Raw genomic sequence first — 57671 nt, 5'->3', positions numbered from 1 at the left:
CAGATGCTTGGCAGCTTGAGCGATGAACTCACCGAAAATCGGTGCCGCAAGCGAACCGCCGGTGCCGCCACGTCCCAGTGGTGCCGGGCTGTCGAATCCGATGTAGAGACCAGCAACCAGATCAGGCGTATAGCCTACGAACCATGCGTCTTTTTCATCGTTGGTCGTGCCGGTCTTGCCCGCTACGGGAAGATTGACCTTGATCTTGCCTGCTGCCGTACCGCGCTGCACGACGCCCTCAAGCATGGACGTCGTCTGATAAGCCGTCATCGGATCAAGAACCTGCTCGCGATTGTCAACAATGGTCGGCTCATCCTGATTCTGCCAACTTGGTGCATTGCAGCTTTCGCAGCCACGTTCCTCATGACGGAATATGGTCTTGCCGTAACGGTCCTGAATGCGGTCGATCACGGTCGGATTGATCTGCTTGCCACCATTCGCGATAACGGAATAGGCAGAGACCATCCGCATCACGGTCGTCTCACCTGAACCGAGCGACATGGCCAGAAGCGGCGGCATTTTGTCGTAAATGCCGAACCGCTCGGCATACTCAGCCACCAGATTCATACCCATGTCCTGCGCAAGCCGCACGGTCATCAAGTTACGTGATTTTTCGATACCGAGACGCAGCGTCGAGGGACCGGCTACTTCACCGCCATAGTTCTTCGGACTCCAGACCTGCCCGCCAGAAACAACTTCCAGCGGCGCATCCATGACAACGGATGCAGGGGTGTAACCATTGTCCAAAGCCGCAGCATAGATGAACGGCTTGAAGGAAGAACCCGGCTGACGCATGGCCTGCGTTGCGCGGTTGAACTCGGACTGACCGTAGGAGAAACCGCCGACCATAGCGAGAACACGACCGGTATGCGGGTCCATCACCACCATACCGCCCTGCACCTTGGGAGGCTGACGAAGGCGGTAATCATCGCCCTTGTCCGAAAGAGGCTCGACATAGACGACATCGCCGGCTTTCAGGACGGTCGCGGGTGACTTTGCTGTCGCACGCTGGCCCTTGGCATCACGGTAGGCCCATTTCATGTTTTCAGGCTTGATACGGCCACGGCTACGCAGATCAGGATTTTCCGCATCACCATCCGGACGAAGCCCGATATCGACGCCATCAGCTGTGGCTGACAAGACGACGGCCATCTTCCATTCAGGCACATCGCGAAGCGGTCTCAGCTTCAAAAGTGCGGCAACCCAGTCGCCGGATGCATCGATCTGATCGACCGGGCCATGAAAACCACGACGCTCGTCATAGTCCAACAAGCCGTCCTGAAGGGCCTTGCGGGCTTCCATCTGGATATCGGGGTCGAACGAGGTGCGAACGGAAAGACCGCCTTCCAGCAAAGCCTTTTCGCCGTATTTCTCAACGATCTGACGGCGCGCTTCCTCTGAGAAATAATCGGATGCCGCAAGACGTGCTCCGCCGGTGCGGATGTTCACCCCCAGTGGCTGGGCTTTTGCGTCGGTGGCATCAGCGGCGGTAATGTAGCCATTTTCCGCCATGCGATCGATGACCCAGTTACGACGCTCGATGGCTGCCTTTTCACGGCGCAGCGGATGATAGTTCGCCGGACCCTTGGGAAGCGCGGCCAGATAGGCCGTCTCGGCAATCGTCAATTCGGTCACGGATTTGTTGAAATAGGTCAGCGCAGCGCTGGCTATACCATAGGAATTCAGACCGAAGAAAATCTCGTTGAGATAAAGCTCAAGGATTTTGTCCTTGCTGTAGGCCTGCTCGATGCGGAAGGACAGCACGGCTTCCTTGGCCTTGCGTTCCATCGTCTGCTCATTCGTCAACAGGAAGTTCTTGGCAACCTGCTGCGTAATGGTCGAGCCACCCTGCGTTGGACCACCCGTTGCAAAAGCAACTGCAGCGCGGGCAAAGCCGGTAACATCAATGCCGGGATGCTGATAGAAATTCTTGTCTTCCGCTGAAAGAAACGCTGCTTTGACCCGGTCGGGGACAGCCTGGATCGGCAGGAACAAACGCCGCTGCTTGGCGTACTCCGCCATCAGCGCGCCGTTACCAGCATGAACGCGCGTCGTCACCGGCGGCTCGTAACTCGCCAGGACGGCGTAATCGGGGAGATCCTTCGTTATCGTCATCAAATAAATGGCGACACCACCTGCTGCCACAAGGAACAGCATGCTGGCCAAGCCAAAGAAATATCCAATAAGTCTGATCATATTTAGCTACCGATACTTCGAATCGCAAAAGGTTGCGCCCGTCGTTATGAGCACATTCTCGCATATAGAGTGCCGTTTTGCACACCGCTTCAACGATGACAAGCTGCCAATAGAAGCATTCTCCGATATGTTATCGCGAACCACCTCTTCTGCTCAATGAAAAGAAGCAGCCCTGACCATCGAATCTCACCCTCGAGTAACGTGGGGAATGTGCGTAAAATAGGGCTTCGACCCAATTTATAACGGCTTGGGGTGCGCGGCAAACCGTTTTTAGGGCGACGGACGCATAGATGCCACAGCGGTTAGCTTTGCTTGGGAAGGCCCCTCAGCCGCCATTCGCCAGCGCTTGGGCACGATAGCGCGTAACGGCAGTCGCCAGCGTGTCGGCGACCTTTGCGCGCCACGCCTCGTCCAGCAACAACTTTTCGTCATCCGGGTTGGAGAGGAATCCAAGTTCCAGCAGAACGGACGGCACGTCATGGGCGCGCAACACCTGAAAGCCCGCGTAACGATGCGGGTTGTTGATGAGCCCTACTTGCCCCTCAAAGGATTTAACGATGTTTTCTGCCAAGGTTACGGAAAATGCCTGCGTTTCACGCCGCGTCAGATCGAGAAGAATGTCCGCAACCTCTGGCTGCTCACTCTGAACAGTCACGCCCGCAATCTGATCCGAAAGGTTTTCGCGTTCGGCAAGGTCTTGCGCCATCCGGTCAGAAGCGCGATCTGATATAGTATAGACGGTCGCCCCGCGAATGCCCTTTTGTTTCAGGGTGTCGGCGTGGACGGAGATGAAGAGATTGGCATTTTGCTGACGGGCTAGGATCACGCGCTCTGAAAGAGCCAGAAACGTGTCGTCGTCCCGCGTCAAAAACGCCTTGATACCGGGCAGCTTGTTGAGGCGATCAGCCAGTTGCTTGGCGAATGTCAGAGTAATGACTTTTTCGTCCGTTCCGGAAACGGCACCCTTGGCACCAGCATCGATGCCGCCATGGCCTGCATCAACCGCGATGACGAAATCCGACTGGCGCGATGTTTTCGGCGCGATATCGGCGGTCACCGAAGCGGTCGTCGCGGGCGCAAGAGCGTGCCAGCTCTGATTCTTCAACAGTTCTGCGAATTTCTGCTTCGTCGCCATTTCCGTATCCAGCACGAAACGGAAAATCTTGCCACCATCATCAGACTTGGTTTCGGCGATCACCACATGCGCAGGTTTCTTGGCTGTCAGCACGAGCCGCGCACTGCCCTCACCCATGCTGCCGAAGCGGATATCGCTAAACAGGCCGGTCGGGGCGAGATCGCTGGTCGGAAAAGAAAAGCCGACGGCTGGGAAGTCTACGACGATCCGCGTGGGCGAATCGAGATAATGAACCTCGAATTCCGGCTCCCGGTTGAACTCCATGACGATGCGGGTGCGCGCTTCATCACCAATGATACGCGCCTCGTTCGCAACCAGCGACGGTGCCTGTTCGCTTGCATGCGCCATTTCAAGGCCCGACAGCACACCCAGCAACGCCAAGGCGAAAACCCGACTGATTCGTGCAATCGAAATCCGTATTTGTGACACGTTGATGCCGTCGATCGATGTTTTGATGGTCGCCAAAGTCATTTCCGTATTTGTCGTCTTTTAACAGAGGAAGCCGTCGGTTTCAGCCAAATCCCGTTATTTACCACCGTCAGAATGGCCTGATTTGCGCTGTGGCGCAACAATCGCAGCCCTTGGTGAAGCAATTCTTAATTGTGAAATTCCACCAATGATATGGCATATTTAGCCACCCTATTGCTATTATGACGGATAAAACATACAACGTGAATGAGGGTTAAAAGTGTTGACGGGATAGACGCCCGCCGGCTGCCAATCGACAAAGACGCTGGCGCTGTAATTTCGGGCAATCATCTGCCGTCGCTGCATTTTTCTCCTGAAACTGAATCAATTCCGGCCGTGGCTGGAACAATACCCGGTGGCATGCCACCGCACGCTCGAAGAGAGCATTTTCATCGGATCCTTCGGGATCTATTTATTAAAGTCGTTCTCGCTTGGCCAATGATGTCGTTGCAGCAGCTTTCAAATCAACCGGATACCAGGAGCAGGCATCATGCTTTGCCAGTTGTCCGGATGCTGCCAGTTAACCGACGCCGGGCAAGAAACTTCATTTCCGGCACACCCTTGAAAATAGATGAAAGGCCTGTCCTCGCGACGGGCCTGCTCTCGTATATGACAAGGCTGCGCCGAGGAGCACAGCTTACATGGCAGACAAAATGCTTATCGACGCGTCCCATGAAGAGGAGACGCGCGTTGTTGTAGTTCGTGGAAATCGAATTGAAGAATTCGATTTCGAGTCGGAACACAAGAAGCAAATCCGAGGCAATATCTATCTTGCCAAGGTGACACGCGTAGAGCCTTCCCTTCAGGCAGCATTCGTCGATTACGGCGGCAATCGCCACGGATTTCTCGCTTTCGCAGAAATTCACCCGGATTATTACCAGATCCCTCTGGCCGATAGGCAGGCACTGCTGAGAGCAGAAGCCGAAGATCACCGTCGTAACGACGACTTCGAGTCCGCCAACGATGCGCCTAATGAGCCATCTTCTGCGTCTTCGCTTGCCGTTGATCTTTCCCAAGCCGATCAGCCTGATATCGGTATCGTTGCGGCAACCACCGTTGAAGAAGCCGAAACCACTGAAGTTGCGGCAGAACCTGCTGAAACCGAAGTCGAGGCCGTAGCCGATGAAACGCCTGCAGAAGACGAAAAGCCGAAGAAGCGCGTTCGTCGTCCTCGTACAAAGAAAAAGGCCGAAGCGGATGACGTTTCTGCCGAAGCAGCCCCTTCGGACGAAAGCTCAGAAGACGATGGCAGCAAGGGCGGCGAAATGGCTGCCATGGTCGATACCGATACGATTTCGGAAGAAGTCGAAGGCCTTGGCCGTCGCGACAATGATGATGACGACGATGATGACGATCATCACGAAAAGGAAGTCATTGAATCCGTTGGCGCAGAAGACGCGATGGAAGAAGTTCCAGATCGTATTTCCCGCAAGCCACGCAAACAATACCGCATTCAGGAAGTCATCAAGCGCCGCCAGATCCTTCTGGTTCAGGTTGCCAAGGAAGAACGCGGCAACAAGGGTGCAGCGCTGACGACATATCTGTCGCTCGCCGGTCGTTATTCCGTTTTGATGCCGAACACGGCGCGTGGCGGTGGTATTTCCCGCAAGATCACTCAGCCGACGGACCGCAAGCGTCTGAAGGAAATCGCGCGCGATCTGGAAGTGCCACAGGGCATGGGCGTTATCCTTCGCACAGCCGGTGCCAACCGCACCCGCGTCGAAATCAAGCGCGACTTCGAATATCTGATGCGTCTGTGGGAAAATGTCCGCACGCTGACGCTCAACTCAACCGCTCCTTGCCTCGTGTATGAAGAAGGGTCGCTCATCAAGCGTTCGATCCGCGATCTCTATAACAAGGACATCAGCGAAATCATCGTGTCTGGCGAAGAAGGCTATCGTGAAGCGAAAGACTTCATGAAGATGCTGATGCCGAGCCACGCCAAGGTCGTCCAGCCTTACCGCGATATTCACCCGATCTTCTCGCGTTCGGGCATCGAAGCGCAGCTCGACCGTATGTTGCAGCCGCAGGTGACGTTGAAGTCCGGTGGTTATCTGATCATCAATCAGACGGAAGCGCTGGTTGCCATCGACGTGAACTCCGGTCGTTCGACCCGCGAACATTCCATCGAAGAAACCGCCGTTCAGACGAACCTTGAAGCCGCTGAAGAAGTGGCGCGCCAGCTGCGTCTTCGCGACCTTGCCGGTCTCGTGGTCGTCGACTTCATCGACATGGAAGAAAAACGCAACAACCGTTCCGTCGAAAAGAAGCTCAAGGATTGCCTGAAGAACGACCGCGCCCGCATTCAGGTCGGCCGCATCTCGCATTTCGGCCTGCTGGAAATGTCGCGCCAGCGTATTCGCGCTTCGGTTCTGGAATCCACGACCCAGGTCTGCTCGCATTGCGGCGGCACGGGCCATGTCCGCTCCGAATCCTCCATTGCTCTGCATGTCCTGCGCGGCGTCGAGGAATACCTGTTGCGCAACACCACGCACAACATCACGGTCCGCTGCACGCCGGATACCGCGCTCTATCTGCTCAACCACAAGCGCGCGACGATTGTCGATTATGAAGTTCGCTTCGGCGTGGCCATCATCATCGCGGCCGATGAGAGCGTTGGTGCGCAGCACTTCGCAATCGATCGCGGTGAAGCCGTCGAAAATCCGGTGAAGATCGAAAGCCTCATCCAGATGCTTCCTGACTTCGAGGAAGAGGAAGACGACATCATCATCGAAGCCGATGAGGATGAAGACGAGGATGAAGTCGTCGTGAAGGCGGAGAAGACCGAAGCACGTCCCGCGCAGGCCGATACGGGTGAAGACGGCAAGCGCAAGCGCAAGCGTCGTCGTCGTCGTCGGGGTAAGAATGGCGGCCAGAACGGCGCCGAGGCCAATGGTGATGCGGAAGACGACACGTCGTCTGACGATCAGGATGACGACGCAGACGCAGATTCCGATGAAGAGGCGTCCGCCTCGACACCGGAAACAGGCGACAGCGCGACATCTGACGATGGCAAGCGGAAGCGCCGCCGCCGTGGTAAACGGGGTGGACGCCGCAATCGCGACGAAAACGGCAACCTCATCGATGAGGATGGCTCTGAGCCTGAAATATCCGAGGGCGTTGAAGACGGTGCTGCTGCCGCTGCGATAGAGGGCGTCGAAGAGCCCACAGTCGTAGAAGCAGTCAAGGCCGAAGCAGCAACTCCAACCGTGGAAGAAACGGAAAAGCCGAAGAAGCCACGCCGGACCCGCAAGGCCAAGGAAACCGCAACTAAGGAGCCTGTAGAAGCTGCTGCTGCTGCTGCTCCGACCCAGGCTCCCGCTCCTATCCCCGTCGAAACGGTGGAACCCATTGTCGTTGAAGTGACCGTCGCAGACGTTGCGGTCGAAGAAGCTGGCGAAGCCTCTGCTGATCTCGGAAACGAGATTGCGGAAAGCACCAAGCCTGCCCGTGCCAACCGTGGTGACAACGTGTCCTCCTCGGAGCCAGTCGTCACCTCGCCATCAGGCGAAGGCGCCGAAGGCGGCGATCAGTCCAAGCCACGCAAGGGCGGCTGGTGGCAAAGACGCGGCTTTTTCTAAGAAGCAGCCGTCGAAACCGACGTGACCAATCAGAGAGGCTCCGTTTTGCGGGGCCTCTTTCGTTTTCAGAGGAACCTACCCGCAGCGCCCGTGATAAAGCGGGGTTAGGCGACATAGACAGAAGATATTGTTGTCAGTTGCCGCCGATGGTATCGATAAGGTCATGAGAACAAACAAGCCGATGACCGAATCGGATTATAAGTCGCTGCTCCTGAAAATCCTGCGAGCGCACGCACCGTCCGCGTTGGAAAACTTACGGCACTTAAAACAAAATCTCCCCGGGAAGACACACATGCTAATGATCGGCATACATCCCGGTCAGTCCGAAGAAGGTTTCTTTGACATTGTGGTTCACTTGGACGGGCCGGATCTCTACGTCCTCAACAAAGCTGTCGCGCCATACCGCACATTATTCGAAGTTCAGTGCATTGATGGTCGTATGCAGCCCGATGTCCCTATGTACGGTGCAGAAGAAGTGTGCTTTTCCGTCAATGATGCCATTGTCGACGTCAGCATAGAGTGGATTGAACAGTTCTGGTGTGAATTTGGCGGTGTCGGTCTACCAGCACAGGTCTTTGGAGAAGAAGGCTACGGCGCGTGGCCAAATGCTATTTATAGTGCAGAGAACACGCAGTACGCATAAAGCCGTATCGTTTCCGATACGGCTTTCAAATATGATACATGATCTGAAAGAAGGCAGACAGCCCGCTCAGCGAACCGTCACTCGTCGCGATATACCTTTTCACGGCGCTCGTGGCGTTCCTGGGCTTCGATGGACAGGGTTGCTATGGGACGCGCGTCCAGTCTCTTGATGCCGATTGGCTCGCCGGTTTCTTCGCAATAGCCATATGTACCTTCGTCGATCCGTTGGAGCGCTGCATCGATTTTCGAAATCAGCTTTCTCTGGCGGTCACGGGCGCGAAGCTCGATTGCGCGGTCCGTCTCGGATGATGCCCTGTCAGCCAGGTCCGGATGGTTGGCGCTTTCTTCTGCGAGATGACCCAGCGTCTCGCGCGCTTCTCTCAGAATGTCGTTCCTCCAGCCGACCAGCTTCGCCCGAAAATAGGCTTTCTGGTTGGCGTTCATGAACTCATCGCTTTCCGAGAGCACATAATTGCTAAGATCGATCTTCTCACTCACGCGATTCTCCTCGAAGAACATCTCACATGGCGCGGGTATACTCCAATGCGACACAGCCATTCAAGTGCGCAGAACGGTTTTCAGGCATTTTTAAATCTGTCACAAAATTCAGCTAAACGGTTATTTTTTAAGCTTTATTCGCGAAACACGAATTATTTCTTCAATCACGTTATGAGAACTTGATTATATAGGCCTCCACTTGCAGTGACTTCATCTGTTCCTGTAAAGCTTGCCAACGATGTTCACACCTGCATGGGATGTCCCGGAAATGCCAGTGCTTCAACCGCCACCGTTCCGGGTCTATCTGATGCGACACGCGCATGCTGCGTGGCCTGTTGCCGGTGAGCGGGACTTCGACAGGCGCCTGGATGACGTGGGCTATGCGGAGGTCGAAATCGTCGGTGCGCGCGCAGCGGAAAAGGGCTACCTCCCCGATGTCGTATTGAGCTCGACAGCGACGCGTTGTGGCGAAACTGCTAAGTCCGTGCGGCGCGCATTCAACGACGCCTTCGACATCAGCTATGTCGACGAGATGTACAACGCCCAGCCGGAAACCTATCTCGCATTGATAGTCGCTCAAGCGCCAAGCCGTTCCGTGATGCTGATTGGGCATAACCCGACGCTGGATGCCGTTGCGGAAGCGTTTCTAGGCCAGCGGAAAATGGAAAGCCTGTTGCCATCTGGCTTTCCCACCGCGGGCCTTGCCGTGCTCGACGCAAAGCTTGGGGGTGATAGCAGGGTGACGGAATGGCAAATGCTCGAATTCCTCGCCCCATAAAGCGAGAGTTTGCCATATAAAAACTTTCCATGGCCCGCTTCTTTTTTAAGCAGCCGCCAGCCCTATATATTTTCATGAACCGAAATATTTTGTGGGAAACATTCATTGGCGCCATCCCTTACATCCGTCACCGATAGCGCATTGATTGCCATAGACAATCTCACGGATCGCGCGAGCGCCCTGACCAACCCGACCTTGAGACTGGGCGTGACGGGGCTTTCGCGGGCGGGGAAGACAGTTTTCATCTCCTCGCTGGTCCACAATCTACTAAATGGCGGCCGCCTTCCATTGTTTGAGGCGCTTCGCTCTGGCCGAGTTTCCAACGTGCGGCTGGAGCCACAGCCGGATGACGCCATTCCACGTTTTCAGTATGAGGATCATATTCAGGCGCTGGTGCGCGACCGCATCTGGCCCGATTCGACCCGCGCCATTTCCGAATTGCGCATCACGCTGGATTACCAGAGCGCCAGCGGTTGGGGTCGATGGTTCTCGTCAGGCCGTCTTGCCATCGATATCGTCGATTATCCCGGAGAGTGGCTGCTGGACCTGCCGCTCCTGACTCAGGATTATAAGACCTTCAGCGACAATACCCTTTCCCTCGCCACCCAGGGCGTTCGTGCAGAGCTTGCGCGTGAATGGCTGGAAATCGCCACCTCGGTGAATATTGACGGCCCAGCCGATGAGATGACCGCGCGACGTCTGGCGGAAAGTTTCGCCACTTACCTTCGCGCCTGCAAATCGGATGAGCGCTCGCTTTCTACCCTGCCACCCGGGCGCTTCCTGATGCCGGGTGATCTGGAGGGCTCTCCTGCCCTTACCTTCTCGCCTCTTCCAGGCTTGAGCGATGCGAGAGCACCGAAGGGTTCGCTCAGAGCGATGATGGAGCGGCGTTATGAAGCCTACAAGTCCATCGTTGTGAAGCCGTTTTTTCGTGAGCATTTCGCTCGCCTCGACAGACAGATCGTGCTGATCGATGCGCTGCAGGCCGTCAATCGCGGCCCGGAGGCAGTGCAGGACCTTGAACGTGCTCTGGGTGATGTTCTTGCTTGCTTCCGCCCCGGCAAGAACAGCCTGTTGTCGTCTCTGGTGCGCCGGCGCATCGACAAGGTGCTGGTCGCGGCAACAAAAGCGGACCATCTTCACCACGAAAGCCATGACCGCCTCGAAAACCTCACGAGACGCCTCGTGGACCGCGCGATAACCACCATCGGCATGAGCGGTGCAGGCATCGAGGTTATGGCGCTCGCCTCCGTGCGCGCCACCAAAGAGGCCAGCGTGCGTCAGGACGGCCACTCGCTTCCCGTCATCGTCGGAACGCCGATTGCAGGCGAGAAGATCAATGGCGAAATCTTCGACGGCAATCGCACGACGGCCATTTTCCCGGGCGATCTGCCGGAAGACCCGGAACCGCTGTTTCGGGCACTGGATGCAGAGGGCGATAAGGCCGATCTGCCGGATGTGAACGTCTTGCGTTTTCGCCCGCCCAAGCTGGAGGAAACCAGTGGTGGCATAAAGCTGTCCGTTCCGCACATCCGGCTGGACCGCGCCATGCAGTTCCTCTTTGGAGACAAGCTCGCATGAAGGACGACAGCAACACACCTGGCCGCCGGCCGGCCGCCTTCACGCTGGAGAGCGAACCAGCGCCCGCTCACATGGGGGATATCAAGCGGTCACCCCGTAGCTTCGACGCCGATATCTCCATGACGCCGGATGAGGAAGACCCGTTTCTAGCCCCGGAGGAAATCGACAAGAGTTCCCTGCCCGTCGCAGCGCCGCGCAAGCGCAAATTCTCCTTTGGCAAACTGGCCATGGGCGCGGTCGGCGTGCTGTTCTCGCTTGCCTTCGGGCTTTGGGCCGACCAGCTGATCCGCGATCTTTTTTCGCGATCGGACTGGCTGGGTTATACGGCGAGCGTCGCGCTGGCCGTCGCCGCCTTTGCAGTCGTCGCTCTGGTGGCACGGGAAACGATCGGTATCATGCGGCTAAATGCCGTCCAGTCGCTGAAATCAGACGCGGAAAAGGCGGCGCTCGATAAAAAATCGACGGCTGCACGCGCCGTCATCGTGCGGTTGAACGCCGTGCTGGCGCACCGGGCCGAGACGGCAAAGGGTCGTGCCGCGCTGAAGGAGACGGAAAACGACGTCATAGACGGCCCGCATCTCATCGAACTTGCGGAACGCGAATTGCTGAGCCCGCTGGACCGTCAGGCACGCGCGCTGATCATGAATTCCTCCAAGCGCGTCTCTGTCGTCACCGCCGTCAGCCCGCGTGCGGTCGTTGACCTCGCCTATGTGCTGTTTGAGGTCACACGGTTGGTTCGGACCATGGCAGAGCTCTACGGTGGCCGACCCGGCACGCTTGGCATGCTGAGACTGTTGCGGGATGTCGTTGCGCATCTGGCTGTAACAGGGTCGATTGCGGTGGGTGATGGACTGGCCCAGCAGGTCTTGGGCCACGGCATTGCCTCGCGGCTTTCCGCACGGTTGGGCGAAGGCGTCATCAATGGTTTGATGACGGCACGAATCGGTATCGCCGCCATGGATTTGTGCCGTCCACTGCCGTTCAGGGCTTTGAAACGCCCTGGCATCAGCGATTTTGTTTCCGATCTCACCCCTGATTTGACGAACCGCAAAAATGATGAGAAGCCCTGAGATACAAGGCTTCCATAGGTCAAAAGGTTACGATCGCTCAAGCTAATCTCGGGCAAATAAACCAAGCATTAACCATTCGCGACATAGATTGACCCTACACAAAGCGGCCATTTCGCCAGGGAAAGTATCATGTATTCGCGCTTCTTTTCGCTACTGGGCGGACTTGCCGCCGTTATGTCCGTCAGCGGCGGACTTGCAGTTTCCGACGTTCAGGCCGCATCCCGCGATGACGTCTTCTTCGGCTCCGTGGCAGGCGTTTGGTCCGGTCCAGGCGAGATCGTTGCCGGAAAATACAAGGGCACGAAGTTCACGTGCGATCTGACGGGCGAGCCGCTGGGCGACAAGGAAACCGGCATCAAGCTGGGCGGCACATGCCGCGTCGGCGTATTCAAGCAGCCGATGTCCGCCGTCATTGCCAAAAAGGGCAATAGCTACGAGGGCAAATTTCTCGATGGCTCAGAAGGCAAGGGACTGGATATCGTGTCCGGTCAGGTCAGCGGTGACAAAGTCGTCGTCGGCATCAACCGCGCGAAGCTGAACGGTGCCATGGTAGCACGCGTCACCGACAACACCTCGATGAACATCACCATTTCCGTAAAAGTCGCGGACCAGATGGTTCCAGTCATCGGGCTGACGCTGGCGCGCAATGTCGACCAGATGGCGGTTGGCTCCATCAAGCAGTAAGCCTTCCGGGTATATCATTCGTTCGAGAACGGGAGTGTCCACCACTCCCGTTTTTTGTTTGCCATACGGATACCGGTCTTGTCGGCATTTTCCAGCCAGTCGGTCACCGACCTGCCATTGACCATTATCTGCGGCGCAATATCGGCCAGCGGCATCAGCACGAATGCGCGCTCCGTCATGCGTGGATGCGGAATTTCCACTCTTTCGGTCTCGATCGTTTTGTCGCCATAGGTCAGTACATCGATGTCGATGGTGCGCGGCCCCCACCGCTCGCTGCGCACCCGTTTCATACCGCGCTCTATATCCAGACACAGGTCCAGCAGCTCCTCGGCCGTAAGCGAGGTTTCGACCGTTGCGCAGCAATTGAAGAAATCGGCTTGATCCGTCTTTCCCCATGGCGGCGTGCTGTAAAGCTGAGAGACGGCCAACAGGCGACAGTTTTCGTGGTTTGCAAAGGTGTCCAGCGCCTGTGACATGGCGGCAGGCGGATTACCGATATTGCCACCCAAACCCAGCGCCGCCAGGGTCATGCCATCAGCCATGCTGTTCGACGCTCACCTGTGCGTAGTCCAGAATGCCAGGTACGGGTGCGGATGGCTTGCGAACCGTGATCTTGACCCGCACGATTTGTGGATACCGTTTGCGCAATGCGGTCGCGACGTCATTTGCCAAGGCCTCGATAAGGTAACGCCGCTGACCGGCGACGATCTTTTCGATGACGTCGAAGGCAACGCCGTAATCCACGGTATTTTCGATATTGTCAGTCTCCAGCGCGTTTCCCGCCTCGACCTCCATCTCCGCATCCACAAAGAAACGCTGCCCCAGCGTCTCTTCCTGCTCCAGCAGGCCATGGCGGGCAAAAAACGAGCAGTTCTTCAAGACTATCGTGTAAAGGCTCATAACCGCCCATCCCCTTTGTTTTTCTTTTGTCTCAGAACGGCGTCGGCAACAGCCAGAGCGTCTCTGGTCATCTCCACATTGTGTACACGAAAAACGATCGCCCCCGCTATGCGAAGTATCGCCGTGGTCGCGGCAGTCCCGATATCGCGATCCTCGGCTCCGTCGCGTCCCGTCAGAGCGCCGATAAAACGTTTGCGTGACGTTCCCGCCAGAATAGGCAGACCGAAGCGGGAAAGCTCATCGAAACGCGACATCAACAGAACATTTTCATCCGTGTCCTTGGCAAATCCAAAGCCGGGATCGAGTATGATGGCGCTGCGGGAAATGCCCGCCTTATCCGCAATATCCAGCGAAGTGTTGAGAAAAGCGAACTGATCGGCAATCACATCCGGCAATTTCTCACGCTCGCGGCCCGTATGCATGATGCAAACCCCTGCCCCGGTTTCAGCGACGACATTAGCCATAGCAGCATCTTTTTGAAGACCGAAAACATCGTTGACGATATGCGCGCCGGCCTCCACCGCAAGCCTCGCCGTCGAGGCGCGATAGGTGTCTACAGAAATCAAGGCGTCCGTTACGCCAGACAGCCTCTCAATAATTGGCAGGACGCGGTCCTGCTCTTCCTGCTCACTCACACCAGCCGCGCCGGGCCGGGTCGATTCTCCGCCGATATCGATGATGTGTGCACCCTTGGTCACGCAGTCCAAAGCGTGCGCAATGGCCAGATCGGCCGCAAGATATCGCCCACCGTCGGAAAATGAGTCCGGCGTGGCATTGACGATAGCCATAATAAGGCCATCCCCATCAAGTTTCAGGGAGCGCCCGTGCGCGACTTGCCACACATTGTCACTGGCTGTTATCACGTAACATCACGCCTTTCCGGAATAACGGAGTGCCCGCCATTCATATCGTCTTCACTCCGCCTGCACCCCCGGTTCATAATTCAACACCGATTGTCACAGAGTCTCCTGCGCATAGTGGAAGCATTGGCTCTATGGCGCAATCACCCTCGAAGTTCAACTGGAAGGTCCATTTGTCCCGTATGGTCTGCGCTATAGCTGCCGGTGCGACTTTGCTGTCCTCACCACCACAGGCACGCGCCGAAACGCTCATGAGCAAATCCTTCTCCTACTTCAAAGTCGGTGGACGGACAGCTGAAGATCTGGATCGTGAATTATCGCACCGTGGCCCGATGACGAAGGCCACCGGCGCACGCCATCCCGGTGCCACGGAAATCAAATTCGGTGGTGAGTTGACCTATGTCGAGAAGAACGGTCGCTGTGGCGTCGGCACGGTGAAGGTGACGCTGCATACGAAAATCCTGCTTCCCCGCTGGACGAACCGGCGCCGCACCAGCGCAGAGCTTGGCCTGATATGGGATACGCTGGCTGCCGATATCAAACGTCATGAAGAGCGCCACGCCGAAATTTCCCGCACCTACGCACGCATGTTGGAAAAGCGGCTGCAATCCCTTCGTCCACAGACAGAATGTGAGGACATGCAAGCGCTTGTCACCAAAACGACGCAGGAGGTGATGGCGGCGCACGACAAGGACCAGTTGCGCTTCGATATCGTGGAATCGAAAAACTTCGATGCGCGCATGACACGTTTGCTGACACATCGAATGCAGCAGAACACATCCGCGCGATAGTTCATGCAGTTGGAATAATACCGGGCACTTGCGGAATTTTCTTAAATCGATATCTCAGCGAGAGATTGAGCACTGAGTGCGCTTCGCCGGATAATGATCATTGAGTTCTAGTCGTGGATGCAATTGCACGACTCACGTATCAATGAAGGCGGAAATACCCTTAATTTGATCATTGTGCCGCGACTGTCGTTTTTGCTCTCCCGGCGCGTCCAGAACCGCAGGTGCCTCCTCCTTCGCCTGATGGTGACGTGCCCACCTCGCCTCGCTTGTCCGGCAAAACGGAAGGCGAGGCTTTTTGTGGCTGACAAGAGTTGACGGGTGCCGATCAGCCCTGACGTTCCGGTACGTGCACGACCAGACCATCCAGCGCATCCGACATCTTGATCTGACAGGAAAGCCGCGATGTAGGACGAACATCGAAGGCGAAATCCAGCATGTCCTCTTCCATAGGTTCAGGCGGACCGACCCGATCCGACCATGCATCGTCGACATAGACATGACAGGTTGCGCAGGCGCAGGCACCACCGCATTCGGCGTCGATGCCGGGAATGGAGCTTCGAACGGCAACCTCCATGACGGTAGAGCCGTTGCTCACATCAAGGTCATGCTGCGTGCCGTCGAAGGCAACGATGGTCAGTTTGGTCATGTCGGGCAATCCAGAAACGTGTTGAGAATGTTTCTAAACAAATAGAAAGACCGGCCCCGCTTGGCAACCCGTGAATGCGGTTGCCAAGCGAAACCGGCCTGAAAAGATTTGTGCAGAGAAAGACTAGCGGCAGAGCTTCAGGATGAAATTCTCGGCTTCGATCACGGTCGTCGCGATTTTGGAAAGCGCGGCCACATCTCGGCTGCCGCTTTCAATGGCCTCGGCTGCTGCCGCCACCTGAAAAGCCCCTACAGCATCTGCCGAACCCTTTAGACGATGCGCGATACCCTTCATCTCAATTTCGTTGGCGGTGGCGAGATCATGCAACAAGGTACGCGCATTGCGCGTAAAGAGCTGAAGGATTTCGATCTCCAACTCCTTGTCTCCCATCGTCTGGCGCGACAGGTGTGCGAAGTCTATGGGCTTGCTGCTCATTCGCTGTACGCCGCCAAAATTGTCTGGGGCATCAAATGCTATACTCACCGCTGCCATTTTAAAGTTTCCTCGGTTGGATCATGTTTCTTGTTTTGAGGCACATATGTGCTGGTTCTACCCAGGTAAGCCTAGGATGAGATGAAAATGGGGCATGAGAACCGTGGAAATCTTCCGCTATGGTTAATTTATGGTAAGCTTATATGAAACAAGGCTTTCAGCGCGCCGCTAGAGTTTAAAAACTGTTAACAAACCGCCACTTGGCCAATGCGCTCTTGTGGCTTAATTGTTTAAAAGCCTCGAATGTGTCACTACGGTACTGCCGTCTCGCATGACCTAAGTCCGGTTACGTGAATTTCGGTGCGTAAATTGGTTTGTCTGTGTGCCTGATCACCGGCTCTCAGGGAATTGGTAAGAAACGAGGCACTATATACCCGCAAGGTATCGTGTCTTGAGGCATGATGGCGGATATCCCTGAGCAAGGCGGCGATGGGGTGCACGGCATGAGGCCGGGCGTATATGTAACGAGGCGTAACCGCATGGCGAATAATAAGATCAGCGACTCGATTGACGAGACTGCATTTCAGGCACTTGAAGATGCCTTGCAACTCGGCGCGTACGAAACCCAGCCGGAGCCTCGCAAGAGGTCCACTCCAAAGTCTGCGGAGGCCAGAGTGCCAGAAAAGCCAAGAGCGCCTGAAAGAGAAAAGACACGCCCCGCGGAACAGCCACAGCAACAACGACCTGCCGCTGCCGAGCAAGCCCCGAGATCGCCATCTCTCGAAGCAGCCAATGACGGCTCAAAGCGCAGCCCTGCCATGATCCTCAAATCCTTGGACGCTGGTTCCGTGACGGGCGCACTGCGCAATGCAGGCATTGTTTCGGTTTTGTGGGCCATTGCGGGTGCTGGCCTTGCACACGTCCTTTACGGAAACCTGATCTGGAATGTCAGCTCTATTGCGGAGCTTTTTGCCGTTCCCGGCGTCATGGCGATCATCATCGGCGTCATCGTTCCGATCATGCTGTTCTTTGCCTTCGCCCTCATGATGGCGCGCGCCCGCGATCTGCGCAACGCTGCACGTTCCATGGCCGAAGTCGCACTTCGCCTCTCTGAGCCGGAAACCATCGCGTCCGAACGCATCATGTCCGTTGGTCAGGCCGTTCGCCGTGAAGTTTCCGCAATGAACGATGGCATCGAGCGCACGATTGCCCGAGCCACCGAGCTTGAAACGCTCGTCCATTCCGAAGTCAATGCTCTCGAGCGCAGCTATGCCGACAATGAAACCCGCGTCCGCAGCCTCGTTGAGGAACTCAGCGCAGAGCGCGACGCCATCATCAATCATGCAGAGCGTATTCGCTCGTCCATCATGGGTGCACAGGACCAGATCAAGGAAGAGCTCTCCATCGTCGGTGAAGAGCTTTCGATGCGCCTGGCGACCAGCGGCGAAGCTTTCGCCTCGCTGATAGATACGCGGTCCGCCGCGCTTCTCGAAAAGTCGCGCGCCTCTTCGGAAGCCATGGGCAGCCTCATTGCCTCCAAGACCGATAATCTTCTCAAGGCACTGAATTCTTCTGGCGCTGCCATTTCGAACGAATTCGATCTGCGCCTGCACGATCTCAGCACGACACTGGATGATCGTGGCCGCCTGCTTCTGGACCAATTCGCCACACAGGCGTCCAATATCAGCACGGGCACGGAAAACCTCAACAAAACGCTGGAAGAGCGCACCCGTCTTCTCAACGATACGCTTTCCAAGCGGACGCTCGAACTCGGTCAGAACATCGAGCGCGGCCAGGCCATCATTGGCGGCTCGCTGGATAATGTTCTCGACAAGCTGACAACGACACTGGAAGAAAAAGGCCTTTCGTTCCGCCAGAACCTGCAAAGCTCCGCCGATGACGCGATCATGGATCTCGACCTGCGGTCGGGCCTGTTCGAAGAAAAGCTCCAGACCACGGTTGGCCTCGTCAACTCCGCCTTCGATGAGCGCGTGGCCGAATTCACCAGCGCCTTCGATCAACGCGCAGGCAGCCTCGACAGCAAGCTGATGGAAAGCCTCGCCCGTATCAACGAAACCGTTGCGGGTGGTACCGATAGCATCGACGGCACGCTGAACTCCGGTATCGAACGCCTCAGCACCGCTCTCACCGACCAGTCGTTTGCGCTGGCAACGACTCTGGGCACCAGCCAGGAAATGCTGGAAAGTACGCTCGAAAATCACACTCGTGATCTGAGCAATGCCATTGGTGCCCGCACGGCGGAAATTACCGGTGCATTCAGCAATACACATCAAAATATTGATGCCGTATTCCAGGAGCGCAGCAACGCTTTGTTCAGCGCCCTCACCGCCAGCCAGGAGCGTTTCGACAGCGCGCTGGCCAGCCGCACGGAAAGCATCACCGGCTCCGTTTCGGGCTCAGCCGAACATCTGGCAGCTCTTCTTGATGAGCGCGCCGCTGCCATCAACAGCATCGTTGCCGATGTCGAGCGTCGCCTGACAGAAACCCTCGACAGCCGTGCCGCCGCCATTACCGGCGCCGTCTCGGGCGTCGAGGAACGTCTGGCCGACACGCTCGATGTCCGTACAGCCGCAATCCACCACGCCGTTGCCGGTGTGGAAGACCGTATTGCCGACACGCTCGAAAGCAGAACAGCGGCTCTCGCCAATGTCGTATCGGGTGCCGAAACGCGCATCGCGGAGACACTGGATAGCCGCACCTCGGCTCTCAACAGTGTCGTATCGGGCGTCGAAGAACGCATCGCAGATGCGCTCGACAGCCGCACCATGGCGCTGGACATGGCGTTTTCGACGGCAGAAGAACGTCTTGCCGAAACAATCGACAGCCGCACGGGCGCGCTGACAAGTGCCGTTTCAGGTGTTGAAGAGCGTATTGCAGACACGCTCGATAGCCGCACAATGGCCATCGACATGGCATTCTCGTCTGCGGAAGAACGTCTGGTGGAAACACTTGACACCAGAGCAGCCGCACTCAACACGGTTGTTTCAGGCGTCGAAAGCCGCATCTCTGATACTATTCAGAATGGCACGACGGCACTGACCAACGTCGTCAGCGGCGTTGAAGACCGCATTGCCGAAACCCTCGATAGCCGCACGGCCGCCCTGAGCAGCGTCGTATCCGGTGTCGAAGAGCGGATCGCGGACACACTCGACAGCCGCACGATGGCCATCGACATGGCATTCTCCTCTGCGGAAGAACGTCTCGCTGAAACCATGGATAGCCGCACGAGTGCGCTGAACAGCGTCGTTTCCGGCGTCGAAGAACGCCTCGCGGACACACTCGACAGCCGCACGATGGCTATCGACATGGCTTTCTCCGGTGCAGAAGAGCGTATCGCCGAAACCATGGATAACCGCACGAGCGCGCTTAATAGCGTCGTTTCCGGCGTCGAAGAACGCCTCGCCGATACCCTCGACAGCCGTACAATGGCTATCGACATGGCATTCTCCGGTGCGGAAGAGCGTATCGCTGCAACGATGGATAGCCGCACGAGCGCACTCAACAGCGTCGTTTCCGGTGTCGAAGAACGCCTTGCCGACACACTCGACAGCCGTACCATGGCCATCGACATGGCTTTCTCCGGTGCGGAAGAGCGCATCGCAGAGACATTGGATTCAAGAACGGCTGCGCTCAACACGGTTGTGTCGGGCGTTGAAAACCGCATTTCCGAAACGCTCGACAGCAGAACGGCAGCGCTCAACAGCGTGGTTTCCGGCGTTGAGGAACGGATCGCAGACACACTCGACAGCCGTACCATGGCCATCGACATGGCATTCTCATCTGCCGAAGAGCGCCTTGCCGAAACCATGGACAGCCGCACGAGTGCGCTCACGAGTGCTGTATCCGGCGTTGAAGGACGCATTGCAGATACACTGGATAGCCGTACCGTTGCCCTCACCAACGCAGTTTCCGGCGTGGAAGAACGCATCGCGGACGCACTCGACAGCCGCACAATGGCCATCGACATGGCGATATCAGGCGCCGAAGAGCGCATGACTGAAACGCTGGACAATCGCACCGCTGCGATCACCCAGTCCGTCGTTGGCGCAGAGCAGCGTCTGGCCTCGACCGCTGCTACCCTTGATGAAGCGCTTTCCGTCGGTCATCTTCGCCTCGACACGATGCTGGGCGTTCAGGCCAATGCCATCACCAGAACTGTAGAGCGCAACAGCGATCTGATAGAGCAGACCGTCGGCATTGCCGCCACCCGCATCGAAACCGCCATCGAAGGCGGCGCAGGCCGCTTCTCCGAGACGATGGAGAGCGGTGTATCGCGTATGGAAAACAATCTCGTTTCCTCGCACGACCAACTTCGCACAACGCTCGACCAGCATCACGGCGCGCTGAGCGACACGCTTGGTGCCGCGCAGGAGCGTATGAGCGACCTCCTGTCCGAACAGGCAATGTCCATCGGCACTACGATCGCTTCGAGCGCCAGCATGCTGGAAATTTCCCTCGAAACACAGCAGGAAGCGCTTCAGCAGACCATCGACACCAGCGGTGCCAACCTCGAAGAGCGGTTGCGCAACAGCGCCAGCGATGTGGCGATCAAGATGGGCGATGCAGCCCGTGAAATCGGTAGTGCCGCTGACACCCTGTCGTCACGTGTCGAGCAGTCCGTCAGCCAGGTTTCCACGCGTCTCGATGAGACAGGTGCCCAGCTGGAAAGCAATATTGGTGCGCTGCAGACCCGGATCCAGACCGATCTCGGTAACGTCAATGCATCCATAGAAGATGCCAGCCGCAAAATTTCCGATACGTTGGACGGCAAGACGGAGATTTTTGTTCGCACCAGCGAAGACGCCACGCAGCGTATCGCCAGTGTCTTCGACACCGGCACGGCTCGCATCGATGAACGCCTCGGTACGATGGATCGCGCACTGAACATCGGCCTCGAAAATGTCAATCGCACCATTGAAGGCAAAGCAACGGGCCTCGCCGTCAGCTTGCGTGACGCTGTCGTAAACGCGGCGGAAACGATGGATGGCGAAGCCAATCGCTCGGCTGAACGTCTGGCCAAGACCGGTTCGGAATTTGCCGATCAGGTCCGGGCGCGCAATGATGAGTTCGCGAGCGCCATCGAACAGCGCTCGAATGAAATCGTCGGGCGCATTTCCGATGCCCAGGGTCGCCTCTCCGGCCAGGCCGCAGCCGTCGCACAGACCTTCTCGGAAGCTGGCAACGCCATCGTCAACAAGGTTGCCGAAGCTGAAGCCATCGTCCGCTCGCAGGTTGGCGCCATTTCCGACACGCTCTCAGGCGTCGAAAGCTCACTCGATGCGCGCGGCGAGTCCATTCGCTCGACGCTCGATACCCGCACCCGCGAACTCAACTCGATGCTGGCGAGCCGTTCTGCGGAACTGTCCCGCCTCATAGAAGAAAAGGCAAAGCCCCTCGTCAACGAATATGCGACGATTGGTCAAAACGCCGCCGAGAAGATCGTTACTGCCGCGCAGCAGAGCGCAAGTCTGCTAGCCGAAAGTAACAGCGGCATGGCTCAACTTGTCGAACAGGCAATTGGTGATTACGCCAAGGCTGGCAACGAGGCTGCCGACCGTCTGGTCGATGCCACTCGTCAGAGCACGGCCAAACTGTCGGAAACCCATACCGGCATGGCGAATGTCGTGTCTGACGCGGTCGACAACCTCAATGTCGCAGTCGTTCGTGCCACTCAGGAATTCCGCGCGGCAGACAACTCTCTCAACACGGCTGCGTCCAGCTTCTCGGAATCTGCATCCCGCGCGTCGGATATGGTGTCCAGCTCCAGCCGCCTGCTGGAGGGAAAGATCGATCGCCTAGCCAATATCTCAGGTCAGACGCTTTCGCAGGTCGCAGGCATCGTCGGTCGTTTCGAAGAACACTCCACCGTTCTGTCACAGGCCTCTGAACTGCTTAGTGCCGCACAGACGAGCCTTGCAGGCACACTGGAAGAACGCCAGGAAGCCCTGCGGTCGCTCTCCGTTGGCCTCCTGACCCGCTCCGAAGAAATTGAAACCTCGATGCGCGGCGTCATGAGCGCTGTCGAGCAGACAATTGCGCAGGCGGAGCAGCGTTCGGCAAATGTCGCTGGCAACCTTCGCGAAAATCTGGGGTCCACCTTCGATCAGATCGGTCAATCGCTCGACGAAACCGAACAGAGAGCACAACAGGCAGCGCAGAATATGCGTGGCGCGCTTCTCTCTGCCGGTCAGGACGCCAGCCGCTCCATCGAAGGCACGATGGCCAACGCGCAGAAGTACTCCGATGAGCTGGTCAACCGTCTTCGCGGCGGCGTTGCCTCCTCGCTATCTGATGTCGACAAGCTGATGGGAAGCGCGACAGACAAGTCCAGCGCTGCCGCAGCCGTCATGCGCGAAACATTGCGCGAAGCGGTTGAAGAAGCCGTCACTCGCTTTGCCGGCGCAACGGACGAAATCCGCCGCTCCAGTGTCGACATCCGCAAGGAACTCGACTCGACCCGTGCGGAACTGAAGCGCGGTGCCTTTGACCTGCCGGAAGAAGCCAAGGAAAGTGCGGCTGCTATGCGCCGTGCCGTTTCCGAGCAGATCAAGGCGTTGCAGGACATTTCCCAACTCGTCGGTCGCTCGACGCAGCAGCTGGAAATTTCCGAACCGGCAGCCCGTGCCATCGCTGCCACCAAGCCTGCTCCGGTTCAGCCGCAGCCACGCGCCGAAACGCGCGAACAGCCAGCCCAGGTCGCAGCACCGGTTGTCGCGGCTGCGCCCGTCGCAGCCCGCCCAGCCCCGCAACCACAGCCGCAGCCACCAGCTCCGGTCACGGCCTCTGCACCTGTCATACGCAACACGGCGCCGCTGGAAACTCGCCCGGTACCGCCACAGGCAGGTTTTGCCGCACCTGCTCAGCGCCGCGAAGAAGGTGGTGGCTGGATCAGCGATCTCCTGCGCGGTGCCTCGCGTGATGGTCAGGATGTGACGGGCCAAACTGCGCCCACGCCGCGTCCTGCTCAAGAACCGCAGACCCGCGCCACGGACAATCGCAATCCCCGCCATGTCGTGGAGTCTTTGAACTCGCTGTCTGTCGATATTGCTCGCGCCATCGACCACGATGCATCGGTGGAATTGTGGGGCCGTTACCAGCGCGGTGAACGCGACGTGTTCACGCGCCGCCTCTACACGCTCAAGGGCCAGCAGACATTCGACGAGATCAAGCGCAAGTATGAACGCGAAACGGAATTCCGGACCGCTGTCGATCGCTATATCTCCGATTTCGAAAAGCTGCTTGCTGACGTCGCAAGGACAGACCGTGACCGCACCGTCACGCAATCATACCTCACCTCAGACACCGGCAAGGTCTATACCATGCTTGCGCACGCGGCAGGACGCTTCAGCTAAGGCGCAGACATCTCGAATATAAAGCCCCGAAGAACAATTCTTTGGGGCTTTTTCTTTGGCTGTATATTAGCAATGAGCTTGAAGCGGTTCTGCCGAAGCTCTATATCACGCCCACGGGGACGACCCCGGCATGATGATTGAAACTCGGGACGACCCGATACATCGGGAGTACCCCCATGCGTTCCATCAAAGACCGCGTTCGCCACGCCATTTCCTTCGAAATCATTGGCCTTCTGCTGATCATACCGCTCGGCGCTATCGCCTTCGAGATACCCGTGACGGACATAGGCATCGTCGGCATCGTCAGCGCCACAGCGGCAACCATCTGGAATTACCTCTATAATCTCGGCTTTGACAAAACCATGCAGCGCTGGCGTGGCACGACGCAAAAAACGATGCTGGCGCGCGTGGCACATGCGGTCATTTTCGAGCTGGGCTTGCTGGTCGTTCTCATGCCATTCATCGCCTGGTATCTGAACGTCAGCCTCATCCATGCCCTCGTCATGGACGTGTCCTTTGCGCTGTTCTACGTCGTCTATGCGTTTGTTTTCAACTGGTGCTACGACCGGCTGTTTCCTTTGCCCGAATGGAACACCGAGCCTCTGGCGAAGCGCTGACCCCATCGCCACGAATCAAAACGCCGTGCGTTTCGCAACGCACGGCGTTTGTTCTCAAATGCGATGTCGTCAGAGAGACCGCAGCGTCCAGGCGACAATCTCTCGTGAGGTCGATGCAAACGCGTTGTCGAGCGCCTTGACGAAATTCGCATTGCCCGAACCGCTGACGCGGGCGGTGGAGCGGAACACCTCCTGCGCTTTCACGGTGCCGTTCTTGTCGTTCAGCAACTTCACCGAAATTTCGATCGTCGCAAGGTTCTTTGCTGTGTCGACCTCAAAGGCGCGGATATCGGTAACGACCTGATAGTCGATAGCGAGACCCTGCCCGGGACGGCCGACGCCGCCGAGCTTACCTGTGTCCTCGAAGGCTTCCACGAGCTTGGATTGCACCATGCGTGGCAGGCGATCGCTCCATTGCGAACTGCCCAGATATTGCACTTCCGAGCCTGAAAGGCGCACAACGATATTCTCGCTGTCCAGCGCCTTCAGGGCCGTTGGCTCGGCAATCAGAAGCTGGCGTGAGCGGAACGATGGAGCCTGCGTCACAGTGCCCGATGACACGGACAGATCAAACGTGTCGTTCTTGGCAGCACCGCCGCAACCGGCCAGAAGGCCAGCCATAAGAGGCAGCATCATCACAATTTTGGTCGGGGCCGAACCCTGCCAGCGCATCAGCGAAACCTTCAATGTCCTACCCCCGTCAACGCCTTGTCCGGCCGTCATACTGTTTCACGTTCTCGCCGCCAAAGATCAGGCGCTGCGGATCGCGATCGAAATTTGTGATCGTGTTGTTCAGATTGTCGACTGTCTGGCGTGTGCTGCCAATCAAAGCCTGGAAGTCTTTCAGGCCCGAACTGGAGAACCGCGCCAGATTGTCGGCGATAGGACCAACGCGCATATTGATATTGTCGGCGACGGCCTTGAAGGAGGCAAGCGTCTCACGCGCCTTGGAGAAAAGCGAATTGGCATCATCGGTTCCAAGCAATCCGTCAACTTTCGCCAAAATACCATCAACACGGCTGGAAGCCGCATTCAACTTGCGCGACATATCGGTGAAATCGGCAATTGCCTGATCAATATCAGGGCGACGGGTGCCGACATCATCTGCGATCTGGCGGAAGGTAGAGATTGCCTGACGAACGTCCGAAGTGGCCGCAGCGACATCTTCCACGGCGTTGCTGACCTTGCTGGCGTCAACCGATGCAAGCAACTGGTCCGCACGTTTCACGACAGTCTGCACTTCCGCACTTGCCTGCTCGAAATTGCGTGACGTGCGCTGCACGGTCGACATGATGTCCTGAATTCCACCCGAGGATTCGGCGACATCAGACGTCACCTTGTCGACATTGGTCAGGATCGAATCGATCTTTTCCGAATCGACGGATTTCACCAGCCCCTCAACTGCCGTCAAAGTGCCGTCCAGACGAACGGAAACGGATTGTACGGTCGTTGATAGAGAACTCAGGCTTTCCAGAAAGTTCTCGATACCGTCTGAGTTGGAGGCAAGCGCATCTGAGAATTTTTCGGCATTGCGAACGGTCTGCGTCAAAGGCCCGCGCGCATCCTGTACGAAGCCCTGCAACTCACCAATGGCACCGTCGGCGCGTTTCAGTATCTTGTCAGCCGTTGCCAGAAGGTTGGTCACGCTTGAGAGGTCAGCGGTCAACTCAGCAGGTACGCCGGTGTCGAACGACTTCTGCAAAATCCGCTCTTCATTGTTGCGACCGCCGGAAAGCTCGATATAGGCGGCACCTGTCAGGCCCTGGATTTCCAGCACCGCACGGGTGGAAGGAAACACCGGCGCGTCGGCCTGCACCTCCGTAAACGCAATCGAGTAGGCGGGATCATCGCGGTCGATGGACAGGCCGCGAACCGTACCCACGGGAATACCGTTGAACCGCACCGGCGAACCGACGGAAAGACCATTGGCAGAGCCTGGAATGCGGATTGTCAATTGAGCAGTCGGACCACCACGCCCGAATTCGGCCATCCAGTAGACGAAACCGAAAGCGGCAGCGATCACGATCAGCGTGAAAATTCCCACAATGGTGTAGTTTGCCTTGGTTTCCATGACTTACTCGTCACTCCCCGGAATGTGTTGCGTGCCATCAGGAAGGACGACGGCACGTGCCCGCTTTCCGCGGAAATATGATTGAACCCAAGGATCGTCGCTTTCGAACATTTCCTCGAGTGTGCCTTCCACTGCAACCTTATTGTTGCCCAGAACCGCGATGCGATCACAGACCGAAAACAGACTGTCGAGATCGTGCGTCACCATGTAGACGGTCAAACCCAGCGAATCACGAAGCCGCGCGATCAGCATATCAAATTCTGCCGCACCGATGGGGTCTAGGCCCGATGTCGGTTCGTCCAGAAAAACCAGATCCGGGTCGAGAGACAATGCACGTGCTAGGGCCGCGCGCTTGATCATGCCACCGGACAATTCAGATGGATATTTGTCGGCAGCATCCGCTGCCAGGCCAACCATATCGATCTTCAGAGCAGCAAGCTCGTCCATCAGTGACTGCGGCAGGTCGAGATACTCGCGCATCGGCAGCTGAATGTTCTCTTTCACCGTCAGGCCGGAAAACAGCGCACCCTGCTGAAACAGCACACCAAGGCGGGTATCGAGCCCCATGCGCTCCTCGTCCGTCGCCTTGTCGTAGTCGGTCCCGAGAATCTTGATGGTACCGCCCTGGCGCGGAATGAGGCGCAGAATAGCGCGCATCAAAACGGATTTTCCAGCACCGGATGGACCGATGAAGCCAAGGATTTCGCCGCGATAGACATCGAGATCGAGCTTGTCCAGAACAACCTTGTCACCGAATGACACGGTCGCCCCTTCAACCGAGAGAACGACCTCACGATCCTTGTTTTTGCTTTTCGTTGTTTCGTGATCCTGCAACAGCATCTCCCTAAAAATCGATAGCTGCATAGAAGATGGCGAAGACGCCATCGACCAGGATCACGACGAAAATGGATTTCACGACTGAGGACGTGACATGCTGACCGAGGGATTCGGCACTACCACCCACCTTCATACCCTCGACCGCTGCAACAATGCCGATGATCAACGCCATGAACGGCGCCTTGATCATGCCAGATGCAATGGTGGAAATTTCCACGGCGGAATGCAGGCGTGACAGGAAAACCTCGAACGTGATGCCAGAATAGAGCAGCGAAACGACTGCAGCCCCGAACAGCGCAGCAAAGTTGGCGATGATTGTCAAAAGCGGCAGCGCGATCGTCAGCGCGACCAGACGCGGAAACACCAGCACGCCCACCGGATTGAGGCCGATGACCTTCAGCGCGTCGATTTCCTCGCGCATTTTCATCGAGCCGATTTCGGCGGTGATCGCGCTTCCCGAACGGCCAGCGATCATGATGGCGGTCAACAGCACACCGATTTCACGCAGTTGCAGAATACCGACAAGGTCGACCACGAAGACTTCAGCACCGAAATACCGCAGCTGGAACGCACCCTGCTGGGCAATGATCGCACCGATCAGAAACGACATAAGCAGAATGATCGGGACGGCCCGAACGCCCATATGATCGATCTGGTTGACGATGGCGGCAGGAGAAACACCGCGCCCACGCCCCAGCTTCATCTGCGCGCCGCGAACAGCGGAGCCCAGAATATACATGCCCGCCAGAAAATCAGCGCCTGCCTGAACGACATTCTTGCCGACAGGCGAGAAGATGCGTTCGCTCAGACTGTGTTTGGTCGTGTCTTTGGGTGGCAGAGGCGCTTCTTCCGGCAGAGAGGATATGATCCCCTCGACCTGTTCATTGCCCTCGAATGCCACCTGCCCACCGGCTTTTCCCAGCCTGTGACGCATGCGCTGCAACAGCCATGCGCCTGTCGTATCGATGTTCTCGACACCCGAAAGATCGACCACGATCGAACCGTTGGCGCCAGATTTTTCGATTTTTTCAATGTCGCCAAGAACCGAACTGACATGAGCGTTGCGCCATGAGCCAGTCAGAACGTAACGCGCAGAGCCGCCGTTCGCGTCGTTATCCGCCGAGATCGCTGCCGGTTGCGCCGGTTGCCGTGCTTCAGGTTCTTGCATCTTGCTCCAAGCGAATGCAGCTTATTAAAGATTCCGTAACGATTCATACCGATTGACGGATCACCAAGCCACAGCGATCCGGGGGGATTTCGTAGATTTATTGTCAGTTACCGTGTTTTACATCCAACTAAAGGGTAATTTCGATGGGCCGTTACCTCGAAGCCACAGCTGAAGTCTTCCCGGTTGCGGGCAGCTTCACCATTTCACGCGGAAGCCGCACAGAAGTGGTCGTCGTCGCCTGCTCGATTACGGAAAATGGCATCAAAGGTGTCGGCGAGTGCGTGCCTTACACCCGATACGGCGAATCAATCGATGGCGTTCTTGAGGATATCAGGGCAGTTTCGCATGCCGTGTCCAACGGCATCGACCGTTCCGAATTGCAGCACATGATGAAACCGGGTGCGGCCCGCAATGCGGTCGATTGCGCGTTGTGGGATCTGGAGGCGAAACTGTCAGGCACAAGCGTAGCGTCCAGGGTTCTGACGGCGTCACCAAAGCCCATTGTCACCGCCTACACGATTTCTCTGGGCGAACCTGATGCCATGGCTGCCAAAGCCGCGGAGAATGCCTCGCGTCCCCTTCTGAAAATCAAGACAGGCACTCAGGATGATGAGGCACGTCTGCGCGCCGTTCGTGCCGCCGCGCCACACGCAACCATCATCATCGATGCGAACGAAGGTTGGACGGAACACAACATCGGGCATCATTTCGCCGTGGCGAAAGAGCTGAACATCGCGCTTATCGAACAACCGTTACCCGCTGGCAAGGATGCCATTCTGGCGCAAATCGAAAGGCCAGTCGCCATCTGCGCTGACGAAACTGTGCATCTGACGACCGATCTAACCGCGCTGCGTGACCGCTACGACGCCATCAACATCAAGCTGGACAAGACCGGCGGCCTGACGGAGGCACTCGTCATGAAGAAGGAGGCGGAGCGACTGGGCTTCATCATCATGGTCGGATGCATGCTGGGCACATCGCTCGGCATGGCACCTGCGCTTATGCTGGCGCAGGACACCGCCTATGCCGATCTCGACGGGCCGCTACTGCTCGTGCGGGACCGCGTTCCCGGCATGCGGTATGAAGGATCGCTCGTTCATCCACCAGAACCGGAACTGTGGGGCTAAAGAATCAGGCCGCCTGTCTGCCGAGCAATCCAGCGATATTCACCGGCTCAAGCTCACGCACCGACGTCTCGACCTGATCGTCGGACTTCATCCATGTGATCAGCTCGAAGGTTCCGTCGGCATTTTCGGCAACCGCCGTACAGCTTTCCACCCAGTCACCGGTGTTGATGTAGCGGATACCGTCCATATCCTCCATCACCGCGTGGTGAATGTGGCCACAGATAACACCGTCGACATTGTTGCGGCGCGCTTCATCGGCCACCACACGCTGGAACTCGCCAATGAAATTGACGGCATGCTTCACCTGCTGCTTTGCCCAGGCAGAGAACGACCAGTAAGGCAAACCGATACGGCGGCGAACGGCAGCCAGCAGCACGTTGATGGCAATCGCCGCATCATAGGCCCAGTCGCCGAGATAGGCGAGAAGGCGCGCGTTGCGGACCACGACATCGAACTCGTCACCGTGAATGACGAGGTATTTCTTGCCGTCCGCAGCCTCATGGATCATCCGCTCCGCCACTTCGATACCGCCGAAGTGAGTACCGGGAAACTCCCGTAGGAATTCGTCGTGATTGCCAGGGATGTAAACGATACGCGTGCCCTTGCGCGCCTTGCGCAGCAGCTTCTGCACGACATCGTTACAGCCTTGCGGCCAATACCAGTTACGGCGCAGTCGCCAGCCGTCGATGATGTCACCAACGAGAATAATCGTATCGGCTTCGTGGTAGCGCAGGAAATCCAGCAGGAAATCCGTCTTGGCTGCTTTGGAGCCAAGATGCACGTCGGAAATGAAAAGTGTTCTGAACTGTCTGGCTTCGGTTTGCGCGGCCATGGAACTCTTCCCCCTTGTCTCGGCAACTTTCTTCTCCTGCAAAACCAGACTCGTGTTTCAGCAAGATGACAACCGGCCATTTCTGAAGGAAACTCTCGTTTTAAGCCGTGTGAAAAGTACCGCTTTTGGGTGTCGTAGATGAAATAAACGGCTGTACGCACCTGCCGATTGTTGTATGCAAAGGCCTCCAATAAACTTGAAATAAGCGGTGATAGAATGAGTTCTCAGGACACGGGCAAGACGCAAGACAAAAACGCCAATGCGGATCTGGAACAACAGGCACTTTTCTACCACCGCTATCCGCGCCCGGGAAAACTGGAGATTCAGGCGTCCAAACCCCTTGGAAACCAGCGCGATCTGGCGCTTGCCTATTCGCCCGGCGTTGCTGCCCCCTGCCTTGCCATTCACGAAAACCCTGAAATGGCCGCCGAATATACCGCGCGCGCCAATCTTGTTGCCGTCATTTCTAACGGTACGGCGGTTCTGGGCCTTGGCAATATCGGCCCTCTCGCCTCCAAGCCCGTCATGGAGGGCAAAGCGGTTCTGTTCAAGAAATTCGCTGGCATCGACGTTTTCGATATCGAAATCGATGCACCCGGCATCAACGACATGGTGTCCACAATCTCGGCGCTGGAGCCGACTTTCGGCGGCATCAACCTTGAAGACATCAAGGCACCGGAATGTTTCGAAGTGGAGCGCCAGCTTCGTGAGAAGATGAACATTCCCGTGTTCCATGACGACCAGCATGGCACCGCCATCATCGTCGCCGCGGCTGTGACTAACGCACTGGAACTTGCCGGAAAATCGCTTGCAAACGTCAAGATCGTTGCATCGGGCGCAGGCGCTGCAGCGCTCGCCTGCCTCAACCTGCTCGTCGTTCTCGGCGCCAAGCGCGAAAACATCTGGGTCCACGATATCGAAGGCCTCGTTTATGATGGCCGCAACAGTTTGATGGACGAGTGGAAAGAAGTTTACGCGCAGAAGACCGACAAGCGCGCCCTGAACGAAACAATCGATGGCGCCGATGTCTTCCTCGGCCTCTCCGCCGCCGGCGTGCTGAAACCCGAGCTTCTGGCCCGCATGGCGGAAAAGCCGCTCATTCTGGCACTTGCCAACCCAAATCCTGAAATCATGCCGGAACTCGCACGCTCTGCGCGCCCGGATGCGATGATCTGCACGGGTCGTTCCGACTTCCCGAACCAGGTCAACAATGTGCTTTGCTTCCCCTATATTTTCAGGGGCGCACTGGATTGCGGCGCGACCACCATCAACGAAGAAATGAAAATGGCCGCCGTTCACGCCATAGCCGAGCTGGCGCGTGAGGAGGTCTCTGAAGTCGCGGCAAAGGCCTATAGCGAAGAGACCCCCGTCTTCGGCCCCAACTATCTCATTCCATCGCCGTTTGATCCGCGTCTCATCCTGCGTATTGCGCCAGCCGTTGCGCGTGCTGCTGCCGCAAGCGGTGTGGCCGCCCGCCCGATTACCGATTTCGACGCCTATCTGGATCAGTTGAACCGCTTCGTCTGGCGCTCCGGCTTCATCATGAAGCCGATCTTCAATCTGGCCAAGACTGCCGAAAAGAAGCGCATCATCTTTGCCGAAGGCGAAGACGAGCGTGTACTTCGCGCGGCCCAGGTGCTGCTGGAAGAAGGAACCGGCGTTCCAATCCTCATCGGCCGTCCGCAGATCATCGAGACGCGCCTGAAGCGTTTCGGCCTGCGTATTCGTCCTCACGCGGACTTTGCAGTGGTCAACCCCGAGGATGATCCGCGTTACCGTGAATATGTCGATGACTACTTCGCGCTGGTCGGTCGCGCCGGTATCAACCCGGAAGCAGCCCGCACAATCGTGCGCACCAACAGCACCGTCATCGGCGCGCTGTCGGTCAAACGCGGCGAAGCGGATGCCCTGATCTGCGGTCTGGAAGGTCGCTTCGACCGCCATCTGCGCGACGTGAACCAGATCATCGGCAAACGCGAAGGCGCCCACGCATTCGGCGGCCTCAGCCTGCTGATTACCCAACAAGGCGCGATCTTCCTCACCGACACTTTCGTCAATTACGAGCCGACTTCGGAAGACATTGCCGAACTTGCAATCCTTGCCTCCAAGGAGATCAAGCGTTTCGGTATCACGCCAAAGATCGCGTTGGTCAGCCATTCGAATTTCGGCTCGCGCGATTCGGAAAGCGCCCGCAAGATGCGCCGTGCCCTTCAGCTGGTGCGCGATGCGGCGCCGGAACTGGAAATCGATGGCGAAATGCAGGGCGGTTCGGCCCTGTCTGAAATTCTGCGCAAGCGCGCCATGCCAAACAGCGCCTTGTCGGGCGAAGCCAATCTTCTGGTCTTCCCGAATCTCGACTCGGCCAACATCACGCTGGGCGTCGTCCGCACCATGACAGAAGGCCTGCATGTCGGCCCGATCCTGCTCGGCTCCGCTCTGCCCGTTCACATCCTGTCACCAACGGTGACATCGCGTGGCGTGGTCAACATGGCAGCGCTTGCAACGGTTCAGGCCTCGCACCCTTCGGTGTAAGGCCGGGTTAACGTAATTTTGAACAGGCCCTTGCCGCTTTGCGGCACGGGCTTATGTTATCCTGAACGCATAAACATGCTTCGCATTCCGCGGACGATGATCAACAGGATATGACCTGCATGATGGCAGGGCAGGAAACGGACGGACCATTGATCCCGCGCCGCAGCCGTTTGATCGGCACATTTTTCACTCTCATGCTTGCAGCACCCCTGTCGGCGCAGGCCAGTGCCGTCTGTGATGGGCTGCGCCAGCAGCTCACTCAGCCAACGCGCATCATCGGCAACACGGCCGAGGTAAGACGTTACGCCAATGCGCTGGCGCAACAGAATATTCTCATTCGTCGGATCAAGAACGATATGCGCGGCTACGGCTGCTCGTCAGGCAGCGTCATCGTCTATGGCAATCCAAACGCCGAACTCTGCGGCGAAATCGGTGATGCGCTGGTTCAGGCCGAATCCGACCGTGCCATGATTGCGGAAGATCGAGACCGCATGCTGGCCTCGCAGCGCGATGAGAACGCGCAGGACAGCCGCGAACGCATCATGGCAGCACTGGATGCGCAGGGTTGTTACGATGAGCAACCGCCATCCTTCGCCACGACCGATCCTTCGCAACAACCGGATATGGGCGGCACGGTCGACCCCTTCGACAGTCCCGATAATCAGGACTACCGCCCCTCGCCCGACATGCCCATGCAAGGCGGATTAAGAACGCTTTGCGTGAGAACATGCGATGGCGCGTTCTTCCCGATTTCCTCGAATGCCACACCGCTGGATTTCCGCGCGCAGGCAGCCCAATGCGAGCGCATGTGCCCCGGCACCCAGACCGAACTGTTCTACCATTCGCTTCAGGGTCAGGAAAGTTCGGACATGGTATCGGCCAAAACGGGCGAACCCTATGCCTCCATGCCAACAGCCTTTGCCTATCGCAACAACGCAGGCACCAGTCGCTCGCCATCCTGTAGCTGCAACATGGCCGCCTATCACGACGAGATGAAAAAGCAGGAAGATCAGGCAAAAGCACCGCAATCGACCCCGTCACAGGAGATGTCGAGCATCACGACCATTACGTCACCGAAGAGTGACACAATGCCGAAACCTGCTGACATCAAGCCCGAGGAGCCGAAGCCGGTGGAGAAGGCAGAGCCTGTTCCTGAGCGGGAATACGACCCCAACAACAGCAAGGTCCGCATCGTCGGCCCGCAGTTTCTGCCCGCAGAAACGAGCCGTATCGATCTGAAAAACCCAGCGCTGAAAGGCGCACAGCCGCAGCAAAGGTGACCTTACTTTTCGCCCCACCTATCGCGAAACACAAGTTCCTCCAGCGGCAGTCGCTGCCGCCAGCCTTTGACCGCCAGTTCCGGCTCGTCATAGAGCATATCGACCTTGCCGACGCATAGCCAAGCAACGATTTCGATGTGTTCGGGGATGGCGAGAATATCGCGGATATCGGCGTCGTGGAAAATGCTGACCCATCCGACACCGATGCCTTCCGCCCTCGCGGCCAGCCACAGGTTCTGTATGGCGCAGACGGTGGAGTAGACATCCATGCGCGGATTGTGGGTTCGTCCCAGCACCACGTCGCCGCCACGGGTCGGGTCGCAGGTCACGCAGATCGACAATGGTGCCTTGCGGATGCCTTCGAGTTTCAGGCTGCGATAAAGAACTTGCTGCTCCTCCCCGAACATCTCTGCCGCCTCCGCATTGGCGCGGGAAAATGCCTCCCACGCGCGCTGCCTCACGGCTTCATCGGTCACGAGTGTGAAATTCCATGGCTGCATGAAGCCGACAGACGGCGCCGCATGGGCAGCCCTCAGAAGTTTTTCTACCAGCGCGTCGGACAGTGGCTCGTCCAGAAACTGGTCCCGCACGTCACGGCGGGTTTCGATAGCGCGGTAGACGGCGATCTTATGGTCGTCAGAAAATTCATGCGCCGGCACAAGCCCGCGCTCGAGGTCATCAGGTCGCATCGTCAATCCCCAACAATGCCGAGGCCGGACACATCCGCATCCGGTATCTCGAAAAACCTCGCGCTGTCCAAGCGGTTGGTCTGTTGCATCAGGCCGGTCTTCTGACTTGGCTTCGCTCGCATGTTGCCGCCTTCCCGATCTCTCAGTGGCCTATGGCAACACGCGTCCACCTTACAGCGTTGGGCACGTCACGGAATTTCACCGCGTTCCCGATTCTCCTACCGCAAAGCAGGCACCTGATGCAGGCGTTATCGCGAGGCAAACGCGAAGAAGCAAGACAATCCCGTGTCATTTGCCAACTGATGCCGGAACCCTCCAGCCCGCTGACGCATTCTCCCTGCACAATGGAGGACATCTTATGGATAATTATGCCGAACTTCGCGAGCGCATCGGACAGGATCTTGATACGCTCAAGAAAACCGAAAACCCAAAATCCATTTTCGAGATCGCAGATGATTACCTGCTTGGCGATCCTGACCTGAAACGACAGGTCGTTGAAGATATCATCAAGGAAGAGGCCGACAGGCGAAGCATTGAAATCCACTGACCCAGACCAGATATCTGAGCAGAATATTCAATAAAAGATGCGGGTGATACCATCTCTGTGAATGCCACTGTCGCTATTGCGATCCTTATCGTACTCGTCATTGTCGCGGGTATGGCTCTGGCTACGCGTCACCGCGACAAGATCATCATCAAAATCGCATCGACAGCCCTCTCCAAGGACGATGACGAGACACCCCTCGACCGGCACTGGATGGACCTCAACCGGGATCGTGCCGAAAAGAACGCCCTGTCCCTGATACAATCGAATGTCGGTGCTTTCGCCGCCAGGGTGGGCTCCGCAAGGGCGGCGGGGCGCAGTCTCGACCTCATGTATTACATGTGGAACGCGGATCTTACGGGCCAGCTCGTCATGCGTGAGGTCATCGCCGCTGCCGATCGCGGTGTGCGGGTGCGTCTGTTGCTTGATGATCTCGGCGTGTCCATTTCCGACCGCGCCTTTCACGCTATCGACAGCCATCCCAACATCGAGTTGCGTCTGTTCAACCCCACAAAAGCACGTGAGAACGTTTTCAGGCGCGGCATAGAGATGGTGTTTCGGTTTCGCAGCGTGAACCGACGCATGCACAACAAGGCGTGGATTGCGGATGGTCGGGTCCTCATCGTCGGCGGACGTAACATCGGCGACGCCTATTTCGATGCAGCGGAACAGACGAATTTTCGGGATTTCGATGTCATAGCGCATGGCACATGCGTTGACGAGGCAGAGGACATATTCGACGACTACTGGAACAGTGCAGTGGCAGTTCCGGTCAGATCGCTTCTGTCGCGGCGGCCCAGCAAACTTGCCAAGCTTCGTCGGCGAATGGATGTCCTTGCCTCGGGAAATGCCGCCCGACCCTATCTTGCGCAGGTGGAAAGCCAGCATCACTCCGGCAATTTTCTGATGTCTGACAGTCTGCATTGGGTCGAAAGCGCGAAAGTCGTTGCCGACCCGCCTGAAAAGGCTGCCGGAAACCGTCGCAATGGCCATAATTTTCTGATGGAAACACTGCTTCCGATCATGGAGCAGGCGAAGAAGAAACTCAGGATCACTTCTCCCTATTTCATTCCCGGCCAGAAAGGCGTCGAGACATTCTCACGCCTCTGCGCCGATGGCGTGTCTGTCTGCATCCTCACCAATTCACTGGCAGCGACGGATGTGGCTGCCGTTCACGCTGGTTATTCGCGCTACCGAAAGCCGCTACTGGTCAATAACGTCAAAATACACGAGCTTCGTTCACAGGCAGATCAGTACAAGTCCTTCTCGCTTCGTGGCTCCGGTCAGGCCAGCCTGCATACGAAGGCTTTCACCCGCGATGGCGAGATCGGCTTTATCGGCTCGCTCAACTTCGACCCGCGCTCCATGTCTTTGAATACCGAGATGGGTGTCCTGTTTTCATCTCCAGGTCTGGTGAAAGCCATGGACGAAATTTTCGCGCAGGAAACCAACCACGAAATGAGCTTCGAGCTGACCTTGAATGCAAGACGAAATCTGGTGTGGAATGGTCTGGTGCGCGGTGAATTGCGCCACTACTCGAACGAGCCCTATGCAAGCCTCAGCCGCCGGATACTGGTAATTGCCATGGGACTTTTGCCGCTCGAGTCGCAGCTTTAATGTTTTTCAAGAAAAAGCGTTTCCGAACTGATCCAATTGCGCGCTCACGCATTTCAGAAAGAGTTGAAATACAGGAGAGTTCCATGTTCATCGCCCCGCCAGAGCCGACAGCCAGCCGCAAGACAGCAGAAATGTATCGCGGCGCCGAGGAGACATACGGATATCTTCCCAATATGTATCGGGCCTTCGGTCATCGCCCGGAGGTCATGGAAAGCTGGAGTGCATTGCTGGTCAGCTTGCGCGGCAATATTGAGCCGCGACGCTACGAATTGGTGACGCTCGCCGCAGCCCGGGAACTTCGCTCTTCCTACTGCATGCTGGCCCATGGGGCGGTGCTGGTGCGCGAAGGTGTTTCGGGTGATCAGTTGGAGGCTATCGTTGATGGGCAAGACGACGCACCGCTGGACGATCAGGAACGCGCCATCATGATCTTCGCTACCAAAGTTGTGCGCGATGCGACATCGATCACGCAGGCCGATATCGACGCGCTCAAAACACACGCTCTTACGGATGCGGAGATTTTTGACATCGTAGCGGCAGCATCTGCACGCTGTTTCTTTTCCAAGACGCTGGATGCGCTAGGCACCTCTCCAGACCAGACCTATGTGGACAAACTCGGCCCGGAACTTGCCGATAAACTGGCAATGGGCCGCCCGGTCGAAAAGGAAGTCTGACGCATACGTTTGCAAACAGCATAAAGGCGGCGGCACCAACGCGTGCCACCTGCCAACGTCCAGCCTTAGGCTGCGACCTTCTTGCTGTGCATCTTGGCAGCCTGGATTTGCACAAGCGTGTCCAGGTTCTGGTTCACGCGGCAATAGAACTCTTCATCGATGAAGGGCCGCAGCATGAAGTCGTTGCCGCCAGCTTTCAGGAAGCGCGCCGACAGAAGGCGGTTGGTGGACGACGACACACCGATGATACGCAGTTCGTGCGACCCACGCATCGTGCGGATGCGCCGTGTCAGCTCGAAACCATCGATGTCAGGCATATTATAGTCAGTTACAACAAGACTGATGTCCGCATTGTTCTTCAAGAGCTCAAGCGCCTTCGCGCCGTTGTCGGCAAGGCTTACCCGGAAGTTGTAACGCTTCAGACGGCTTGAAAGCAGCGCACGTGCCGTCGGGCTGTCATCCACGATCAGCACATGATGGCGGTGGTTGGTCAGGAAGCGGCAGACCGATTCTGTCAGCATATCGACGGCAAAAACGTTGTCTTTGAGAATATAGTCGACAACTTCCTTTGTGAGGAGTTTTTCGCGCGTGTCTTCATGGAATGTGCTGGTGAAAACAATGGTAGGAATGGAGAGATCGACAAGATATTCCAGTGCCTCACCATTCTCTGCACCGGGCAAGTTGATGTTGGAAATCGCCAACGTCACCTCTTCGGAGGAGCGCTCGTAGCATTCCTGCAATTCTTCAAAGTTGCGGCAGACTTCGACAGAAAGTCCAAGCAACTCCTTAAGACGAGAGCCGATCATCTGGGTGAAGACATTGGAGTCTTCGGCAAGCAATATTCTTGTGTCGCGAAATGGCACGCCAGAATACTGCATGCCCGTAATTCCCAGAAAGTTCATAGTGCCCCCAAATACCCGAAATCCTTGAAAGCGACTATAACTGCTGATATTTTCAGAATAATTAATCCATAAAACCACGTGTGAACTATGGTTACTTATTCGCAAACCATTGTCTTGCTGCGCGCAGCGAAGCAACTCATACAGTCATCAGGCGCAACGTATCGACGACCTTGGTAAAGTCATAGGGCTTCGGAAAAAACACACTGCGCTCCGGCAAAACCTCTTCTGACGGGTTGTGGTGCCCAGACGTCACGACGATCCCCAATGGGGTGTTCGCTCTGCGGGCCCAGTTTGCGAGCCCAACCCCATTCATACTCCCGGGCATATCGACATCGGTAAACAACACGTCGATGTCCTGGCGGCTGTCGAGAATTTCCATCGCCTCGTCGGCACCACAAGCCTCCACTGCGTCAAAGCCTGCATCTTCGACAAGATCGACCGCCATCATGCGTAAGAGAGGGTCGTCTTCGACGACCAGTACCACTTGTCTGGCGTATGCGTTGCGCTGTCCCATGACTGGTTACCTGCTTTTACATCCAAGCGTCGTGTTCGTGAAAACTTTTGACCTTGGATTGAACAACGCCACCCAGCCATGCAAGTTCCTTTCCCGTGCGCGGAATCAGGACTTCTCCACGGGATAAATGGGCAAGGCACATCAACCTGTCATTCGTCTTGTAAAGGAAGAACGCTCACACGGAACGGGTTAGGCCACCATCCACCCGCAGGTTCTGGCCGGTAATATACCCCGCCCCTTCCGACGCCAGAAATGCGACGGTTGCCGCGATTTCCTCGCTTTTACCGTAACGTTGCATCGGCACCATGTCACGTCGGGCATCCGTTGCGGGCAGGCTGTCTATCCAGCCCGGTAGAACGTTATTCATGCGCACGTTGTGTGGCGCATAGGTGTCCGAGAAAATCTTGGTATAGGCGGCAAGCCCCGCCCTAAATACGGCAGAGGTCGGAAACATCTCGCTTGGCTCGAACGCCCAGGCGGTGGAAATATTGATGATAGCACCCGACTTTTGCGACACCATGACAGGTGCGATGATGCGTGTCGGGCGGATGACATTTAGCAGATAGACATCGAGACCCGTATGCCACTGCTCATCGGTGATTTCCAGGATTTGCGCACGCGGACCGTGACCGGCGCTATTGACCAGCACATCGATCCGCCCAAATTTTTCAAGAGCGAGATCGGCAAGCCTCTTGAGATCATCGACGGATTGGTTCGAACCCGTCACGCCGATGCCACCAAGCTCTGCAGCCAGCGCCTCACCCTTGCCGGACGATGACAGGATCGCGACCTTGTAGCCATCTGCCGCCAGACGTTTCGCCACCGCAGCGCCCATGCCGCTGCCACCCGCCGTTACCACCGCTACTTTTTCTGCCGACATCGTTGTTCTCCCATCCTGCTTGAAACTCGAACTTAACCGGTTTCACCAGCAAGTTCGAACCAAAATCATTGATGGAAGATGACAGCTTTATTTCAGCCAGCCGCCGATCCGACCGACCGCTTCGGCAATGTCGGACACGGAACCGGCATAGGAGAATCGCAGCGCGCGGTGGCCTTCCAAGGGGTCAAAATCCAGCCCCGGCGTCGCCGCAACATCGATTTCCGCCAGCATCCGCTTGGCGAAATCCATGCTGTCATTCGAATAGCGGCTGGTATCGACATAGGCGTAGAAGGCGCCGTCCATGGGGGATGCCAGCGGCAGGCCCAGTTCCGGGAGCCGGCTCATCAGGAAATCGCGGTTGGTGCGGTAACTTTCCTTGTAGACATCAAGCTCGTCTTCTGCGGAAAAAGCGGCCTTGGCGGCACGCTGCGAAAGCTCGGGCGCTGAAATATACAGGCTTTGCGCAAGACATTCGACCGGTCGTATCAGCATTTCAGGCAGCACCATCCAGCCGATACGCCAACCCGTCATGCAATAATATTTCGAAAACGAATTGATGACGACGACGTTCTCGCTGATCTCGGCGGCACTCGTCTCCTCGCCGACGAATGTCAGCCCGTGATAAATCTCATCCGAAATGAACGCGATGTTACGGCTGTCGCAATAATTCACCAGCCGCTTCAGCGCTTCACGTCCCGTCACCGTGCCCGTCGGGTTGGCCGGACTTGCCAGCAGCACACCCTTCAATTTGTGCCCGGCTTTGGTCTCGGCGCGCTCAAGGCTTGCAGGCGTCAGCGTATATCCGGTTTCCGCAGTAACCGGCACCTCGACCACGTGAAGACCAAGCGCTTTTAAAATATTGCGGTATGCCGGATATCCGGGACGCGCAATCGCGACGGCATCACCGGGATCGAACAGAGCCAGAAATGCCAGATTGAATGCCGCCGAAGATCCGGTCGTCACCGCAATGCGGGCAGGATCAATGATGGCACCGTGGCGCATGCGGTAACTGGAGGCGATGGCTTCACGCAAATCGCGCAGACCAAGCGCATCGGTGTAGCCAACGCGGCCGTGTTTCAGCGCCTCGTCGGCAGCATCCAGCGCAGCCTTGGGGGCGGGATGCGAGGGCTGACCAACGGCCATGGAAATTACCGGTCTTCCCGCCTGTCTCAAACGGTTGGCTTCTGCCAGAATATCCATCGCATGGAATGGCTCGACCGCGCTTCGCTTGGACAACGTTATCAAAAGCATGTTCTTTCTTGTCAAACTGTCGGAGATTTGCCGCATTATTACGGTCTTCACAATGGCGAGATCGCAACGGGCCGGTTTATTTTGCGATATGGCAATCGCATCGAATTAGGGTAATTGCGTGGGACAACAGAATCACTACTCTGCAACAAAACGATGAGGACCGACATGGCACTTTCCCTAAAATCCACGGCTTTTGCCTGCCTGACGGCCCTATCCACGGTTTTCGTATCGCTCCCCGCCCATGCGCTGGATGACCAGCAGAAAAAAGAGTTCGGCGCCTTCATCAAGGAATACCTGATCGAGAACCCGGAGATCATGCTGGAGGTTCAGGAGGCTCTTGAGCGCAAGCAATATGACACGCGCAACGCCAAGGCAGCCGAGGCTGTAGCAGACAACCAGAAAACCATTTTCCAGTCTGATTATGATTTGTCGCTGGGCAACCCGAATGGCGATGTGACGCTGGTCGAGTTCTTCGACTACAATTGCGGCTACTGCAAACGGGCGATGAGCGACGTCGACGCCATCCTGAAAACCGACAAGAATGTTCGCTTCGTTCTGAAGGAGTTTCCGATTCTCGGGCCGGAATCACTGGAGGCACACAAGGTTTCCAACGCCGTCAAACTTCTGGCACCTGAAAAATATCCGGAATTCCAGCGCACACTGCTCGGAAGCACGGGCCGGGCCAACGAGGCAAGCGCCATCGAAGTCGCAGAATCGCTTGGTATCAAAGAAGCAGATATCCGCAAATCCATGGCGGCAAATCCCAACGACGCCCAGGTTAAGGAAACCTACCAGCTCGCCACCAACCTCGGCATCACCGGCACGCCGTCCTACGTCATCGGCAACGAAGCCATTTTCGGCGCAGTCGGCACGACCCCGCTAAAAGAAAAGATCGCCAATATGCGCGCCTGCGGTAAGGCGACGTGCTCTTAATGACATCCTGTCTCTCATTCCTGCGCTCCCGCTGGAATGAGAGACAGGCCTCCTTTGAACGCTCGGCGCGTCTTCTGCGAGCGATAATCTACCAAAAACACCTTCAAACCCCATAAGATTAAGGACAATCCCTGCTTTGAGCGCTTCGGGGCTTTTCCTTCGCAGTTGTGCGGTCTATAGGTGGCGCTGATTTTCTGGCGGAACTTTCGAATGAGCAACACGATTTTTGTCCTCAACGGACCCAATCTCAACATGTTGGGAAAACGTGAGCCGGGCATTTATGGCGGCAAGACGCTGAAGGACATTGAGGACGACTGCGTCAAAGCGGGTAAAGAGCTTGGTTTTACGGTCGAGTGTCATCAGTCCAACCATGAGGGCGCTCTGGTGGACCTGTTGCACGAGGCAGGCGAACGCACCGTCGGTGTCGTCATCAATCCTGGTGCCTATGGCCACACGTCGATTGCGATGCATGACGCCATCCGCGCCATTTCCGTTCCTGTGCTGGAAGTGCACATTTCCAACATCCACGCACGCGAAGAATTCCGCCATAAATCGATGATAGCGCCCGCCGCCAAGGGTATGATCTGCGGTTTCGGGCCGTATGGCTACATCATGGCGCTCAACGCTTTGAAAAATATCACGGCATAAAAAGAAACAATCAGAATAGGGTTTGTCATGTCTGAAAAGAAACACGGTATCGACAAGGAACTGATCCGCGACCTCGCGAACATTCTCAACGACACCGACCTTTCCGAGATCGAGGTCGAGCAGGACGACATGCGTATTCGTGTGTCGCGTGCAGCTCCTGCGCCGATTTACGCAACAGCACCCGCACAATACGCCCCTGCTCCCGCCCCCGCAGCAGCTGCTGCCCCGGCCGTCGCACCCGGCACGGCAGCACCTGCGGCCCCTGCCCGCAACCCTGCCAACACGGTGACGTCGCCCATGGTTGGCACCGTCTATCTGTCCTCCGCTCCCGGCGCGCGTCCATTCGTTGAAGTCGGCGCGACCGTGAAGGAAGGCCAGACGCTTCTGATCGTTGAAGCGATGAAGACAATGAACCAGATCCCGGCACCAAAGTCCGGCAAGGTGACGGAAATCATCGTCAACGACTCGCAGCCAGTAGAGTATGGTGAAGCCCTCGTGGTCATCGAATAAGGCTGATTTCATGGTATCCAAGATCCTCATCGCCAATCGCGGCGAAATCGCCCTTCGCGTATTGCGCGCCGCCAAGGAACTCGGCATTCCAACGGTCGCCGTGCATTCCACAGCTGACGCCGATGCCATGCATGTGCGCCTTGCCGACGAGAGTGTGTGCATCGGCCCACCGCCTTCACGTGACAGCTACCTCAACATTCACCAGATCGTTGCGGCCTGCGAAATCACCGGTGCGGATGCCGTTCACCCCGGTTACGGCTTTCTGTCCGAAAACGCCAAGTTTGCGGATATTCTCGACGCGCACGGCATCACCTTTATTGGACCGACCGCCGATCACATCCGCATCATGGGTGACAAGATCACCGCCAAGCAGACCGCGCTGGAACTCGGCATTCCCGTAGTTCCCGGCTCGGACGGCGAAGTGAAGCCTGAGAACGCTCTGGAAATCGCCCGAAAGATCGGTTTCCCGGTTCTCATCAAGGCAACCGCTGGCGGCGGTGGACGCGGCATGAAGGTCGCGAAAGACGAGTCGGAAGTTGAAGAAGCCGTCTCGACAGCCCGTTCCGAAGCGCTTGCCGCTTTCGGCAACGACGCCGTCTACATGGAAAAATATCTCGGCAAGCCGCGCCATATCGAGGTGCAGGTGTTTGGCGATGGTGAAGGCAAGGCCATTCATCTGGGCGAACGCGACTGCTCGTTGCAGCGCCGCCACCAGAAGGTTCTGGAAGAAGCCAATTCACCCGCGCTCACCGTCGAGCAGCGTATGAAGATCGGTGAAATTTGCGCCGATGCCATGCGCAAGCTGAAGTATCGCGGTGCAGGCACCATCGAGTTTCTATACGAAAACGGCGAGTTCTATTTCATCGAAATGAACACCCGTCTTCAGGTGGAGCATCCGGTCACGGAAGCCATCACCGGCATGGACCTCGTGCAGGAGCAAATCCGCGTTGCATCCGGCCAAGGCCTTTCGGTGACGCAGGATGAGGTGAAGTTCAATGGTCACGCCATCGAATGCCGCATCAACGCCGAAGACCCACGCACGTTCGTGCCGTCTCCCGGCACGCTGACCTATTTCCACACACCCGGCGGCCTCGGTGTGCGTGTGGATTCCGGCGCCTATCAGGGCTACAAGATCCCACCTTACTACGACAGCATGATCGGCAAGCTGATCGTGCACGGTCGCAACCGAGACGAATGCATTCGCCGCCTGCGTCGTGCGCTCGACGAATTCGTTGTAGACGGCATCAAGACCACCCTGCCGCTGTTTCAGGACCTTCTGCAGAACGAAGACATTCTGAACGGCGATTATGACATCCACTGGCTGGAAAAATATCTGGCTGGCGACGCGAAGTAAGATATGGGGCGGCGCGGCAGAAATGACGATATCGACGTCGATATTCTGCTGCGCGCCTACTCCATCGGCCTGTTTCCCATGGCCGATTCGGCTGATGACCCCGAACTGTTCTGGGTAGAGCCGGACATGCGGGGCGTCATCCCGCTTGATGATTTTCACGTTTCAAAAAGTCTGGCCAAGGCCATCCGCAAAAAGCCGTTCGATATCCGGTTCGATTCGGCGTTCGATGCGGTCATGATCGGGTGTGCAGCCGAAGCGGACAATCGGCCCAGCACATGGATCAACGGCACAATCCATCGCCTCTATAACGAGTTGCATGACATCGGCCACGCGCACAGCGTGGAAGCCTGGGAGGGTGATGAGCTCGTAGGCGGCCTCTACGGAGTATCGCTCGGCTCTGCCTTCTTCGGCGAAAGCATGTTTTCACGGCGCACGAACGCATCCAAAATCTGCCTCGTCCACCTTGTCGAGCACCTGCGCGAAAAAGGCTTCACCCTTCTCGACACACAGTTCACCACCGAACATCTGAAGACATTCGGGGCAATCGACGTTCCGAAGGCGGATTATTCAAAAATGCTGGAGCCTGCGGTCAATCGCCCAAGCCTTGCATTTTGATTTTCTGGATTATTTGCTGGCAGAAGACGGAGCGGGCACGTCCGATTCCTGCTTGCAGCCAGTCAGCCACACGTCATAGATCGGATGCTCGACGGCGTTCAGGCCGGGACTATCTGCAAACATCCAGCCAGTGAAGATGCGCTTGATCTTGCGATCGAGGGTAATTTCATCGACTTCGATGAAAGCGTCGATCTTCTGCGCTTCGGTGTCGTCGCGGGAATAGCAGACCTTCGGTGTGACCTGAAGCGCACCGAATTGCACCGTCTCGTTCAGGTAAACATCGAATGAGGTGATGCGGCCGGTGATCTTGTCGATACCGGAAAACACCGCAACGCGGTTTTCAATGCGAGCGGCAGAGGCGGAGGAGACGAAGCCAGTCATGGGCAAAAGCGCAACAAAAGCCACAGCCAGTGCACGCAAAGAACGATCTCGCGTGAATTTTCCCATATCGAACCGTCTCCAGAAAGATTTCCCGCGCCAATCCGGCGAGAGTTCAACGCCTACAGGCGGAATGTGGCGAAAACGGGTGACGTGGCGGCACATACGTAGGCCATGCTCACCACCCAAACGCAATCAGTTGCCGGGTGTCCAGGCGTCGTAGTCACCGGTCACGCGTGGACGTTCACCGGGAACAGCAAGCGAGCCCTGCGGACGGTAAGCCTTGGACGAGCCGGTCATGTTCGGCAAGTGCGGCTTTTCCCATTCGCGTGCCGTGTAGCTTTCCTGGCTTGGCGGAACGTCGGTGCGGTAGTGCATCCAGCCATGCCAGCCGGGCGTGATCGCGGATGCATCAGCATAACCATTATAGATGACCCAACGACGCGGCATGCCCCAGGATGTGGTTCCACCTTCATAATAGGTGTTGCCCAACTCGTCCTGTCCAACCTTCTTCCCGAAACGCCATGTGTGAAAGCGCGTTCCGATCGTCTGGCCATTCCACCAGGTGAAGATTTGCGTCAGGAGAGTCTTCATTATCCATTCCTCGGGGCTTGAATGCACTGCGGCGATTTGGATTGCGCAGCACAGCACAAGCTTATGCCGCCCCAAGCGCCAATTGTCCAGTATTTCCCCGGCCGTCAGCTGCTATTTCAGTGTCATGCTGAAACCGAGATGGCGCTTCTCGAAGCCGAGACGATCGTAAAACCGGTGCGCATCAACCCGGGTCATGTTCGATATCAACTGAATGTTTTTGACACCGCGTTTTTTAGCGTCATCGATGCAGTAGCGGATCATAATCCCACCGATACCGCGACCGCGCATGTCATCACGGGTCTGCACCGCCTCTATCTTCATCGACGTTGCGCCACGACCGACGAGCTTCGTGAGAATCACCGTCTGAAAAGTCCCGACCACCTTGCCGTCCAGTTCCGCGACATAAAGCGTCTCGTTGGATGATCGTTCTATGGCACGAAACGCCGAAAGGTAATCCGGCTGCGCCGACACGTCGGTCGTATCGCCGTGACCGCCATGTTCGTCGGCAGCAAACATCGCTGCGAGCGCAGGCAGGTCACTCTCCCGCGCTAACCGAATGACGAGGTTTTCCGGGCTCGTGCTCATCGCGTCAGCGTCTTTTCCATCGCGATACCCGGCAAACCGACAACACCTGCCATGCGTTCGACACGGTCAACCTCGACAAAACCCAATCCCTCGTAAAAAGCGATGGCGACGGTGTTCTTCGGCTCCACCTCAAGCCGCATGATTTCTGCATCCGGGAAACACGTCTCGAGTTCCGCGAAAATGTCGCGCCCGACGCCCTGTCGCTGAAAGTTCGGATCGACGTAAAGCTGGTGCAGCAGCGCCGTCTTGGACATCTTGCCCGACATGGCGGCATAACCCATCCCACCGATGCGCTTGCCATCATCAGCCACCAAAAACTCGCCACCCTTTTTTTGAACGCGCTCTTTCATGGCGGCGAGAGAATGCCACTCGGTAATCAGCTGACTGACCCGCTGCGCACCATAGATCGCGTCATAGGTGGCATGCCAAGTCCGCGCCAAGAGCGCCCTCACCGGCTCAATATCGCGCTCACTGGCCGTGCGAATAAAAAACACGATATTCCCCTTAGTCTTGAAATAGAAAAGCCGGGAGCAATCCCGGCTTCGACGTCACCGATAGGAGCGCTTACTCCTCAAGACCAAGCTTCGCCTTGACCAGTTCCTGCACGGCCTGTGGGTTGGCCTTGCCGCCCGTTGCCTTCATGACCTGACCGACGAACCAGCCGGCGAGCGTCGGCTTTGCCTTCACCTTCTCGACCTGATCCGGGTTGGCAGCAATGATTTCGTCTACGGCCTTTTCGATGGCGCCCGTATCCGTGACCTGCTTCATGCCCCTGGTATCGACAATCTCCGCCGGGTTGCCGCCCTCGTTCCAGACGATTTCGAACAGGTCCTTGGCGATCTTGCCGGAGATCGTGTTGGCTTTGATGAGGTCGATGATACCGCCAAGCTGATCGGCAGAAACCGGAGTCTCTTCGATGCCCTTGCTCGCTTTGTTGAGCGCGCCCAGAAGGTCGTTGATCACCCAGTTGGCGGCAATCTTGCCATCGCGGCCGTTGGCGACCAGTTCGTAATAATCCGCAATCGCCTTTTCCGAAACCAGGATCGAGGCATCGTAGACCGAGAGGCCGAGCTCGCTGACGAACCGCGCTTTCTTGTCATCAGGCAGTTCCGGCAAATCCTTGCTCATCCGTTCGATAAAGGCATCGTCGAATTCCAGCGGCAGCAGATCAGGATCCGGGAAGTAACGATAGTCATGCGCGTCTTCCTTGGAACGCATGGAGCGCGTCTCGCCTTTGCCGGGATCGAACAGCCGGGTTTCCTGATCGATCGAGCCGCCATCTTCGAGAATGGCGATCTGCCGACGTGCTTCGTATTCGATGGCTTGGCCGATGAAGCGGATAGAGTTGACGTTCTTGATTTCGCAACGTGTGCCGAACTCGCCGCCCGGCTTACGCACGGAAACGTTCACGTCCGCACGCATGGAGCCTTCGTCCATGTTGCCATCGCAGGTGCCGAGATATCGCACGATGGAGCGCAGCTTCGTCATGTAGGCTTTCGCCTCATCGGACGAGCGCATATCGGGCTTGGAGACGATTTCCATCAGCGCCACGCCGGAACGGTTCAGGTCCACATAGGACATGGTCGGGTGCTGGTCGTGCATCGACTTGCCCGCATCCTGCTCCAGATGCAGACGCTCGATGCCGATCTCGATGTCTTCGAAATTGCCCTGACGGTCAGGTCCAAGCGAAATCACGATCTTGCCCTCACCGACGATCGGGTCTTTGAACTGCGAAATCTGATAGCCCTGCGGCAAATCCGGATAAAAATAGTTCTTACGGTCGAAGATCGAGCGCTTGTTGATCTGTGCCTTCAAGCCCAAACCGGTCCGCACAGCCTGTGCCACGCATTCCTCGTTGATGACAGGCAGCATACCAGGCATCGCCGCATCCACCAGCGAAACGTTGGAATTCGGCGCGTTGCCGAAGGTGGTGGAAGCGCCGGAAAACAGCTTGGAATTGGACAGAACCTGCGCATGCACCTCCATGCCGATGACGATTTCCCAATCGCCGGTGGCGCCGGGAATGAAGCGTTTCGGGTCTGGCGTGCGCACGTCTACAAGGGTCATATCAAGCTCTTAATATACGGAATTTCTGTCTATGGTGAGGTAGAACAATTGGCATCGTGGCGCAAGGCTTGTCGCGCCAAAGGCATGAAAGCTGCATCTTTTGGCCAGAGTGAAGATCATTTTTTTACAATTTTGAATTTCAATCGCGCCATGATGATTCTGGCTTTATCTCTCGCGACCTATCTTGCTTTCAACCTCCTGGTCTTCCTTATCTATTGGTGGGACAAGGAGGCTGCAAGGAAAGGCGAGTGGCGCGTCGCCGAATCCACCCTGCTCTGGCTTGCCTTTCTGGGCGGCAGCGCCGGTGCGGTTGTCGCCCAGCGCATGCTGCGTCATAAAACCCGAAAAGAGCCATTTCGCAGCATCCTGCTCTTCATCGTCATCGTGCAGCTCGTGCTTGGCGCATCGCTGATCATCATGCCGACCTGGCCGAAAGCTGCGCTCCATGCCCTGGAAACAATGGCTCAAAAACCGAAGCCGTAACCGCCGATTTCTATGTCTACCAGCTGTTTTCGCAGCCCCATGGATTGCACGTCACGATCCAGCTTTTCCGAATATTTCATGGAAAACCAGCTGACACTGTATCCATGCTTGCGGAAAAACGAAACGGCCTGATCGTTTTGCGCATGGCTTTCCAGCCTTCCGGCAGCGTAGCCGCGCGCCACGATCTGCCGCTCGATGTCAACTAGAAGTGCCGTCCCGACACCCTGACGTTGGTAGACCGGATCGATCCAGAAATCTGTGATCGTCTCATCGAAATGTTCGCGCGCCGCCCAACCGACAATCGTGCCATCAGCCTCTGCAACCGTGATGGCAAGCCATGAGGAGTGCGTGAAATTACCGAATGCGGCACGCGCATTGTCCCGCAACTCTTCCGTTACGCCAATAGCCGATGTGGCGTTTGCCCACGCCCGCAGACCAATGGCCGCAAGCAGGGTTGCGTCACCTTCTCTGGCTGGGCGGATAAAGATCACTAGGCCTCTCCGTTTGTGAAATCCAATAGATCATCCGACCTTCGATTCGGCCAGCGAGACCCCATGGACAAAAGCCACCGCCCAACGGCGATGGCATTGTCACTCATGGTTGAAAACCAGCGGAATCAGGTGCGTTCGATGCGAATGACCTGCGGTTCGTTCACCAGATATTTTTCGCTCTTGATGGCTTTGACAGCCTTGCGAATGGCATCTTCCATCGTCGCATGCGTAACGAGAATGATGGTCTGGGCACCGCCTTCGACGGGAACCCGCGAATGCTGCACGATGGATTCCAGCGAGATGTTGTTTTCCGCCATGCGCGTCGCGATGCTGGCAAAAACGCCTGCCTTGTCCTTTACCGTCAGGCGGATGAAGTAACCGCCCTCATGGCTCTTCATCTTGGCGCGGCGGTATTCGGTCAGTGATTTCGCAGGGCGACCGAGAACCGGCACCTGCTGCACGCCGGGACGGCTCTTGGCAATGTCGGCAATGTCACCCAGCACGGCAGATGCCGTTGCGTTGCCACCAGCACCCGGACCAACCATCAGCAGTTCACCGAGAATATCCGATTCGACGGCAACCGCGTTCGTCACGCCGTCCACCTGCGCAATGACCGAATCCAGCGGCACCATGGTCGGATGCACACGCTGCTCAATGCCGGATTCCGTAACCTGCGCCACGCCAAGCAGCTTGATGCGGTAGCCGAGATCGGCCGCTGCCTGAATGTCCTCGATGGAGATATTGGAGATGCCTTCGAGATAGATGTCATCAGCGGCGATCTTGGACCCGAAGGCAAGCGTCGTCAGAATAGCCAGTTTGTGGGCGGTATCGTTACCCTCGATATCGAAGGCTGGATCGGCTTCGGCATAACCCAGACGCTGCGCTTCCTTCAGGCAGGCTTCAAACGAAAGGCCTTCCTTTTCCATCTTGGTCAGGATGTAATTGCAGGTACCGTTCATGATACCGTAGATGCGCGACACATGGTTGCCGGTGAGCGATTCACGCAGCGCCTTGATGATGGGGATGCCGCCGGCCACGGCTGCTTCGAAGTTCAGCAGTGCGCCCTTTTCTTCCGCCATGATGGCAAGTTCGACACCGTGCTTGGCAAGCAGCGCCTTGTTCGCTGTCACCACATGGAGACCGCGTGCCAATGCGGCGCGCACGGCCTTTTCGGCAGCGCCAGAGGCACCGCCGACCAGTTCCACGAGAACATCGATCTCGGCTTTTTTCGCCATCTCTTCAGGCGTGTCGAACCAAGTAATACCCTTGAGATCGAGACCGCGATCACGCGAACGATCGCGTGCGCTGACGGCAATAATCTCAATTGCGCGTCCGCAGGTAATCGCAAGTTCGTTGCTTCTCTGCTGGAGGATGCGCACGAGCGAAGAGCCGACGGTGCCGAGTCCCGCTATGCCGATTCTCAATGAATCTGCCATTGGTATATTCCTGATTTGCTGACGTGAAGAGGTGGCCTGAAACGGCCACCCGGTTATGTGCCCTTAACGGTGGGCGTTGAGCGAAACGACGTTGTGCAACGTATCGTCCGCTGTCGACAGGAAACGCTTCAAATTGCGCGCTGCCTGACGAATTCGATGTTCGTTTTCAACGAGTGCAAGGCGAACGTAATCGTCGCCCATTTCGCCAAAGCCGACGCCGGGAGCAACCGCGATATCGGCTTTCTCCACGAGCAGCTTGGAAAACTCCAGAGAACCGAGATGACGGAATTTTTCCGGAATTTTCGCCCATGCGAACATGGTGGCTGCAGGAGGTGGAACCTCGAAACCGGCCTTGCCGAATGTTTCCACCATCACGTCGCGACGGCGGCGGTAGACACTGCGCACTTCGGCAATGTCGGTGCCATCTCCGTTCAGCGCATGGGTTGCAGCCACCTGGATTGGCGTGAATGCACCGTAATCCAGATAGGATTTCACCCGTGTCAACGCGCTGATCAGTCTCTCGTTGCCAACGGCAAAGCCCATGCGCCAGCCGGGCATCGAGAAGGTCTTGGACATGGAGGTGAACTCAACAGCCACGTCCATGGCGCCCGGCACTTCCAGCACGGAAGGCGGCGGGTTGGCGTCGTCGAAATAGATTTCGGAATAGGCAAGGTCCGAGAGCACGATGAGGTCATGCTTCTTCGCAAAAGCGATGATGTCCTTGTAGAAATCCAGCGATGCAACATGTGCTGTCGGGTTGGAAGGGTAGTTGATGATCAGCGCCAGCGGCTTTGGAATGGAGTGGCGAACCGCGCGCTCCAGCGGGCCGAAGAAGGTCTCATCCGGCTCGACATTCATCGAGCGAATGACGCCACCGGCCATGAGGAAACCGAACGCGTGGATCGGATAGGTCGGGTTCGGGCAGAGAATGACATCGCCCGGCGCAGTGATCGCCTGCGCCATGTTGGCGAAGCCTTCCTTGGAGCCGAGCGTGGCAACGACCTGCGTATCCGGGTTCAGCTTCACGCCGAAGCGACGGGCATAATAGCCCGCCTGTGCACGGCGAAGGCCCGGAATACCCTTGGACGAAGAATAACGGTGCGTGCGCGGATCCTGCACGACTTCGCAAAGCTTGTCGACAATGGCCTTCGGCGTTGGAAGGTCTGGATTCCCCATGCCAAGGTCGATAATATCCGCCCCACCCGCTCGCGCGCTCGCTTTCAAACGGTTGACCTGTTCGAAGACGTATTGCGGCAGACGCTTGACCTTGTGAAACTCTTCCATCTTTTCCTCGTGGAAATGAGCCGGATGAACCGGCTCACAGAACGTTCGTTTTTTGGTTTCAAATACAGCCGACACGAACACATCGAAACCGTATAGTTTAACTGTAGCGCATGTGCTGAAAAACACGAATTGGTTTTCCAAAGCCGACCATAGTCGGTAAAATCCACACGACGCATCAAAAACCTGCATAACGCGAGTTTTTTCTAAAATGCAAGGCGAGCCTTAGCGTTTGGCGGCGCGGGCGATCAATCAGCCGCGCTCACCCTGCACAACTGCAGAACGGATGACCGAAAGTACACGTTCGGGCTCGATATCCGTGCAGACGAGCTGGCTCGGGTGCCCGTCCCAGTTTCCAGGCGGGAAGCCGACGCCATCCGGCTTCTGGATCGTCTGGCCATCTGCGATGCCGCCGCAGACCACACGAACCGCGCCACTGCGTGTCTGGAACAGTTCGGGGTTGGTGAGGTAGACGCAGGCGCAAGCGTCATGCACCACCATTCCATCGCCGGTGCGCTGAGTGTAAAACTCGATGTAAAATTGCGACAGATCGGACAGAAGCTGGACGGGCGCCCCGCCCTCCTTTGCCATCTCATCCATGAATTTGGCGGTCATAACGGTGCGCGTCGTGACATCAAGGCCGACGACGGTCACGCGCCACGGCGCGGTGAACACCAGGTCCGCGGCTTCAGGATCGCCATGAATATTGGCTTCTGCTGCGGGGCTGACATTACCGTTAATGTCGAAAGCGCCACCCATGATGACGACATTCTTGACCAGAGCGGCAAAATCTGGGTCTTCACGCAGCGCCAGCGCAAGGTTCGTCATGCGGCCAACGGCGATCAGTGTCACCTCACCCGGATTTTCCTTGACGGTATCGATGATGAAATGGTGTGCCGGACGCGGATCGAGCGGTAGATCGATTTCTTCGGGAACACCGATATTGCCGAGACCATCTTCGCCGTGGATGAATGTCGGCCAATGGCCTTCCGGGCGCGATGGGTCGAACGTGACGCCCGCGCCCTTGGCCACGGGTGCCGTCATGCCCCACTGCTGTTTGAGAAACAGCGCATTGCGGGTGGTAATATCCAGCGGTGCATTGCCGAACACCGTCGTGACACCGATAAGATCGACATCCGGGTGGCGGTGCAGAAACAGCAGCGCCATTGCGTCGTCGATGCCGGGGTCCGTGTCGAAAATTACCTTGTGCATGCCATGTCCTCGAATTCTTTGTCAGCAGAATCGCCCTGAAATTGACGAAACAGCGAGCGCACAATAGACGGACGCGCAATCGACGCAATGCCTTCTGCTCCACGGGCGGAAAAGCGTTGCAACAGGCAGGATTCGGTGAAAGAAGCTGTCATCATTTACAGTCCCTCCGGAATGCTCCCGTGCAAGACATCGCCCTTCAGCTTTTTCTCATCCTGTTTCTTGTCGCCGTTTTTGCGGGCTTCGTGGATTCGATTGCCGGTGGTGGTGGCCTCATTGTCATTCCTGCCATGCTGATTCTCGGCATACCGCCGCTCGAAGCGCTCGGCACCAACAAGCTGCAAGCGCAGTTTGGCTCGGCGTCGGCCACCATCGCCTATGCGCGGCGCGGCCATGTGGACCTTAAAAAGCAGTTCCCCATGGCGATGATGGCATTCGTCGGCGGCATCTTCGGAGCGCTGACAGCCTCATTCGTGCCGCCAGATATTCTGCGTGCCATCATGCCTTTCCTGCTGATTGCCATCGCACTGTATTTTGCCTTCAAACCCAACCTCAATGACCTCGACAGCCATCAGCGCATCACGCCCTTCGTGTTCGGGTTGACCATCGTTCCATTGGTTGGCTTCTACGACGGCATCTTCGGACCGGGGGCCGGTTCTTTTTACATGCTGGCCTTTGTCGGGCTTGCCGGTTTCGGCATGCTGAAGGCAACAGCGCACACAAAGCTTCTCAATTTCGGCTCCAATTTCGGCAGCTTTCTCGTCTTTACGTTCAGCGGCGCAATCCTGTGGAAGCTCGGACTTGTCATGGGTCTGGGGCAGTTTTTGGGTGCCCAGATGGGCTCGCGCCTGGCCATGAGCAACGGCGCAAAAATCATTCGCCCGCTGCTGGTCATTTCCTGCTTGGCAATGGCAACCAAATTGCTGCTGGATTCAGGCGCGGCCTCCTCGGTGTCCGCTTTCTTCTCCAGCCTGACAGGCAGCTAAGGGCTCAACTGCGCTCGAATTCAACGGTCTGGTCAGCATTGTGAAGAACAATGATCGCGCCGATGATTTCATTGCTTGATCCGCGCAAAGGCGTCATGCGGCAGCGCGTGAAAAAGCTTTTGGCGTCACGCAAGCCGGTATGGATATAATCCACCGTGTCACCCCTGAAGCATTTTTCGAATGCCGGTTTGGCCAATGTACTGAAGCTTTCCTCGCCGATAAAGTCAGACACATGACAGCCGATCATGGAAAGCGTCGTATGGCTTAGATACTGCGCATTGGCTTGATTGGAATAGACATAGCGGTAATCTCTGGTGATGACGCCAACCCGGTCCGGCAGGCTGTCGAGAACCGCTTCGTTAAACGACGGCTGGTCCGCCGTCTGGAACGCGATGTCGCTGTTCGTCCCGCGCAATGATGGGGGGTGGACGCTGTCACTATCGGTATCGGGACTGCGAAGGTAACGGTCAAACAGCATCGACATGGCAGCGCTACGACGCGTCACGCTCGACTTGTCGTCCGCTTCGTCGCGGATCAAGCCGTTCAGGAACTGCAACTGCATAAGCATGTCCTCACGGGTTTCCGCCTTGTAGGACAGAATATCCTCGATCATAGGCTCAAGTTCGCGGTCAAGCGCGCGCACGAGATCATCATGGCCACCAGCCACAGCCTGCTTCAACTGCATGCATTTTTGCGCGAAAGTCTCGAGGAGTCCGAGCATTGGAGCCTCCATTTCATCACCCAAGTTTCTGTAAGGCGCCACGATCAACGTCGCCGCGCCGGATCCAGAAACGTCCTTCGTTCAAAAGCTATTGCTCGGGCAAATTCTCATCGACTCTGCCTCGGCGCGAACGACCGACCGACGGCGACCAAGGAAAAACCCCAACGACGGATATGAACACTATTGCCGTTCAATCCGTCAATACACTAGTTTCTACCTATAGACGTTCACGGATTAACTTTTGTTATATAGATTTACCGCCATGCCGCGCATGGATGTTGCATACACGCGCAAATTGATGTTCATTAATAATTTGAAATATACTGGAAATTTTGGCTGCCAAAAAAACGAATACAAGCCAAACGGCGTATTTCTACTCAAAATTAATGAGGAATTGAATTACAAGATGATCTTGCAGAATGAATACTTCACCTGAAATGCCTGTCGGGACATCCAAAAAATCGCGCGAAGAGGCCTAGTCGTCAGTAATGGCATTAAAACAGAAATGTCAAAAGACATGGTGCGGTAGCGTACAAAGGCTTAAATTGGCGGCAGAAAATGCGACGGTGCCTTAGGCGACCGCACGATGACGACGATCGGCCAGTTCCTTGACGACGATGATAGCGCCGACGAGCTTGTATGACGGCGAGTAGCAGGGTGACATTTCGTAGGATCGCACCACCGTGTTCCCATCGATGTCTTCCGCATAGGTGTACTTGGCCGCCTGCCCCTTGAAGCATGCGTCCAGCTTGTCACGCAGCGCTTGCTGGAAATGGTGAATGCCGATGAATTCTGCGATGTGCCGGCCGACGAGGTCGTTGGTTTTCGCCTCGTAGCACTGGGCGTTGATGGCATTGGTGTAGTTGATGCGATATCCTGGAGACACAACGAAGACGCGCTCGTCCAGATCATCCAGCCGGTCTTCGTCGAGAATGACATAAGGGCTCCAGCTTGCGGCCTCGCCATCGGGTGTCACGCCGTCATAGGGCAGTCCCGCACCAATATATCGATCCACGAGCCTGCGCAGCAGTTCTGAATTGCGCTGTACACAACCCGTGTCCTCCGCTTCTTCATTCAGGAGGTCGATCGCGAAACGGAACTGCTCAAGAACCTCGGACTTGGTCTTGGTCTTACGGCTGGTAACACTTTCCAGCAATGCATCGAGCTCACGATCAAGGATCGCAATTTTCGGGGCGTCGTTACGGTCAACGGCGCCCTTAAGCTCCGAATACCGTTGCCAGAACAGTTCAATCAAATCTTTCAACTCGACTCTCCCCGGATGATCGTGCGCCAATCGCACTCTCAAAAACACTCCGCCAAGCGTTACGAGACTCGTTGTAGGGTATCACCGTAAAAAATGACGTAACGAGAAACAGCACCGCCATCACAGACACAAGATAAATTAACACACGCAATACGGCTTTAACAAATCTCATAAATTGTGAAGAACAATATGCATTCACAATCGTGAGATGTTGTTTGTCACAACTACGTTATTCTAGTCCTTGACATGACGTTTAATATGCCAGCGGTCGTGATACCACAACCATTGTCCGGGATATTCCCGCACCCAGCTTTCAACTTTGTCGTTTAAAAGTTGTGCCGTCTTCTGCACGTCGACAGAGCCTTTTTCGTTCAGAGGTATCTCGACCTTGGGCTCGATTTCCAGCCGGTAACGATTATCCGGCAACCGAATACAACGCGCGGGGAAAACATCGCAGCCGAACTGGCGGACCAGCTTTGCCAGCAACGGGTTCGTCAACACGTCGTTGCCGAAGAATTTCGTCGGCAGGCCTTTTCTGAACTTCTGGTCAACCAGAACGCCTATGCCACCGCCCTTTTCCAATTGCCGCGCCAGTGCAAAAGACGAGCCTGCATGAGACGGCACAAGGTTACCCATGCGCTCCTTACGGAAATCGAAAATGCGTTTGGCGACATAGGGATTGTTCGGTGGACGAAACAACACCGTCACATCCAGCCCGAATGCCGAACCCGCAACCGGAAGAAGCTCAAAGTTACCCGAATGCGCCGTAAACACGATGAAGGGCCGTGGATTGTCGCGCAATTCCAAAAACGTCTCGGTGCCGACGACTTCGACTCGCCCCGGCTTGGGGTTGGCTGGATCGAAATCGAACAGGCGATCGAGGAACACATATTCCGCAGCCATCCGCCCCATATTGCCCCAGCTGTCCAGCGCGATGTCCATGCGC

Annotated in this window: 53 protein-coding genes and 1 riboswitch (2 of these 54 only partly in view); of the genes, 22 read left to right on the top strand and 31 right to left on the bottom strand. The window is 56.7% G+C overall.

Annotated elements, in window-relative coordinates:
• Window positions 1-2196: the 5' portion of a penicillin-binding protein 1A gene (locus tag ATO67_RS00540; RefSeq protein ID WP_067642809.1), read on the bottom strand. It extends 240 nt beyond the left edge of the window; 2196 of the gene's 2436 nt are visible here — the first part of the coding sequence; it begins with the start codon at window positions 2194-2196; its stop codon lies off the left edge, out of view.
• A 325-nt stretch (window positions 2197-2521) separates the two neighbouring features.
• A complete protein-coding gene (locus ATO67_RS00535) occupies window positions 2522-3679 on the bottom strand; it encodes an N-acetylmuramoyl-L-alanine amidase (protein WP_245303763.1) in 1158 nt (385 codons plus the stop codon).
• Between the two features lie 761 nt (window positions 3680-4440).
• Here ATO67_RS00535 and ATO67_RS00530 point away from each other — a divergent pair.
• Both ATO67_RS00530 and ATO67_RS00525 read left to right on the top strand, forming a co-directional pair.
• Entirely contained in the window at window positions 4441-7380 is a 2940-nt protein-coding gene (locus tag ATO67_RS00530) for an Rne/Rng family ribonuclease (RefSeq protein ID WP_067642806.1), read from the top strand.
• A 130-nt stretch (window positions 7381-7510) separates the two neighbouring features.
• Window positions 7511-8023 carry a DUF6389 family protein gene (locus tag ATO67_RS00525; RefSeq protein ID WP_157940970.1) on the top strand — a complete coding sequence of 171 codons (513 nt, stop codon included), beginning with the start codon at window positions 7511-7513 and terminating at the stop codon, window positions 8021-8023.
• Between the two features lie 77 nt (window positions 8024-8100).
• Here the strand turns inward: ATO67_RS00525 and dksA are convergent, their stop codons facing one another.
• Window positions 8101-8520 carry an RNA polymerase-binding protein DksA gene (dksA, locus tag ATO67_RS00520; protein ID WP_067644141.1) on the bottom strand — a complete coding sequence of 140 codons (420 nt, stop codon included), beginning with the start codon at window positions 8518-8520 and terminating at the stop codon, window positions 8101-8103.
• Window positions 8521-8788: 268 nt separating this feature from the next.
• Here dksA and ATO67_RS00515 point away from each other — a divergent pair, with 268 nt between their 5' ends.
• The 4 genes from ATO67_RS00515 to ATO67_RS00500 all read left to right on the top strand — a co-directional run bounded on the left by ATO67_RS00515 (window position 8789) and on the right by ATO67_RS00500 (window position 12633).
• Window positions 8789-9298, top strand: a complete 510-nt coding sequence (locus tag ATO67_RS00515) for a SixA phosphatase family protein (protein ID WP_067644138.1) — start codon at window positions 8789-8791, stop codon at window positions 9296-9298.
• 105 nt (window positions 9299-9403) lie between these two features.
• Window positions 9404-10879 (top strand): YcjX family GTP-binding protein, encoded by a 1476-nt coding sequence (locus ATO67_RS00510; protein ID WP_067642801.1) that lies wholly within the window; start codon window positions 9404-9406, stop codon window positions 10877-10879.
• Window positions 10876-11949 (top strand): YcjF family protein, encoded by a 1074-nt coding sequence (locus tag ATO67_RS00505; RefSeq protein WP_067642798.1) that lies wholly within the window; start codon window positions 10876-10878, stop codon window positions 11947-11949. Before ATO67_RS00510 ends, ATO67_RS00505 begins: the two co-directional genes overlap by 4 nt.
• Window positions 11950-12078: 129 nt before the next feature.
• Entirely contained in the window at window positions 12079-12633 is a 555-nt protein-coding gene (locus tag ATO67_RS00500) for a hypothetical protein (RefSeq protein ID WP_067642795.1), read from the top strand.
• A 14-nt stretch (window positions 12634-12647) separates the two neighbouring features.
• Here the strand turns inward: ATO67_RS00500 and folK are convergent, their stop codons facing one another.
• The 3 genes from folK to folP are packed head-to-tail and all read right to left on the bottom strand — an operon-like array spanning window position 12648 to window position 14396.
• Window positions 12648-13163 carry a 2-amino-4-hydroxy-6-hydroxymethyldihydropteridine diphosphokinase gene (folK, locus tag ATO67_RS00495; protein WP_067644135.1) on the bottom strand — a complete coding sequence of 172 codons (516 nt, stop codon included), beginning with the start codon at window positions 13161-13163 and terminating at the stop codon, window positions 12648-12650.
• A gap of 4 nt (window positions 13164-13167) precedes the next feature.
• Complete coding sequence (folB, locus tag ATO67_RS00490; RefSeq protein WP_067642792.1) at window positions 13168-13533, bottom strand: dihydroneopterin aldolase; 366 nt, start codon at window positions 13531-13533, stop codon at window positions 13168-13170.
• Entirely contained in the window at window positions 13530-14396 is an 867-nt protein-coding gene (gene folP / locus ATO67_RS00485; RefSeq protein WP_067642789.1) for a dihydropteroate synthase, read from the bottom strand. Before folP ends, folB begins: the two co-directional genes overlap by 4 nt.
• A gap of 131 nt (window positions 14397-14527) precedes the next feature.
• Between folP and ATO67_RS00480 the strand changes: the two genes are divergently transcribed.
• Window positions 14528-15184 carry a DUF922 domain-containing Zn-dependent protease gene (locus ATO67_RS00480; RefSeq protein WP_082760100.1) on the top strand — a complete coding sequence of 219 codons (657 nt, stop codon included), beginning with the start codon at window positions 14528-14530 and terminating at the stop codon, window positions 15182-15184.
• A 325-nt stretch (window positions 15185-15509) separates the two neighbouring features.
• Here the strand turns inward: ATO67_RS00480 and ATO67_RS00475 are convergent, their stop codons facing one another.
• Together ATO67_RS00475 and ATO67_RS00470 are read right to left on the bottom strand one after the other, a co-directional pair.
• Window positions 15510-15830, bottom strand: a complete 321-nt coding sequence (locus tag ATO67_RS00475; protein ID WP_067642786.1) for a 2Fe-2S iron-sulfur cluster-binding protein — start codon at window positions 15828-15830, stop codon at window positions 15510-15512.
• 123 nt (window positions 15831-15953) lie between these two features.
• Entirely contained in the window at window positions 15954-16322 is a 369-nt protein-coding gene (locus tag ATO67_RS00470; protein WP_067642783.1) for an Hpt domain-containing protein, read from the bottom strand.
• 479 nt (window positions 16323-16801) lie between these two features.
• On the opposite strand from ATO67_RS00470, the gene ATO67_RS00465 reads away from it, so the two are divergent.
• Complete coding sequence (locus ATO67_RS00465; RefSeq protein ID WP_067642780.1) at window positions 16802-23635, top strand: apolipoprotein A-IV repeat region-like domain-containing protein; 6834 nt, start codon at window positions 16802-16804, stop codon at window positions 23633-23635.
• 176 nt (window positions 23636-23811) lie between these two features.
• Complete coding sequence (locus ATO67_RS00460; protein ID WP_067642777.1) at window positions 23812-24252, top strand: PACE efflux transporter; 441 nt, start codon at window positions 23812-23814, stop codon at window positions 24250-24252.
• 69 nt (window positions 24253-24321) lie between these two features.
• Here ATO67_RS00460 and ATO67_RS00455 read toward each other — a convergent pair whose 3' ends face one another.
• The 4 genes from ATO67_RS00455 to ATO67_RS00440 are packed head-to-tail and all read right to left on the bottom strand — an operon-like array spanning window position 24322 to window position 28328.
• Entirely contained in the window at window positions 24322-24924 is a 603-nt protein-coding gene (locus ATO67_RS00455; RefSeq protein WP_067644128.1) for an ABC-type transport auxiliary lipoprotein family protein, read from the bottom strand.
• Between the two features lie 28 nt (window positions 24925-24952).
• Window positions 24953-26323, bottom strand: a complete 1371-nt coding sequence (locus ATO67_RS00450; protein ID WP_067642774.1) for an MlaD family protein — start codon at window positions 26321-26323, stop codon at window positions 24953-24955.
• A 3-nt stretch (window positions 26324-26326) separates the two neighbouring features.
• Window positions 26327-27157 (bottom strand): ABC transporter ATP-binding protein, encoded by an 831-nt coding sequence (locus ATO67_RS00445; protein WP_425352170.1) that lies wholly within the window; start codon window positions 27155-27157, stop codon window positions 26327-26329.
• A 10-nt stretch (window positions 27158-27167) separates the two neighbouring features.
• Window positions 27168-28328 (bottom strand): ABC transporter permease, encoded by a 1161-nt coding sequence (locus ATO67_RS00440; protein ID WP_067642768.1) that lies wholly within the window; start codon window positions 28326-28328, stop codon window positions 27168-27170.
• A gap of 143 nt (window positions 28329-28471) precedes the next feature.
• On the opposite strand from ATO67_RS00440, the gene dgcA reads away from it, so the two are divergent.
• Window positions 28472-29455 carry an N-acetyl-D-Glu racemase DgcA gene (gene dgcA / locus ATO67_RS00435; protein WP_067642765.1) on the top strand — a complete coding sequence of 328 codons (984 nt, stop codon included), beginning with the start codon at window positions 28472-28474 and terminating at the stop codon, window positions 29453-29455.
• Window positions 29456-29459: 4 nt separating this feature from the next.
• On the opposite strand, the gene ATO67_RS00430 is transcribed toward dgcA, so the two are convergent.
• Window positions 29460-30287 (bottom strand): UDP-2,3-diacylglucosamine diphosphatase, encoded by an 828-nt coding sequence (locus ATO67_RS00430; RefSeq protein ID WP_067642762.1) that lies wholly within the window; start codon window positions 30285-30287, stop codon window positions 29460-29462.
• A 216-nt stretch (window positions 30288-30503) separates the two neighbouring features.
• Here ATO67_RS00430 and ATO67_RS00425 point away from each other — a divergent pair, with 216 nt between their 5' ends.
• Both ATO67_RS00425 and ATO67_RS00420 read left to right on the top strand, forming a co-directional pair.
• Entirely contained in the window at window positions 30504-32819 is a 2316-nt protein-coding gene (locus tag ATO67_RS00425; protein WP_067642759.1) for an NADP-dependent malic enzyme, read from the top strand.
• A 119-nt stretch (window positions 32820-32938) separates the two neighbouring features.
• Window positions 32939-34099: a DUF2865 domain-containing protein gene (locus tag ATO67_RS00420; RefSeq protein ID WP_245303718.1), complete on the top strand. Its 1161-nt coding sequence runs from the start codon at window positions 32939-32941 to the stop codon at window positions 34097-34099.
• A 2-nt stretch (window positions 34100-34101) separates the two neighbouring features.
• Here ATO67_RS00420 and bluB read toward each other — a convergent pair whose 3' ends face one another.
• Entirely contained in the window at window positions 34102-34788 is a 687-nt protein-coding gene (bluB, locus tag ATO67_RS00415; RefSeq protein ID WP_067642756.1) for a 5,6-dimethylbenzimidazole synthase, read from the bottom strand.
• Window positions 34789-34862: 74 nt separating this feature from the next.
• Window positions 34863-35043: riboswitch (cobalamin riboswitch) on the bottom strand.
• Window positions 35044-35146: 103 nt separating this feature from the next.
• On the opposite strand from bluB, the gene ATO67_RS00410 reads away from it, so the two are divergent.
• The 3 genes from ATO67_RS00410 to ATO67_RS00400 all read left to right on the top strand — a co-directional run bounded on the left by ATO67_RS00410 (window position 35147) and on the right by ATO67_RS00400 (window position 37623).
• A complete protein-coding gene (locus ATO67_RS00410) occupies window positions 35147-35335 on the top strand; it encodes a hypothetical protein (RefSeq protein WP_067642753.1) in 189 nt (62 codons plus the stop codon).
• A gap of 111 nt (window positions 35336-35446) precedes the next feature.
• Window positions 35447-36949, top strand: a complete 1503-nt coding sequence (locus ATO67_RS00405) for a phospholipase D family protein (protein WP_067644122.1) — start codon at window positions 35447-35449, stop codon at window positions 36947-36949.
• 83 nt (window positions 36950-37032) lie between these two features.
• A complete protein-coding gene (locus ATO67_RS00400; protein WP_067642750.1) occupies window positions 37033-37623 on the top strand; it encodes a carboxymuconolactone decarboxylase family protein in 591 nt (196 codons plus the stop codon).
• A 65-nt stretch (window positions 37624-37688) separates the two neighbouring features.
• Here ATO67_RS00400 and ATO67_RS00395 read toward each other — a convergent pair whose 3' ends face one another.
• From ATO67_RS00395 to ATO67_RS00380, 4 genes are all read right to left on the bottom strand, one after another.
• The gene (locus tag ATO67_RS00395) at window positions 37689-38525 is read right to left on the bottom strand and encodes a response regulator (RefSeq protein ID WP_067642747.1); all 837 of its coding nucleotides are present in this window, start codon (window positions 38523-38525) and stop codon (window positions 37689-37691) included.
• Window positions 38526-38661: 136 nt separating this feature from the next.
• Window positions 38662-39039, bottom strand: a complete 378-nt coding sequence (locus ATO67_RS00390) for a response regulator (RefSeq protein WP_067642744.1) — start codon at window positions 39037-39039, stop codon at window positions 38662-38664.
• Between the two features lie 175 nt (window positions 39040-39214).
• Window positions 39215-39919, bottom strand: coding sequence for an SDR family oxidoreductase (locus tag ATO67_RS00385; RefSeq protein WP_067642741.1), 705 nt, complete (start codon window positions 39917-39919; stop codon window positions 39215-39217).
• Between the two features lie 87 nt (window positions 39920-40006).
• Window positions 40007-41164 carry a pyridoxal phosphate-dependent aminotransferase gene (locus ATO67_RS00380; protein WP_173645912.1) on the bottom strand — a complete coding sequence of 386 codons (1158 nt, stop codon included), beginning with the start codon at window positions 41162-41164 and terminating at the stop codon, window positions 40007-40009.
• A 171-nt stretch (window positions 41165-41335) separates the two neighbouring features.
• Between ATO67_RS00380 and ATO67_RS00375 the strand changes: the two genes are divergently transcribed.
• From ATO67_RS00375 to aat, 5 genes are all read left to right on the top strand, one after another.
• Window positions 41336-42103, top strand: coding sequence for a DsbA family protein (locus ATO67_RS00375; RefSeq protein WP_067642738.1), 768 nt, complete (start codon window positions 41336-41338; stop codon window positions 42101-42103).
• A gap of 210 nt (window positions 42104-42313) precedes the next feature.
• Window positions 42314-42751, top strand: coding sequence for a type II 3-dehydroquinate dehydratase (gene aroQ, locus ATO67_RS00370; RefSeq protein WP_067642734.1), 438 nt, complete (start codon window positions 42314-42316; stop codon window positions 42749-42751).
• Window positions 42752-42778: 27 nt separating this feature from the next.
• A complete protein-coding gene (gene accB, locus ATO67_RS00365) occupies window positions 42779-43261 on the top strand; it encodes an acetyl-CoA carboxylase biotin carboxyl carrier protein (RefSeq protein WP_067642732.1) in 483 nt (160 codons plus the stop codon).
• 10 nt (window positions 43262-43271) lie between these two features.
• Window positions 43272-44615: an acetyl-CoA carboxylase biotin carboxylase subunit gene (gene accC / locus ATO67_RS00360; RefSeq protein ID WP_067644116.1), complete on the top strand. Its 1344-nt coding sequence runs from the start codon at window positions 43272-43274 to the stop codon at window positions 44613-44615.
• Between the two features lie 3 nt (window positions 44616-44618).
• Window positions 44619-45230: a leucyl/phenylalanyl-tRNA--protein transferase gene (gene aat / locus ATO67_RS00355; protein WP_067642729.1), complete on the top strand. Its 612-nt coding sequence runs from the start codon at window positions 44619-44621 to the stop codon at window positions 45228-45230.
• 9 nt (window positions 45231-45239) lie between these two features.
• Here the strand turns inward: aat and ATO67_RS00350 are convergent, their stop codons facing one another.
• The 5 genes from ATO67_RS00350 to gatB form a co-directional block, all read right to left on the bottom strand.
• Complete coding sequence (locus ATO67_RS00350) at window positions 45240-45677, bottom strand: DUF2155 domain-containing protein (RefSeq protein ID WP_067642726.1); 438 nt, start codon at window positions 45675-45677, stop codon at window positions 45240-45242.
• Between the two features lie 126 nt (window positions 45678-45803).
• Window positions 45804-46202 (bottom strand): NADH:ubiquinone oxidoreductase subunit NDUFA12, encoded by a 399-nt coding sequence (locus ATO67_RS00345; RefSeq protein ID WP_067642723.1) that lies wholly within the window; start codon window positions 46200-46202, stop codon window positions 45804-45806.
• Between the two features lie 111 nt (window positions 46203-46313).
• On the bottom strand, window positions 46314-46787 hold the full coding sequence (locus tag ATO67_RS00340) for a GNAT family N-acetyltransferase (RefSeq protein WP_067642720.1): 474 nt from the start codon (window positions 46785-46787) through the stop codon (window positions 46314-46316).
• The gene (locus ATO67_RS00335) at window positions 46784-47281 is read right to left on the bottom strand and encodes a GNAT family N-acetyltransferase (protein WP_067642716.1); all 498 of its coding nucleotides are present in this window, start codon (window positions 47279-47281) and stop codon (window positions 46784-46786) included. Before ATO67_RS00335 ends, ATO67_RS00340 begins: the two co-directional genes overlap by 4 nt.
• A gap of 70 nt (window positions 47282-47351) precedes the next feature.
• Complete coding sequence (gatB, locus tag ATO67_RS00330; RefSeq protein ID WP_067642713.1) at window positions 47352-48854, bottom strand: Asp-tRNA(Asn)/Glu-tRNA(Gln) amidotransferase subunit GatB; 1503 nt, start codon at window positions 48852-48854, stop codon at window positions 47352-47354.
• Between gatB and ATO67_RS23770 the strand changes: the two genes are divergently transcribed.
• Entirely contained in the window at window positions 48762-49337 is a 576-nt protein-coding gene (locus ATO67_RS23770) for a DUF1294 domain-containing protein (RefSeq protein WP_342585707.1), read from the top strand. The genes gatB and ATO67_RS23770 overlap by 93 nt on opposite strands.
• On the opposite strand, the gene ATO67_RS00320 is transcribed toward ATO67_RS23770, so the two are convergent.
• The 5 genes from ATO67_RS00320 to ATO67_RS23030 all read right to left on the bottom strand — a co-directional run bounded on the left by ATO67_RS00320 (window position 49319) and on the right by ATO67_RS23030 (window position 53912).
• Window positions 49319-49828 carry a GNAT family N-acetyltransferase gene (locus tag ATO67_RS00320; RefSeq protein WP_067642710.1) on the bottom strand — a complete coding sequence of 170 codons (510 nt, stop codon included), beginning with the start codon at window positions 49826-49828 and terminating at the stop codon, window positions 49319-49321. The two genes, ATO67_RS23770 and ATO67_RS00320, sit on opposite strands and share 19 nt — an antisense overlap.
• A gap of 125 nt (window positions 49829-49953) precedes the next feature.
• On the bottom strand, window positions 49954-51264 hold the full coding sequence (locus ATO67_RS00315) for a homoserine dehydrogenase (RefSeq protein ID WP_067642707.1): 1311 nt from the start codon (window positions 51262-51264) through the stop codon (window positions 49954-49956).
• 63 nt (window positions 51265-51327) lie between these two features.
• Window positions 51328-52548, bottom strand: coding sequence for an LL-diaminopimelate aminotransferase (locus ATO67_RS00310; RefSeq protein ID WP_067644110.1), 1221 nt, complete (start codon window positions 52546-52548; stop codon window positions 51328-51330).
• A 249-nt stretch (window positions 52549-52797) separates the two neighbouring features.
• Window positions 52798-53757 (bottom strand): nucleoside hydrolase, encoded by a 960-nt coding sequence (locus tag ATO67_RS00305; RefSeq protein ID WP_067642704.1) that lies wholly within the window; start codon window positions 53755-53757, stop codon window positions 52798-52800.
• Window positions 53745-53912: a hypothetical protein gene (locus ATO67_RS23030; protein ID WP_157940969.1), complete on the bottom strand. Its 168-nt coding sequence runs from the start codon at window positions 53910-53912 to the stop codon at window positions 53745-53747. The genes ATO67_RS00305 and ATO67_RS23030 overlap by 13 nt, the downstream gene beginning before the upstream one ends.
• 24 nt (window positions 53913-53936) lie before the next feature.
• On the opposite strand from ATO67_RS23030, the gene ATO67_RS00300 reads away from it, so the two are divergent.
• Complete coding sequence (locus tag ATO67_RS00300) at window positions 53937-54740, top strand: TSUP family transporter (protein ID WP_067642702.1); 804 nt, start codon at window positions 53937-53939, stop codon at window positions 54738-54740.
• A 4-nt stretch (window positions 54741-54744) separates the two neighbouring features.
• On the opposite strand, the gene ATO67_RS00295 is transcribed toward ATO67_RS00300, so the two are convergent.
• From ATO67_RS00295 to ATO67_RS00285, 3 genes are all read right to left on the bottom strand, one after another.
• Window positions 54745-55461 carry a PAS domain-containing protein gene (locus ATO67_RS00295; protein WP_067642699.1) on the bottom strand — a complete coding sequence of 239 codons (717 nt, stop codon included), beginning with the start codon at window positions 55459-55461 and terminating at the stop codon, window positions 54745-54747.
• A gap of 571 nt (window positions 55462-56032) precedes the next feature.
• On the bottom strand, window positions 56033-56725 hold the full coding sequence (locus ATO67_RS00290) for a hypothetical protein (protein ID WP_067642696.1): 693 nt from the start codon (window positions 56723-56725) through the stop codon (window positions 56033-56035).
• Between the two features lie 234 nt (window positions 56726-56959).
• Window positions 56960-57671, bottom strand: the 3' portion of a protein-coding gene (locus ATO67_RS00285; protein WP_067642693.1) for a lipid A biosynthesis lauroyl acyltransferase. It continues 218 nt past the right edge of the window; only the last 712 of its 930 coding nucleotides appear in the window; its start codon lies off the right edge, out of view; the stop codon is at window positions 56960-56962.

The organism is Agrobacterium bohemicum, assembly GCF_001562555.1.
GTDB lineage: Bacteria > Pseudomonadota > Alphaproteobacteria > Rhizobiales > Rhizobiaceae > Agrobacterium > Agrobacterium bohemicum.
Note: the sequence above shows the minus strand (reverse complement) of the source record. Positions and strands in the feature narration are given on the sequence as shown.

Excerpts from the sequence above, each read along its gene's own strand:
- ATO67_RS00535 (WP_245303763.1), bottom strand. The coding sequence starts at position 3,679 with ATGGCGCATGCAAGCGAACAGGCACCGTCGCTGGTTGCGAACGAGGCG.
- ATO67_RS00530 (WP_067642806.1), top strand. The coding sequence starts at position 4,441 with ATGGCAGACAAAATGCTTATCGACGCGTCCCATGAAGAGGAGACGCGC.
- ATO67_RS00515 (WP_067644138.1), top strand. The coding sequence starts at position 8,789 with ATGCCAGTGCTTCAACCGCCACCGTTCCGGGTCTATCTGATGCGACAC.
- ATO67_RS00505 (WP_067642798.1), top strand. The coding sequence starts at position 10,876 with ATGAAGGACGACAGCAACACACCTGGCCGCCGGCCGGCCGCCTTCACG.
- ATO67_RS00500 (WP_067642795.1), top strand. The coding sequence starts at position 12,079 with ATGTATTCGCGCTTCTTTTCGCTACTGGGCGGACTTGCCGCCGTTATG.
- folK (WP_067644135.1), bottom strand. The coding sequence starts at position 13,163 with ATGACCCTGGCGGCGCTGGGTTTGGGTGGCAATATCGGTAATCCGCCT.
- folB (WP_067642792.1), bottom strand. The coding sequence starts at position 13,533 with ATGAGCCTTTACACGATAGTCTTGAAGAACTGCTCGTTTTTTGCCCGC.
- ATO67_RS00480 (WP_082760100.1), top strand. The coding sequence starts at position 14,528 with ATGGCGCAATCACCCTCGAAGTTCAACTGGAAGGTCCATTTGTCCCGT.
- ATO67_RS00475 (WP_067642786.1), bottom strand. The coding sequence starts at position 15,830 with ATGACCAAACTGACCATCGTTGCCTTCGACGGCACGCAGCATGACCTT.
- ATO67_RS00470 (WP_067642783.1), bottom strand. The coding sequence starts at position 16,322 with ATGGCAGCGGTGAGTATAGCATTTGATGCCCCAGACAATTTTGGCGGC.
- ATO67_RS00465 (WP_067642780.1), top strand. The coding sequence starts at position 16,802 with ATGGCGAATAATAAGATCAGCGACTCGATTGACGAGACTGCATTTCAG.
- ATO67_RS00460 (WP_067642777.1), top strand. The coding sequence starts at position 23,812 with ATGCGTTCCATCAAAGACCGCGTTCGCCACGCCATTTCCTTCGAAATC.
- ATO67_RS00455 (WP_067644128.1), bottom strand. The coding sequence starts at position 24,924 with ATGCGCTGGCAGGGTTCGGCCCCGACCAAAATTGTGATGATGCTGCCT.
- ATO67_RS00450 (WP_067642774.1), bottom strand. The coding sequence starts at position 26,323 with ATGGAAACCAAGGCAAACTACACCATTGTGGGAATTTTCACGCTGATC.
- ATO67_RS00440 (WP_067642768.1), bottom strand. The coding sequence starts at position 28,328 with ATGCAAGAACCTGAAGCACGGCAACCGGCGCAACCGGCAGCGATCTCG.
- dgcA (WP_067642765.1), top strand. The coding sequence starts at position 28,472 with ATGGGCCGTTACCTCGAAGCCACAGCTGAAGTCTTCCCGGTTGCGGGC.
- ATO67_RS00430 (WP_067642762.1), bottom strand. The coding sequence starts at position 30,287 with ATGGCCGCGCAAACCGAAGCCAGACAGTTCAGAACACTTTTCATTTCC.
- ATO67_RS00425 (WP_067642759.1), top strand. The coding sequence starts at position 30,504 with ATGAGTTCTCAGGACACGGGCAAGACGCAAGACAAAAACGCCAATGCG.
- ATO67_RS00420 (WP_245303718.1), top strand. The coding sequence starts at position 32,939 with ATGATGGCAGGGCAGGAAACGGACGGACCATTGATCCCGCGCCGCAGC.
- bluB (WP_067642756.1), bottom strand. The coding sequence starts at position 34,788 with ATGCGACCTGATGACCTCGAGCGCGGGCTTGTGCCGGCGCATGAATTT.
- ATO67_RS00410 (WP_067642753.1), top strand. The coding sequence starts at position 35,147 with ATGGATAATTATGCCGAACTTCGCGAGCGCATCGGACAGGATCTTGAT.
- ATO67_RS00405 (WP_067644122.1), top strand. The coding sequence starts at position 35,447 with ATGGCTCTGGCTACGCGTCACCGCGACAAGATCATCATCAAAATCGCA.
- ATO67_RS00400 (WP_067642750.1), top strand. The coding sequence starts at position 37,033 with ATGTTCATCGCCCCGCCAGAGCCGACAGCCAGCCGCAAGACAGCAGAA.
- ATO67_RS00395 (WP_067642747.1), bottom strand. The coding sequence starts at position 38,525 with ATGAACTTTCTGGGAATTACGGGCATGCAGTATTCTGGCGTGCCATTT.
- ATO67_RS00390 (WP_067642744.1), bottom strand. The coding sequence starts at position 39,039 with ATGGGACAGCGCAACGCATACGCCAGACAAGTGGTACTGGTCGTCGAA.
- ATO67_RS00385 (WP_067642741.1), bottom strand. The coding sequence starts at position 39,919 with ATGTCGGCAGAAAAAGTAGCGGTGGTAACGGCGGGTGGCAGCGGCATG.
- ATO67_RS00375 (WP_067642738.1), top strand. The coding sequence starts at position 41,336 with ATGGCACTTTCCCTAAAATCCACGGCTTTTGCCTGCCTGACGGCCCTA.
- aroQ (WP_067642734.1), top strand. The coding sequence starts at position 42,314 with ATGAGCAACACGATTTTTGTCCTCAACGGACCCAATCTCAACATGTTG.
- accB (WP_067642732.1), top strand. The coding sequence starts at position 42,779 with ATGTCTGAAAAGAAACACGGTATCGACAAGGAACTGATCCGCGACCTC.
- accC (WP_067644116.1), top strand. The coding sequence starts at position 43,272 with ATGGTATCCAAGATCCTCATCGCCAATCGCGGCGAAATCGCCCTTCGC.
- aat (WP_067642729.1), top strand. The coding sequence starts at position 44,619 with ATGGGGCGGCGCGGCAGAAATGACGATATCGACGTCGATATTCTGCTG.
- ATO67_RS00350 (WP_067642726.1), bottom strand. The coding sequence starts at position 45,677 with ATGGGAAAATTCACGCGAGATCGTTCTTTGCGTGCACTGGCTGTGGCT.
- ATO67_RS00345 (WP_067642723.1), bottom strand. The coding sequence starts at position 46,202 with ATGAAGACTCTCCTGACGCAAATCTTCACCTGGTGGAATGGCCAGACG.
- ATO67_RS00340 (WP_067642720.1), bottom strand. The coding sequence starts at position 46,787 with ATGAGCACGAGCCCGGAAAACCTCGTCATTCGGTTAGCGCGGGAGAGT.
- ATO67_RS23770 (WP_342585707.1), top strand. The coding sequence starts at position 48,762 with ATGCACCTCCATGCCGATGACGATTTCCCAATCGCCGGTGGCGCCGGG.
- gatB (WP_067642713.1), bottom strand. The coding sequence starts at position 48,854 with ATGACCCTTGTAGACGTGCGCACGCCAGACCCGAAACGCTTCATTCCC.
- ATO67_RS00315 (WP_067642707.1), bottom strand. The coding sequence starts at position 51,264 with ATGGCAGATTCATTGAGAATCGGCATAGCGGGACTCGGCACCGTCGGC.
- ATO67_RS00310 (WP_067644110.1), bottom strand. The coding sequence starts at position 52,548 with ATGGAAGAGTTTCACAAGGTCAAGCGTCTGCCGCAATACGTCTTCGAA.
- ATO67_RS00305 (WP_067642704.1), bottom strand. The coding sequence starts at position 53,757 with ATGCACAAGGTAATTTTCGACACGGACCCCGGCATCGACGACGCAATG.
- ATO67_RS23030 (WP_157940969.1), bottom strand. The coding sequence starts at position 53,912 with ATGATGACAGCTTCTTTCACCGAATCCTGCCTGTTGCAACGCTTTTCC.
- ATO67_RS00295 (WP_067642699.1), bottom strand. The coding sequence starts at position 55,461 with ATGCTCGGACTCCTCGAGACTTTCGCGCAAAAATGCATGCAGTTGAAG.